Here is a 57671-nt window from a genome sequence, read left to right as displayed (position 1 = left end):
GCTGTGTGCTGCCTTCCCGAATATGCCGAAGCACGGTTTCGGCAAGCAGTAAATCATCTTCTGTTGTCCATGCATCTTGACGCGTTTTCATAGCAAAACCTCCACATAACGGGTGTTTTTTTGCTTATGTTTCCCGTACTCTTATAGTTTATACACAGTTTAGAAGAATTTAAGTTATTTATAACTATTTTACACTGTAAAAACGTATAAATTTCCAGCTAGAAGAGAAGCCGACGTAGCCGGAAATGTTAGGAATACAGTGCAACTAACTACGCCTCTGTCTTCGCCCAAAGGCAGGGCTCACCAATCGATGAGCTTTCTTTCGAGACTTCTATGCATCAGTTTGGAATCACATTTACTTTGTTTTTGATATTAGGAAGTACATTAGAACATGGATAGATTTTCAACTTCTATTTTTTGATAAAATTGGCACGTGTGTAAAATTCTAATAATAGTTACATGCTAGAGGAGGAAAACATATGCCATTTGTACACACGGCTATAGAATTGACAGTTGGTTATATTAGCTTATTTATTGTGACGAAGTTATTAGGAAAGATGACCATTACACAAATCACGTTATTTGACTTTATTTCTGCTCTTGTACTAGGCGACCTTGTCGGAAATGCTCTCTATAATGAACATATTAAAATAAAAGAAATTATATTCACCGTCTTTTTTTGGGGATTTTTAGTATACATCGTTCAATTTATCACACAAAAGAGCTTCCGATTGCGAACATTGCTAGAGGGAAGACCTTCTATTGTCATTCATGAAGGTAAGATTTGCTACAATGAGTTAAAAAAGAATCGTTTAGATTTAAGTCAGCTCCAGCACATGCTGCGTGCAAAAGATTCTTTTTCTGTTAGCGAGGTGGAGTATGCCATTTTAGAGACAGATGGCTCACTAAGCATTTTGAAGAAATCGGATTATGCTGCTCCAACAAAATCTGATCATAACATGCCCAATCAGCCGCCCAACCTTCCTGTTACTCTCATTAGTGATGGGCGATTAATCAGGGAGAACCTACAGCGCAGCGGCATGAATGAAACATGGCTGCAACAAGAGCTTGATAAACAAGGGATTCGGAAGTATTCAGAAGTGTTATTGGCAGAATGGAAGAAAAAGAAATCTACATTGTATGTTCAAAAATATTAATGTATTGCAACTATGGTTTTGTTTATGAGATATCTCTATTCTCCCTTTCAAAGTATAGGCATGTAAAGCACAGTGGATTTGATGTCCGCTCTGTTAAACAATGTATTGATTACATTCTCGCTTCAAATACGGCGGATGCAATAATACATCCCGCGAATAGGAGGAACAAGAGGGCTTTGTCATTCTTGTTTTCTTATCAGTGAGTGATTATGTTACTGAACATGAATAAAAAACACCTTGAGATTTTCAAGGTGTTTTTTAAGTTAAACCAAATAGCATTTTTGTGATGAAATACGTTCTTTATTCTGCGGTAACAGTCTTCACGTCATATAGTAGCTCCTTCGGCCACTCCCAGTCACTAATTGCTACCGCATCTGTCACATGATGGACCTTACTAGCGCCAATAATAGCAGAAGTTACTCTTGGTTGATTTAGTACCCATGAAAGGGAGAATTGAGATAAACTTACTTTATTCTGTTCAGCTAATATGCGATAATGGTCTACCAAATGAAAATTCTGATCTGTAAAATAATTTTCAAGCAACTTTTCTCCGCGTGCTGCGCGACTCTCAGGAGGGACATCTTTCGGACTCTTATATTTTCCTGACAGCATTCCTCTTGCCAGCGGACTATATACTATAACACCCACACCTTCAGACTCACAGAATGGTAATAATTCTTGTTCAATCTCTCTAGAGAGTAAGTTATATTGAGGTTGAACAGAAATAAATTTTTCAAGATTCATCTTCTCGCTAATTGCGTGAGATTTTGCAATTTGCCAAGCTGCGTAGTTGGAACACCCGATATAACGCACTTTCCCTTGACGTACAAGGTCATCCAGTGTACGCAATGTTTCTTCTAATGGAGTATGGGGATCAAAGGTGTGTACTTGATAGAGATCGATATAATCTGTTTGTAATCGGCACAATTGATTCTCAATTTCCTGCATGATATGAATCCGCGAAAGCCCTCGTTCATTTCTTTTCGGTCCTACCGGCAGTCCAACCTTAGTGGCTAATACTACTTTATCTCTCTTTCCTTTAAGTGCTCGTCCAAGAATTTCTTCGGATTCTCCTGTCCCATATTTAAATTCTTGATCCTGGCCCTTCCCATAAAAGTTTGCTGTATCAATAAAATTGATTCCATAATCAAGTGCAGTATCTAGAATAGAAATAGATGCTTCTTCGTTGATCCATCTTCCAAACGCCATTGTCCCTAAACATAAAGAAGAGACCTCTAAGCCGGTTCCTCCTAGTTTTTCATCAGATTTTTCGTGCAGGATACCCCGACTTCAAGGAATGTGAAGGGCGTAGCCCCATGAGTAAGTCGGGGAGGAATGCACGATTTTGCGTAGCGAAACACACATCTCATTTTGGTATTTTTTGTATTTTTTGTATATTATTCACTAATCCTATGATATAATGTTTTTAGTGAAGGAGGTGATTAAAATATGAAGCTCACTATTACAGCTAAAATAAAAATGACTCCTACAACAGCACAAGTCGAATTATTAGAAGAAACACTTCTTGCCTATCGTAAAGGTTGTAATTTTGTTTCTCGTATTGTATTTGAAAGCAAAAATCTAGTGCAAGCATCTTTACACAGGGTAACGTACGATGTGCTTAGGTCTTCTTATTATTTGCGTTCCCAGATGGCACAATCTGTCATGAAAACAGTCATTGCGAGGTATAAAACAAATCAGAGCAATGGACATGATTGGTCTATGGTACAGTTTAAAAAACCAGAATACGATCTTGTGTGGAATCGTGATTACTCACTTACACAACAGGTATTTTCCATTAATACACTGCAAGGTCGTGTGAAAGTTCCTTTTGAAACAAAGGGAATGGAGCAATATTTTGATGGCTCTTGGTCCTTTGGGACTGCCAAGTTAGTGTACAAGTATAAGAAGTGGTTTTTGCATATCCCTATGACAAAGGAGGTGCAAGAAGCAGCTGATTATGGAATGAAGCAAGTAGTAGGAATTGATTTTGGTATGAATTTCGTTGCCACTTCTTATGACTCACAAGGCCATACATCCTTTTTTAATGGGAGGACAATGAAACACAAACGTGCAAGATACAAAGCAATTCGCAAACAGTTACAGCGTAAACAAACTCCATCTGCTCGTAAGCGATTGAAAGAGATTGGAAGCAGAGAAAACCGTTGGATGACCGATGTAAACCATTGTGTCAGTAAGGCACTCGTTTCTAAATATGGAGCAAATACGCTATTTGTAATTGAAGATTTAACAGGGATTCGGAGCACAACTGAACGAGTAAGAGCCAAAGGCCGTTATGTTTCTGTTTCTTGGGCGTTCTTTCAATTACGGCAAATGCTAGAGTATAAGGCATCCATGAAACAGGCAAAGGTGATTGCCGTAGATCCTGCTTATACATCTCAAACATGCCCTAAATGCGGACATACAGAAAAAGCAAATCGAAACAAAAAGAACCACATCTTTTGTTGTAAAACATGCCGCTATACGTCAAACGACGACCGTATTGGAGCCATGAATCTTCAACGAAAAGGAATTGAGTACATCGTTGAAGTAACAAAGGAAGCATGACTTCCCTTGTTGGGTAGCTGTCAACCTGCCCTGATGTAAACACCAATCGAAGGAAGGAGATTCGCAAGAATCGTTTGCACTTCTGGGTAGTTGCAAGCCCCCACCTCAAGGAGCGTAAGCGAGTAGGTGGTGGGTCAGTTGACAACGCATATGTATCACCTCAGACTTGATATTCTTCACTAGAAGCTTTAAACATTCTATCCCAGTAAGCATGAGTATAAATGATGTAATGTAAAAAAGAAGGTATCCAGAATGATGTGTAACAGTACCAATTTTGATAACTACAATATTTACTCTCTAAAGAAAACTCGCCGATTGGCGAGCCCTGCCCTTGGGCGAAGACAGAGGCGTAGTTGCACTTATACTTTATACCTAAAATTTCTCGCTACGTCGAATGGTCTTCCAGCTAGAAATTTATACTTGCTTAAAGTGTAAATACAATCTCCTTGGCTGGTAACCAAGGAGATGATTTTTTGGGAAAGATAACAGTTGTACTAGTTGTGTAATACCTATGATTCAAATAGGCGTTTAATGAACTAGGCTGAACAATGCTTTAATATGTGATAAGTAACGAACGTTACTAGCTTCCTTCATTAGAGTTGCTGGCAGACCTTTAAGCTGAGTGGAGTTTGCTCCAATTGTTGCAACAGCATCCTTGCGGCCTAAGCTTGCAAGTGTTCCTGAGTTGACTGGACTAAACTCTTTAAATGTTTTGTTTTCTAAGTATGCGAATACATTATATCCGATTAGCTCTCCCATTTGCCAAGCAATTTGGGCTGTAGGCGGGTATGGACGGCCGTCCGGAGCGAAAAGAACAGCAGAGTCACCTGCAATAAACACATTCGGATGGGAGATAGATTGCAGGTAATTGTTAACAGTTGCCCGTCCGCGATTGACCTCAAGGCCAGATTCACCTACAAGAGGGTTGCCTTGTACGCCGCCTGTCCAAACGAAAGTATTCGTGATAATCTTCTGACCATCTTTTAAATCAACGACATTACCTGCAACATTGGTTACAGGAAGACCTAATAGGAATTGAACACCGCGTGCTTCTAAGCTAGTCTGTGCACGTTCAATGAGTGTGTCCGGTAGAACAGGAAGAATCTTTGGACCTGCTTCGACAAGCAATAGTTTGATTTCCTTTGGGTCTACTCCATAGCCTTTTGTAAGCTTAGGAAGCTTATCAGCAATTTCCCCGACAAGTTCAACACCGGTTAATCCGCCGCCGCCGATTAAAATGGTAGCATCGGCTTCATTTTTGGTATTTGCGTATTCACGAATGCGATCTTCAATGTGTTGATAGATTTTGTTAGCATCCTCTACAGATTTCAATACTAGGCTATGCTCTTCCAGCCCTGGAATACCAAAATAAGCAGTTTTGCTTCCCAACCCAACAACAAGAGCATCGTATGTTAAAGTGGAACCGTCTGAAAGCTTGACTTCTTTTTTGTCTACTGAAAAAGAATCAACCTTTGCAATTTTAAGATTAATATCCTTTCCTTCGAAAAGCTTCTCTAGTGAGATAGACACGGCTGGTTCAGCAATGCTTCCTGCTGCCAATCTGTGCAGCTCCGTGATAATTTGATGTGTTGGATACTGGTTTACTACAGTAACGTGTGCGTCAGCCTTGCTTACGTATTCGCGAATATTTAAAGCGGCTAGGAGTCCGCCATAACCGGCGCCCAAGATAACAATATGTTTTGACATAATTTATTCCCCGTCCTTACTGAATTGAAGTGCAAAAAAACTATTGGTTACTATTTTGTTCCACTTTAAGAAAGTATAAATTTCTAGCTGAAGGGCAATTCGACGTAGTTAGAAATTTTAGGAACAAAGTATAAGTGCAACTACGCCGCTGTCTTCGCCCAAAGGCAGGGCTCGCCAGTCGGCGAGTTTTCTTTACTTACTAACTTGAAGATAGGCGTTTACGAAACGGAAAAGCTTTTGTACTTGCGGATCTTTTAACATCTTTAGAATGCCAAACACACCGATTACTTCATTGCTTTCTTCAGCGCGATCTTTCGCTTCAATGGCAGCAGCTGCAATGCTTTTTACAGAATGTGTTAAAGGATTCATGATTTCCTGAATCGCCCCAACAGTATCACTCTTTAATACTTCATCAGTGGCAACTGATTGGGCAAACCCATAAGACTTAGTCAATATCCCTACAAGTTCAGTCAATTTTGGCAATTGCTCTACTAAGATAGTGAGTGATTGCTGAACCTCTGGTTTTAGTAATTGATCTAGCACATCAAGTTGTTCCAGGTCAGCAAATAAGTTGGGTGATGCTTGTTCTGCTTTTGTTTGAGTCATTGTTCCTAACATATCCAATTCTCCTTTTGAAAAAATCGCTTACATTCATGGGTGAGATAAAACCTACTCCTTATAAAACTCCAAAGAACTCAAGAGTTTGAGACAAACTTTGGTCTGTTAGAAAATTTACAAGTGTACAAAATCAACCTTAAAACAAGTCATTTTTAGATTTTAGTTAAAAGGCTCTTAATGTTGTTGTATTAACTACTTGTATACTAAGATAACTTGTAAATTTAGTATATCATTCATCTTTAAAATAAATCTACTCTTAAATTTATCGATATCCTTGAATTTTCAATACAGTTCCTTATTATTTTTCTTAAGAGTTAGATTAGAAAAATTTCAAATATCTGACCTTATAAATTCTAAGTAAAGTGCTTCCTGCTGTTTATTTATTTGTTTGTTAGTCAGTTAGCCATAAAATTTGACTATATGTAAGTAATGTGACTAAATTAATATAGTAAATTTATCCATAACCTACCTTTATAAAATGATCTGAGGAGGAAGATTTAATGATTATCATTCATGCATTTATTAATGTGAAATCTGAACAGCGCAAGGAGTTTCTTGAATTAGCTAAACAGGTTACAGCACCATCTCAAGCCGAAGAGGGGAATATTAGCTACTATTGCTATGAAGACCCTGAACAAAATGGAAATTTTGTGTTTGTAGAGAAATGGAAAGATCAAACAGCTATTAAGCAGCACGAAGAAACGTCTCATTTCAAGAAGTTTTTTGTAGGTATCGAGGGTCTTTTACGGGAACCAGCACGTGTAGAATTATATGAGGTGTCAGAGAAGCATTAAATCATAAGGTTAGAGAATTATATGTATCCTGCATTTAAAATATATGAGACAACCCCCTATCTAAATTTTTATTTTGAATAGAGGATTGTCGATAGTTTGAGACTTCAAATCAGAAGTCTCTTTGTTTATGTGCTGCTTATTTCGCAGCTTTTGCAGCTTCCAGTGCAGCTTCGTAGTTTGGATGATTTGTTACCTCATCTACATATTCTGCATATGTTACTTGGTTTTCACTGTTGATTACGAATACAGCACGAGCTAATAAACGCAATTCTTCAATCGCAACGCCGTATGCTTGGCCGAAGGAAAGATCACGGTGGTCAGAAAGCGTTACCGCATTCTCAAGACCTTCTGTCGCACAATAACGATTTTGGGCAAATGGAAGATCCACGCTAATCGTCAATACCTTCACATTCTCAAGACCTGCAGCTTCTTCATTGAATTTACGTGTTTGTGCAGCGCATACGCCTGTATCTACAGAAGGTACTACACTAATTAATTTCACTGCACCTTTATAAGTATCTAATGTTACAGGAGATAAATCATTCGCTAACACTGTAAAATTCGGTGCTTGCTCTCCTACCTTTACTTCGTTACCAAGTAATGTAACAGAATCCCCTAAAAATGTAACGTTTGCCATTACAACTCCTCCTTATTTTTACAAGAAATTACGTACAGTGCCAATAATAGAGAGAACAAAAACAGAATGCAACAAAAATATTTTTATCTTTCTACAGCCGATAACAATATTTTTTCCTTTGTACGATCTCTTCTAACAGTCCGAAAACAGGATTGTTTTTGTTTCTATGATGTAGAATAACTAAGGTTTCACTGTAATATCGCATTTGGATGGCATAAGCTCTTCTCCGTGATCATCCAAAAGAGAGAGCAACATCTTGAGGGGCAAGAATTGAGTTTTTTACAATTAAGAAATTGATTTCGATAAAAACTAAGTTGACAAATGCTAGATCGGTGCTATACTAAACTCATAAGGCAACTTAGTAGACAAGTAAACAACATAACAATACTAAGAAGTCTTTAACTAAAATATAAAACGGCAAGTCATAATTTAATGAGGTGACTGATATGAAAGCTACTAATATTGAAGAGTTAAAGCAAAAAGCAATTGAGCTTAGAAAGACAGCGCTTACAATGATTCACAAGGCACAATCTGGACATCCGGGAGGTTCTCTATCCGCAGCTGATGTAATGGCAGCACTTTACTTTGGAGAAATGAATATTGATCCTAATAATCCTAAATGGGAAGACCGTGACCGATTTGTTTTATCAAAAGGACATGTTTGTCCGATCCAATATGCAGCATTAGCGTTACGAGGGTATGTACCGTATGAAACGATTTACACATTAAGACAGTATGGATCTCCATTCCAAGGACATCCTGATATGAAAAAATGTCCTGGTATTGATATTTCTACAGGATCTTTAGGACAAGGACTTTCTTGCGCAGTTGGAATGGCCTTAGCAGGCAAAAGGGATGAAAAAGAATATCGAGTGTTTGCTATGGTAGGAGACGGCGAATGTCAAGAAGGTCAAATCTGGGAAGCGGCGCAAAGTGCAGTGAAATATCAATTAGACAATTTAGTTGTCTTTGTTGACGATAATGGCTTACAGATTGATGGTACAACGGAAGAAATTATGCCAAATCTAGATCTAGAAAAGAAATTTGCGGCATTTGGCTTTGAAACGAAACGAATTGATGGGCACTCTATGGAAGAGATTGTTGCAACATTAGACGATGTGAGAGAAGCAAAGAACGGAAAGCCGAAGTGTATCGTATGTAATACGGTAAAAGGCAAGGGAGTATCTTTCATGGAAGACGTAGTCAACTGGCACGGTGTTGCTCCAAATGATAAGGAGTATGCTCAGGCACTAGAAGAAGTATCCGGGGGGTTAAAATAATGAGCGTAACGGCAAACAAAGTTGTAATGAAAAAAGCTACGAGAGAAGCCTTTGGTGATGAAATTGTCGAATTGGGCAAAAAGAATAAAAATATTTATGTAGTGGATATTGATATCGGTAAGTCATGTAAGACTACAGCATTTTCACAACAATTGCCGAATCAGCATGTGAATGTTGGGATAGCGGAACAAAATGGTGCTGGCTTAGCTGCAGGACTTGCAACAACGGGTAAGATCCCTTTTGTAAGCACTTACGCAGTATTTGGTTCATTGCGAATGGCGGAACAAATTCGACAAGAAATTTGTTATCCGAACCTAAACGTAAAGATTGCTTGTTCTCATGGCGGGCTTACACCAGCGAATGACGGGGGAAGCCATCAAAGTATCGAGGATATGGGAGTATTAAGAACGATTCCAAATATGACTGTTATTATGGGTGCTGACTATCATTCTACTAGAAAATTAGTAGCACAAGCAGCAGAAATCTATGGACCAGTATACCTTCGTTTTACTCGTGATACAGTTCCATTTATCTATGATGAAAATGAAGAATTTACAATCGGAAAAGCAAAACAGGTTCAAGACGGAACAGATATCGCGATTATTGCAAATGGCGATACGGTATATCTTGCTTTAGAAGCAGCCAAGCAATTAGAACAAGAAGGAATTTCTGTAAAGCTATTAGATATGCATACGATTAAACCGCTAGATCGAGACGCTGTGGTTGAATGTTTAAACATTGGCAAAATCATTACGGTTGAAGACCACAATATTTTAAATGGTTTGGGAAGTGCAGTCTGTGAAGTAGTAGCAGAAGAAGGCAAAGGGCTTGTAAGAAGAATCGGGGTGCAAGATAAGTTTGGAGAATCTGCGCCATATGAAAAATTGTTAGAGATGAATGGAATTACGATTGAAAACATAGTTAAAACAGCGAAAGAAATGCTGAAATAAAAAGAGCAAAGGGAGAGAATAGAATATGTTTAGATTAGATAATAAAGTAGCAATTGTTACTGGCAGTGGTTCTAAAAGGGGGATTGGACGCACAATCGCGTTAACACTTGCAAAACAGGGAGCGGCAGTTGTTGTAGCTGATTTGAATATGGATGGCATTCAGGATACAGTGAATGCGATTACTGAAGCTGGTGGAAAAGCTTTAGGCGTAGAATTAAACGTAACGAGCAAAGAATCAAATGAGGCTATGGTTGAAAAAATTCTTCAGGAATATGGAAGAATTGATATCCTTGTCAATAATGCAGGGATTTCACAAAAAGTAACTGTTGAAGATATGACGCTTGAAGACATTACAAGAGTATTTAATGTAAATATGTTTGGGTTATTCCTATGCACGCAAGCTGTATTGGAAACAATGAAAAAACAAAAGTATGGCAGAATCATTAGTCTTTCTTCCGTTTCAGCGAAACGAGGAGGAGGCGTATTTGGAGGACCGCATTATTCTGCTTCAAAGGCTGCTGTATTGGGCTTCTCTAAAAACCTTGCTCGTGAGGTTGCACTTGATGGAATCACGGTAAACTGTATAGCGCCAGGACTTGTGAATACAGATATTTGGAAATCCCTTCCTGAAGAGCAGGCGAAGAACGTGATTGCAGGAATCCCTATGGGAAGACCAGGAGAAACAGAAGAAATTGCCTCGGCGATTGCATTCTTGGCTTCAGAAGAAGCATCTTATATTACAGGTGAAGAAATCGATATTAACGGTGGTTCACACATGGACTGATTTATATTGCATCTTAATATACAGGCATCCCGATTCGGTATGCCTGTATATTATTATTAAAGGGATAATGGATAAATAGAGATTTTTGTTGCCGTCTTCCCACTAAACAATGCTTCTTTTAAAGCCTTACACTTACTGTTTTTTTATGTAAATTTTTATCTTTAATTACTTGAAACATTATAAACAATATGGGGAGAAGTGATTACTATTATTAGTTTTAGCCCAGTATCTAGTAAAAAGTTGCATATACAAATATATAATCAAATTCTTTCGCAAATTCAATCGGGTTCATTTCAAGTAGGTGATAAGCTGCCAGCTGAAAGAGAATTATGCGAGCAGTTTGGTGTAAGCCGTGCGCCTATTCGCCAAGCCCTTAGCGCATTAGAATTAAATGGCATGATTTATTCCCGTCAAGGAGAAGGGGTTTTTGTGAGGAGCAATCAGATTGCATCCGATACATCCCAAGCGGCCATCTTTTTTGATTCAATATCCCCAGAGGATATCGTAGAGGTAAGGATGAATATAGAGCCTGTTATTGTAAGATTTGCCGCCCAAAGAGCTACAGATGAAGATATAGAGGATCTTCGTGCAACCATCAAACAGATGGAGGAAGAAACAAAGGCTGGTGTATATGTGCCAGAAACAGATGAGAAATTGCACTGCGGCATTGCGAGGGCTTCCCGCAATGATCTATTTATTAACATCATGGCGGCTATTAGTAATGCAATGAAACAACAGGAAATGTGGACATTTATTCGGGATCGCACCGTAACTCGACCAGATTATAGAGATGTTAACTTCAAGGAGCATCAATTACTCATTCAAGCCATTGCAAATCACGATGAACAAGAAGCAGTCGAAATCATGACGAATCATATGCAAAACTTATATGATCGGTATTGGAGAGATTAAATTATGAGGTGTTTTTTTCTCAAATATAACGTCTCTTATGATATCGGCCTTTTAAATCCTTTTTATATTATTTTTACACACGCTAAATAAGTGGCCCGCTAGTCTCTCACGAGTGATTGGATTAGGGGGCCCTATTCCGCTTTCTAAGGGTGCTATAAACTTTTTATCACTGTAAGAAAGTATAAATTTCTAGCTGGAAGACCATTCGACGTAGCGAGAAATTTTAGGAATACAGTATAGAGGTATCTTTCTGTAATCTCTTTAAAGAATGCTGTTAAACGGTCTCTAGTTATAAGTTTAATAGAAGAAGGTACAAGTATACAGTGTAAGTGCAAACACGCCTCTATCTTCGTCTAACGGCTTACCAGTCGGTGAATTTCCGATACTAAGCTGTGACAGCAGTTTAAGAATCAAGAGTTTTCGATAAGATTTAGAATAATTCTATAATCGTGTTGACAAACAAAACTAGCAAAGATATACTTAAATTGTAAGGTAACTTAGTATACAAGTTAACAAGAATACAAAAATAAAGGGAGGGTAAATAGAAAGATTGTAGGAGTTCAAAAAGAGGTGGCTATGACAATGAAAGTCATTAAGGATCTTATTGGTAGAACTCATCTTTTATTTAACCGAAATACTTAGAATTTTTTGTAAGCGTTTAATGTAAGCGTTTAACGAAAGAAGTTACCTTCAACCTTAATGAAATAAAGGCTTGGAAAAAGAAAGGCATGCTAGTGCATAAGGAGGAGTTATTTTGAATCAACTCGCGTTAGAACGTTCCACAACGAGAAAAGTTACGTTACGATTAATTCCGTTTTTATTTCTATGTTTTGTAATCGCTATACTAGATAGGGTAAATATTGGCTTTGCAGCTCTGCAAATGAACGAAGATTTGGGTTTCTCTAATGCCGTTTTTGGGTTTGGAGCAGGGATCTTCTTCCTTGGCTACTTCCTGTTAGAAGTACCTGGAAGTGCTATGATGACGAAAATTGGTGCAAGAAAATGGATTAGTAGAATCATGGTTACATGGGCTCTTATTGCTGTTGCAATGGCCTTCGTAAAAACCCCTATGCAATTTTATACAGCGCGATTTTTGTTAGGGGTTGCCGAAGCTAGTTTTTACCCATGTATGGTCGCTTATTTAAGCGGTTTTTATCAAACGAAACATCATGCGAAAGCGATTGCAGGATTTATGTTAGCGATACCAGGTGCGAATGCATTAGGTGCTCCACTCTCCACTTTCTTGCTAAGTGTTCACTGGTTGGGTATGGAAGGTTGGCAATGGTTGTTTGTTTTGGAAGCGATTCCATCCCTTATCTTGGGCGTTGTATGTTATTTTTATCTTGATGACACGATTGAAGCTGTAAAATGGTTGAACAAGGATGAGAAACAATGGTTAATTGATGTTACAACAAAAGAAGCCCTTGAAAAACAACAAGTAAAACACTATACATTTGCGCAGGCTTTAAAGGATCGTGATGTTCTCATACTATCTGCAGGATATTTCTGCTGGATGGTAGGGTATTACGGAATTAACATGTTTTTACCAACCATTTCGAAAGGCTTATCTGAGACAACAGGTCTTAGTATGCAAAGCATGGGCTGGATTTTAGGACTTATGTATATGTGCGCGATGGTGGCAATGTTTCTAGTTGGGAACCATTCCGACAAGAAGAATGAAAGACGCTGGCATGTGGCGGTATGTTTAACAGTAAGTGCGATTGCTATGATGATTAGCAGCTATGTGGCAAGTACAAGCATTGTATTATCGTTTGTATTTCTAACTATCGCTTTATGCGGAGCATTTGGTGCATACTCTCCATTTTGGGCAATTCCGCCTTCTTTCTTAACAGGAGCTGCCGCTGGCGGTGCGATTGCACTCATTAACAGTATTGGAAATCTTGGGGGATTCTTTGGACCATACATTGTAGGGTACATTAAGGATATAACAGGATCCTTTACGACTAGTATGATTTTCATGGGAAGCAGCATGATCTTAGGTTCTTTCATTATTCTTGTCTTAGTCAAACAATCAGGAAAGGCCCTAAGTCAGGATAGCGAAAAAAAACTAGAAAAATCTAGCTAATCCAAAAAGTAATCTTAAATAAGATTCCAGTGGCTACGTTTATCTAGCTGCTGGAATTTCCTTATCAACCATTAAAACCTTTAATGGTTTTGGTGCAAATATGATTTCTTAGCGATATAGAGACTCCAATGACACTATTCCAATTCATGTATGTATTAATTCGATCTCGCTTTGGATAGCTTTATCCCTTGTTCAGCATATGAATCGCTTCGTATAGAAACACAGCTCATAATAGAGATCCAGCTAGCTACTAAAATATATTAGTAGACAAGTTGATAAGCTTGTCAAAAATATTAAAAGAGTTCATTGATCAGTTTGACATAATATATTTAGCTGAATAGCAGTGACTATCGATTTTCTAGGACAGAGAATTGTGCTGGGAGGAAAGAATAATGACAAGAAAAATTGGATTTATAGGATTAGGTATTATGGGAAGACCGATGGCTTTAAATCTTATTAAGGCTGGATATACGCTTTTGGTAAATGATTTGGATCAACAAGCAGTGAGAATTTTAGTGGAAGCTGGTGCAACTGCAAAACATACGGCGAAGGAAGTAGCTGAAAATTGTGAGATGATTATCACAATGCTTCCTGCATCAACACATGTACAACAAGTTGTTCTAGGTGAAAAGGGAGTTTTAGCAGGTGCGAAAAAGGGATCAATCATTGTCGATATGAGCTCTATCACAGCTACTGTCTCAAAGCAACTTGCAGAAGAGGCAGCCAAAAAAGATGTTGATTTTTTAGATGCCCCTGTTAGTGGTGGGGAAATTGGAGCAATTAACAGTTCATTAGCGATTATGGTTGGCGGTAAGAAAGAAGTATTTGAAAAAGTTAGTCCTATTCTATACGTGTTAGGGCAACATGTTACATTAGTTGGAGACGTTGGCTGTGGAGTTACAGCTAAATTAGCAAACCAGATTATTGTGAATCTTAATATCGCTGCAATGTCCGAAGCTCTTATTTTGGCTGCAAAAGCTGGAATTGATATTGAGAAAATGTTTCAAGCGATAAGAGGAGGATTTGCTGGAAGTGCTGTACTTGAAGAGAAGCTTCCTAAGATTATGAATAGAAACTTTGTCCCTGGTGGTACGATAGCCATCAATATGAAGGATATTACAAATGTAATGAATACAGCACATGAAATTGATGTTCCACTTCCATTAACAAGTCAGCTTTTAGAAATATTTCATGCACTTAAGGCAGATGGCAAATTACAGGACGACCATGGAGGCATTATCCAATACTATGAAAAAATAGCTAACATAGAAGTTAAGCCTTCCCAAGTCCCTGTAAATAATTAATAAAAACAAGATAGTATTTTGTTGCCACACATTCTGAAATTTGAAAGAATACATATATTCTTATATAAAAAAATTCCCCATCTAAAATGGAGGCCACTGAAAAAGTGTGTGATTTCGGTAAATAAAGAAACTTTTATCAATATACAGAAAATAAAAACAAGCTAATCCTCTACATATAGTAGGTGGTCAGCTTGTTTTTCTCTTTAAGTGGACTTTTTCAGTGCCCTCTCTAAAATGAAGGGGAATTTTTTTCTTTTTCACACTGTAGGAAAGGATAAATTTCCAGATAGAAGTCCTTCAACATAGTCGGAGATTTTAGGGATACAGTTATTGACAAACAATACTAGTAAAGTTATACTCACATTTAAAGTATACTTAGTATACAAGATGTAAGGTGTACAATGGCAGGAAGAGGATTGATAGAACACTTGTAATTATTAAAAATGGATAACATAAGAGGGAAATGTATTGAGGGCTTAATTAACATGAATTTTTCATATTACAGAATGAAAGTATTTTTGAAAGCGCTTCATATAAGGGTTTACCTTTAAGCTCGAGAAAATGAAGCTTTGAAAAAGGACAGCCATGGAAACGCATAAGGGGGAAGTATTTTGGATCAACTTGCATTAGAACGTTCCACAACGAGAAAAGTTACGTTACGATTAATTCCGTTTTTATTTTTATGTTTTATAATTGCCATACTAGATCGGGTGAATATTGGATTTGCTGCTCTGCAAATGAACGAAGACCTAGGTTTCTCTAATGCTGTTTTTGGACTTGGGGCAGGGATCTTCTTCTTAGGTTATTTCCTGTTAGAAGTACCTGGAAGTGCTATGATGATAAAAGTTGGCGCAAGAAAATGGATTAGTAGAATCATGGTTACATGGGCTCTCCTTGCTGTGGGCATGGCTTTCGTACAAACCCCCCTGCAATTTTATACAGCGCGATTTCTGTTAGGGGTTGCGGAAGCGAGTTTCTATCCGTGTATGGTATTTTACTTAAGTGGTTTTTATCAAACAAAACATCATGCGAAAGCAATCGCAGGATTCATGCTGGCAATACCAGGTGCGAATGCGTTAGGTGCTCCCCTCTCTACTTTTTTACTCGGTATCGATTGGTTCGATATAGCTGGCTGGCAATGGCTGTTTATTCTAGAATCGATTCCGGCGATGATCTTAGGGATCATCTGTTTTTTCTATCTTGATGACAAGATTGAAGATGTAGAATGGTTGAACAAAGATGAGAAACAATGGTTAATTGATGTGATAACAAAAGAAAACCTTGAAAAACAGCAAGTAAAACACTACACGTTCGCTCAGGCTTTAAAGGATCGTGATGTGCTCATCTTATCTGCAGGATACTTCTGCTGGATGGTTGGTTATTACGGAATCAACATGTTTTTACCAACGATTTCGCAAGGCTTATCCGAGAAAACAGGTCTTAGTATGCAAAACATGGGCTGGATTTTAGGGCTTATGTACGTGTGCGCGATGGTAGCAATGATTCTAGTTGGAAATCATTCCGACAAGAAGAACGAAAGACGCTGGCATGTCGCGGTATGTTTAACAGTAAGTGCGATTGCCATGATGATTAGCAGCTATGTGGCAAGTACAAGCATTGTATTATCATTTGTATTTCTAACGATTGCTTTATGCGGAGCATTTGGGGCATACTCTCCGTTTTGGGCAATTCCGCCTTCTTTCTTAACGGGAGCCGCTGCTGGCGGTGCAATTGCACTCATTAATAGTGTCGGAAATCTTGGCGGATTCTTCGGACCGTATGTTGTCGGATATATTAAGGATGCGACAGGATCGTTTACGATTAGTATGGTTTTCATGGGAATTAGCATGATTATAGGCGCCTGTATCATTCTTTTCTTGGTAAAACAGTCAGGAAAGGCTCTAAATCGGAATACCCAAGAAGAACTACAGAAAACTAATTAAGAAAGACGATTATTTCTGTTCAACACTGCTAGATTCCTTCAGCCTCTTAGATTGATTGCCCTTTTAAATAAATTTCTATATAATTATTTACATCTAATTACGTAAAGCATAACGAATACAATATAGGGAGAAGTGATTGTCATTAGCTTTAATCCAGTATCTAGTAAGAAATTATATATGCAAATTTATAATCAAATTCTTTCGCAAATCCAATCGGGTGCATTTCAAATAGGGGATAAGCTGCCAGCTGAAAGAGAGCTATGCGAACAGTTTGGTGTAAGCCGCGCCCCTATTCGCCAGGCTCTTAGCGCATTAGAATTGAATGGTATTATTTACTCTCGTCAGGGTGAGGGTGTTTATGTGAAAAGCAATCAGCTCGCATCCGATCAGTCCCAAGCAGCCATCTTTTTTGATTCTATATCTCCAGAGGATATTGTAGAAGTAAGGATGGATATAGAGCCTATTATTGTAAAATTTGCAGCGCAAAGAGCTACAGATGAAGATATAGAGGAGCTTCGTGCCACCATCAAACAGATGGAGGAAGAAACGAAGGCCGGTGTATATGTGCCAGAAACAGATGAAAAATTGCACTGCGGCATTGCGAAGGCTTCCCACAATGATCTCTTTATTAACATCATGGCGGCTATTAGTAATGCAATGAAGCAACAGGAAATGTGGAAGTTTATTCGGGATCGCACCGTAACTCGACCAGATTATCGAGATGTGAATTTCAAGGAACATCAATTAATAATTGAAGCGATTGCAGATCACAATGAACAAGAAGCAGTCGAAATCATGACGAAACATATGCAAAACTTATATGATCGATATTGGAGAGATTGATCTAAGAAAATTGCAGGGCATGAAATAAGATAAAATAAATATACTTCTACACAAAAAAATCCCCATCCTAAAGAAGGAGGGGATTTTTTTTGAGGCTATGCCGCAGTACCAGTTTAAGAGTCATGAATGTTTCATAAGATTTGTATTAAGTGCAGAATCGTATTGACAAACAATACTAGTAAAGTTATACTCATGTTGTAAGTTACCTTAGTAGACAAGTAGATAAGAATGTAAGATGAAAAGAGGGTGTATAGAAAGTTTTCAATTGTTTAAAAAATAGCGACTATAAGAGAGAGTTATGAAAGGCTTAATTGATATGAGGTATCTTTCGTTTTGTGAAAGGACTCAGCATAAAAGTGTTTTTGAAAGCGTTTAATGTAAGGGATTACCTTTAAACCCGATGAAATGAAGGGTTGAAAAAAGAAAGGTATGAAAGTGTTAGGAGGAATTATTTTGGATCAATTCGCTTTAGAACGTTCAGCTACGAGAAAAGTTACGTTACGATTAATTCCATTTTTATTTCTATGTTTTATCATCGCTATACTAGATCGGGTGAATATTGGCTTTGCTGCTTTGCAAATGAACGAAGATTTGGGTTTTTCGAATGCTGTTTTTGGACTTGGGGCAGGGATCTTCTTCTTAGGTTATTTCCTGTTAGAAGTACCTGGAAGTGCCATGATGACAAAAGTTGGCGCGAGAAAATGGATTAGTAGAATCATGGTTACATGGGCTCTCCTTGCTGTGGGCATGGCTTTCGTACAAACCCCCCTGCAATTTTATACAGCGCGATTTCTGTTAGGGGTTGCGGAAGCGAGTTTCTATCCGTGTATGGTATTTTACTTAAGTGGTTTTTATCAAACAAAACATCATGCGAAAGCAATCGCAGGATTCATGCTGGCAATACCAGGTGCGAATGCGTTAGGTGCTCCCCTCTCTACTTTTTTACTCGGTATCCATTGGTTCGATATAGCTGGCTGGCAATGGCTGTTTATTTTGGAAGCGATTCCGGCAATGATCTTAGGGATCATCTGTTTTTTCTATCTTGATGACAAGATTGAAGATGTAGAATGGTTGAACAAAGATGAGAAACAATGGTTAATTGATGTGATAACAAAAGAAAACCTTGAAAAACAGCAAGTAAAACACTACACGTTCGCTCAGGCTTTAAAGGATCGTGATGTGCTCATCTTATCTGCAGGATACTTCTGCTGGATGGTTGGTTATTACGGAATCAACATGTTTTTACCAACGATTTCGCAAGGATTATCCCAGAAAACAGGTCTTAGTATGCAGAACATGGGCTGGATTTTAGGGCTTATGTACGTGTGTGCGATGGTAGCAATGATTCTAGTTGGAAATCATTCCGACAAGAAGAACGAAAGACGCTGGCATGTCGCGGTATGTTTAACAGTAAGTGCGATTGCCATGATGATTAGCAGCTATGTGGCAAGTACAAGCATTGTATTATCATTTGTATTTCTAACGATTGCTTTATGCGGAGCATTTGGGGCATATTCTCCATTTTGGGCGATTCCGCCTTCTTTCTTAACAGGAGCCGCCGCCGGCGGTGCGATTGCACTCATTAATAGTGTCGGAAATCTTGGTGGATTCTTCGGACCGTATGTTGTCGGATATATTAAGGATGCGACAGGATCGTTTACGATTAGTATGGTTTTCATGGGGATTAGCATGATTATAGGTGCTTGTATCATTCTTTTCTTGGTAAAACAGTCAGGAAAAGCTCTAAATCGGAATGTCGAAGAAGAACTACAGAAAATTAGCTAAGAAGGACAAAGACGATTTGTACATGATGCAATTACAGTTCCAGCGGCTACGTTTATCTAACTGCTGGAACTTCTTCATAAACTATTAAAATTCTTAATTATGTAAGAGGTGTAGGGCTGATGAATAAACTAGGGATCTTAACAAGTGGTGGAGATGCCCCGGGAATGAATGCCGCTATCAGGGCTGTAGTAAAAGCAGCAAATTACTATCATCTAGAGGTAATGGGCATACAGTGTGGATACCAAGGTTTAATTGACGGTAAAATTCATCCCTTAACTTCTTCAGAGGTAGAGGATATTGCAGAAAGAGGCGGCACGATCTTAAAAACGTCTAGATCCTTAGAATTTATGGAAGAAACGGGAAGAAAAAAGGCTCTTCAAGTTTTACAAAAATTTGGTATACATTCTTTAGTTGTAATAGGTGGGGAAGGGTCCTTACAAGGAGCCGAAAGATTACATGAACTAGGTGTGAAAGTAGTTGGTATACCTGGAACGATTGATAATGATTTGGCTTATACAGATTATTCCATTGGATTTGATACGACGTTAAATACAGTTTTGGATTGTATTGGTAAAATTAAGGATACTGATTTTTCCCATGATAAAACAACTATTGTCGAAGTGATGGGAAGATATTGTGGTGACTTGGCCTTATATTCAGCCTTAGCAGGTGGAGGAGAAATCATATCTACTCCAGAGAGAAAGTTAGATTTTGCTACTATATGTTCAAAGCTGCATGCAAGAATAAGTAACGGAAAACATGATAACCTCATCATCGTGACCGAAAGAATGTATGATCTGCAGCAATTACAACAATACATTGAAGAAAAGTTGAATCTTAGTGTAAGAACTACAGTGTTAGGTTTTATCCAAAGAGGAGGACACCCATCAGCATTTGACCGGGTATTAGCAAGTAAGCTGGGCATTACGGCAGTCGAATTGCTGGTAAATGGATATTCCGGCCGGGCTGTTGGCATGAAAGAGAATAAAGTGATCCATGAAGAACTTGAAAATGTTAATGCCAAAAGAACCGATAAGCAGGATCAATATAGATTATTAGAAACACTTTTACACTAGAAATACATGAGGAGGAAGAAACATGAAAGTGGCGATTGCATCTGATCATGGGGGTATGAACATTCGTAAGGAAATCATCTCATTAATGGAGGAGATGAATATAGAGTATGTAGATTTAGGATGTGAGTGTGATACCTCTGTTGATTATCCGGATTATGCCCTTCCAGTCGCTGAAAAGGTAGCAAACGGTGAGGTGAATCGAGGGATTTTAATCTGCGGGACAGGCATTGGGATGAGCATTGCAGCCAATAAAGTGAAAGGCATTCGTTGTGCGCTTGTGCATGATACGTTTAGTGCTAAGGCAACGAGAGAACATAATAATACAAACGTATTAGCTATGGGAGAGCGTGTGATTGGTCCGGGATTAGCCCGTGATATCGCAAAAATATGGCTAACAACACCTTTTGAAGGCGGCAGACATGAAAATCGTGTCAATAAAATAACAGTATATGAATCGACTAATGAACTAGTAAAACGATTAATGTGTTGAACTATGATTGATCCCTTGCAGGGGAACTGAACAGCAATTGGTGAAATCATTAACTTGATCACAAACGAGAAGGTAATGAGATAGATAACCTATGAGAGTTCGTATGTAAATTGTATGTAGATGATTCATTTACATATAGACTCTTATAGGAAATAAAAGTTAGGGTCTATTTATTAAGGAGGATGTTCAGATGGCTTTAGTTTCAATGAAAGAAATGTTAAAGAAGGCTTTAGTAGAAGGGTATGCGGTTGGTCAGTTCAACATCAATAACTTGGAATGGACACAAGCGATTTTATCCGCAGCCGAAGAGGAGAAATCGCCAGTAATTCTCGGTGTTTCGGAGGGTGCTGCCCGCTATATGGGTGGTTTTAAGGTAGTAACAGCTATGGCGGAAGCTCTTATTGAGGAAATGAATATCACTGTTCCTGTAGCTATCCATTTGGACCACGGTTCTAGTTTTGAAAAATGTAGAGCAGCCATTGACGCTGGTTTTACATCGGTGATGATTGATGCTTCTCACCATCCATTTGAAGAAAATGTGGAAACGACTAAAAAGGTAGTGAAATACGCCCATGAACGTGGTGTATCTGTTGAAGCGGAGCTAGGTACTGTTGGCGGACAAGAAGATGATGTAGTTGCAGAGGGAGTTATCTACGCAGATCCAAAGGAATGTGAGCTGTTAGTAGCGCGTACTGGTATTGATTGTCTTGCGCCTGCGTTAGGTTCTGTTCATGGCCCTTACAAAGGGGAGCCAAATTTAGGCTTCACGGAAATGGAACAAATTTGTAAAGCAACTGGTTTACCTTTAGTTTTACACGGTGGCACAGGTATTCCAACCAATCAAATTCAAAAATCTATCTCATTAGGAACGGCAAAAATTAATGTAAATACAGAGAATCAAATTGCGTTTACGAAAGCTGCACGAGCGATATTAAATACAGATTCAGAAGTATACGATCCACGTAAATTTATCGGTCCAGGTCGTGATGCAATTAAGGAAACAGTCATTGGAAAAATGCGTGAATTTGGTTCTTCAAACAAAGCGTAACTGATTCTGATGAGAAAAAGTCCATAGTACGGAATTAGCTCTTGCATGTTTAAGTTGACCGAACTATTAACCATTGATAAGGATAATCCTTTTAATTATGTGCCTAACTTCTATGTTAATTACAAGTTAAGTGGTCGTTTTAATATGAATTAAGGCCCGATACGGCACTATATAAGGGGGAAAAAAGGTGAAAAATAGTTGGTCGGTTCCATTAATTTGTGTAGTTGCTCTCTTCATGTTGATAGGTTTTACAATTACGGCTTTTAAAAAAGTGATAAACCTAGGATAGTTGTCGTTTTGAAACAATTAAATGACGAGTATTGGAAAACCATTCAAGCAGGAGCAGAAAAAGCTTTTGATGATTATAATATAGATGGAGAAGTAATTGCACCTAATTCTGAATACTCGTCTGAAAAACAGCTTGCAATGTTAAAGATCATTTTGAAGAGGCATCCAGATGCACTAATTGTTGCACCAACGGATCCGTCTGCGACTATTCCTGTGTTGAAGGAATATCAGAACAAAAATATCCCTACATTAATGGTAGATACAGATGCTGGATGGGAGAAGCAAACAACCTATATTGGAACCGACCACTATGTCTTAGGAAAAAAAGCAGGAGAACTATTGGGCTCTATGCTGCAACCGGGAGATCAGGTAGCTCTTATCCGCGGAATGTCAGTGAGCTCAGTCGCGAATGAGCGAATAAAAGGAGCGAGAGAGGCATTAGAAGCTGTCGGAGCTGAAATTGTTACAGAGCAACTAGGATACGATCGATTTGGACAGACCAAGCCGGTAATGGAGAGCATTTTGCAGAGCTACCCTGATATCAAAGGTGTATTTGCTACAGATGACGTACTGGCTTTACATGCATTAAGGATAATCGAGAAAAAAGGTCTAAAGATTCCTGTCATCGGAACAGACGGAACGAGGGAAATGTTGAAGCTTATTGAAGGGGAACGGCTAAGTGCTACTTTGGCGCAGAATCCTTATGATATGGGATATGTAAGTGTTAAACAAGCATTGAGATCCGTTAAGGGAGAGCCCATCGAGAAAAGGATTGATAGTGGGATTGATATTATCACTAGTGATAATGTGGAGGATAGGCTGAGTTTCCTGGCCGAAATATTAAAGTTTAAAGGATATTTAAAGAACACTTATTTTTATATAGTGTTCTTTTTCACACTGTAAGAAAGTATAAACTTTTAGCTGGAAGACAATTCGACGTAGCGAGAAATTTTAGGAATACAGTATAAGTAAGGCTACGCCTCTGTCTTCGCTCGGGGGCAGGGCTCGTCAATCGGTGAGTATCCAAGTAAGGTATAGGAATGAATGTGCATCCTATCTTGCTGCGGCTCCTATTACAATATCAATTTTTACTCCTTTCCAAAAACTTCAGTTTCACCTTAGCTATTATGAAAAGAAACAATGGCATACAAAGACCAAACGCGAGAGAATAGGGTGTCCAAATATTTGCAATAAAGTTAATCAAATAACTCATATCGGGTGCTATCACAACAGCTAGGACCATCAGGATCATGGCGAATGGAAGAGTCAGAGAGCGATAATCATGCATTTCCAACGTCTGAGCGAGCACTAATGCGGATACATAATAACAAATCTGCAGCTTGAAAAAGGTAGTAATAATCCATAAGCCAGCCATAATGGTCTCTATTCGTTGGAAAAACCTGCCGACATCGATTTTTTGAGCCAATATATAGCTGGGAAAATGTTCATTTTCTGCTGCTTCAGCTCCCAAAACTAGTATAGTCAGCAGGGTAATTGAGAAGAGAATGATTCCCCCTATTATACTCCCTGTTAAAAAAGCTCTACCTGCTTCCTTAACCCGATTCACATAGGGGAATATCATTAAAAATAAAACAAGCTCCAGATAAGGAAAACCCAGTTGCATAAAAACAGCATGAAGGATAGGGTTTGCCCCTTTTGCAAATATAGGTTGAATGTTTTCAAACTCCATTTGCGGAGAAACAAAGATAACTATCGTAAAAAAAAGAATACAAACCCAGGGAAAGAAGATTTCAGAAGTACGGGCCATATTTTCTAAGCCGTATTGCACCCCCATAATGACGATGCCTAACAAAAGGATATGTATCGACTCAATCGGCGTTTCCGGCATCATGGTCGATGTAAAGAAATTACTGATCTGCCGGAGTGTAATAACACAAAGGAAAACTGTATAAGTGAAGAATAAAAGCGATAGTGTTTTTCCTATCCACTTCCCTAAAATTTCTTGGCTGTATTCAACCAAGGTCATATCTGGAAAAAGATTTCCTAGTGCTTTGTATAACCATGCCAGCAAAAGCCCTAATCCAGCAAGGATGATAGCGGTTATCCAAGCATCTTGCTTTGCTTCCGCAGCAATAAATTTTGCCAGTAGGAGAATGGAACTGCCAATCATAAATAGGATGATGAAAATCATAAACTGGCGGGGGGCAATTTTACCGCTCTCTTGCATCTGTATCACCTGTTTCACTTGAATATGTTAGAAATAATCTTGCTATAAGGCTGGAAGATAGCTGTAATTCCCTCAAGTGGGTTTGGAAGACTTACCTCCATCTGCTCCAAAATATTTAGGACAATACCCAGAAGCAGTAGGGAAGAAAACACCCATAGATCTTTTTTATGATTTTTCTTCAAAAGGGAAGGAATCTTAATGAACATGATGATAACTCCTACGATTATTATTCCCGCAATAGACCACATCTAAATTACTCTTCTATCCTTTCCCGAAATGATTTTTTAGTTACAAATACACGTCGAATATCGGCTTTCACTGCTACATTGACTTGCAAATCCGGAAACTCCTGATCCCAATCCTTTTGCACCTTTTCCAAATATTTAGGATTGGTACGGTTGACTACATCTCTAAATCCGAAAATATCAGATTTGTATTTTTTTTGCGCTGCTTTTAGTGCTGCTGCAATGGTCCTTTTTATAGTTTTTTCCGTTAATTTCTCTAATTGAGTAATCGTTTCTGGTTTTGATAAATCAATAGCACATTGTGCATCAGCTACATTGCCTTCGAGACTAATCTTGATATTTATTTGAGGTGTATCGTTTATTTTCTTGAATTGAGTCTCTTCTTGAGTACGAAGCACTTCCACATTTATATTCTTCTTCCCTCGGGAGCAAGGAAAGACAACACTCGTGCTACTTATCTTACCCTGAGTATAGTTATATCCTTTACTTTCCTCTTCATTTAACCAACCGACCAGCCGATCCTTTTTAAACACGGCAAGACCGTTATATTGCAACTTAGCACTGGGATCAATTTGTTGCCCATTTTTTGTAGTTTCACCTAGATTGCGATTTCCTTGTACCTTAATGCCTGTGAGTACGGCTTCTTTTCCATTACTAATGATATCTGACATAAACTGATCCATTCTGACGGAAACTGTTGTCCCCCAAGCTTTAGATGAGTTATCTAGAGAACGTTGCATTTTATTGGCGGGAATCCTATCTATGACGGTATAAACCTTAAGGATATCCTCAGCCTTTGTTCCTCTAGCTATCACTACAAAAAAATCCCTTCGATATTGATGGTCTCTGGATATGTGGTCTAATACATCGCTTAGTCCTTCTTTTGCCAATTCTTCACTGATGATAAGCATTTGTAGTTGTCCCGTATAAATTTTTCTTGTACTGGAGGTTATCATTTTTCGATCAGCAGCCTGTATACCGTTCCCCGTTTCTTTAAACAAAGTAACAGGAGCATCGCTCGAAGCAGCACCTCCTTTGGCAGCAATCGCTCCTGGATTAACGATTTGTTGAGAAATTAAAACTTTATTTCCCTTTTTATCCAATCCCATGGCCACAGTGACCGCAAGTTCATTCAATTCCACCCGACTCCAGCAGCCGGTAAGTATAAACAACATGGTTATTAACATCAGCCATACGACCAGTCCTTGTTTCGTAACTACTCCCCCTTCCTTTGTATTAATTTTTAAGTTTTTCTACGTGACTGCTGGGTAGAAGAATCATCTTCACGGCTGACATTCCTTTGACTCACAAATCGAGGCCTTGAGAACATTCCCCACCAAGGTGCACGAAAAATCGCATCTTTTTGATCAGTCATCACCATAGGGGCAAATGGTGCCATATAGGGAACTCCAAACGAACGTAATTGACATAAGTGCTGCATGACAGCGATAATCCCTACAATAACACCCAAAAATCCGAAGGAAGCAGCCAACCCCATCATCCCAAAGCGCAGAATTCTGACAGAAATGGCCAAATTATAGGCAGGAATGATGAAGCTGGAAATAGCTGTGATAGATACTACGATGACCATTGAAGCCGAGATGATTCCTGCTTCTACGGCTGCTTGTCCAATCACTAAGGCCCCCACAATGGATACCGCCTGGCCCACCGCTCTTGGCATGCGAATCCCAGCCTCTCGCAACAGTTCGAAGATTAACTCTGTTAGTAGTGCTTCAATAAATGCCGGAAAAGGCACTCCTTCCCGTTGGGCCATTAGGCTAAATAATAGTCCAGGAGGCAACACTTCTTGATGAAAAGTCGTAATCGCAATATATAAAGACGGCGCCAGTAAGGCAATGAAGAAAGCCAAATAACGCAGCAAACGCAGAAGCGTAGCAATATCTGATCGCTGATAATAATCCTCCGCCGCCGAAAAGAATTGCGAGAAGATGACCGGCACCAAAAGGACAAAGGGGGTTCCATCCACAAAGATTGCAATCCGTCCCTCTAAAAGCCCGGCAGCAATGACATCAGGCCTTTCTGTATGAAACACCGTGGGAAAAACAGTGTATGTTTCATCTTGGATTAACTCTTCGATATAGCCGCCTTCCAAGATACTATCTATTTCAATCCTGGTAAGCCGTTTCCGTACTTCTTCAACGACTTTTTCATTCGCAATCCCTTGGATATACATGATGTTAACAGTAGTTTTCGTTACTCTTCCTATTGTTAGGTTCTCCAACCAAAGGTTAGGATCTTTAATTTTTCGCCGGACCAATGCGGTATTCGTCCGGATGTTTTCGGAAAACCCCTCTTTCGGGCCACGGATGACTGTTTGGGAAGAAGGCTCCTGGACACCGCGGTCTTCCCATCCTTTCAAACCAACTATCAGACCTTGAGAATATCCATTCAATAGGATGGCAGCATCCCCCGATAAGATGGAGGGAAGCAAGGCTTCAAAATCTGAAACATCCTTGACGTTCCCCACTGGGAGAAGCTCTTTCAGTAGTTGAAAGGTAAACAACTTAGAGGGATGGTCTAAACTTACATCATGTTCTTGTATATCCAACATTAAAGATTCCATGATAAACTGATTGACAGATTGAGCATCAGATAAACCTTCCGTAAAGACTAGCGCTATTTTGATCTCTCTTTTCTTTCCGATGCCAAACTCCCTTATGACAATATCTGGGCTATTTCCAACTAGTTTTCTAATCGTTCGGATGTTTTCTTGAAGATTAGTTTTTAAAGGTGTGCTTTCCTTTATATGTTGATTGTTAGGGCTTGAAGTAGAATTAAATCTCTGGATCATTTTGAACATACCCAAAGGATATCATCCCCTATTTACTTCTCGATTGTTATTCGTTCCCCAGATGCCTGAAGCATGTTTATTTCACTGGAGGAAAGCATGAGTTTCCAGTTAGAAGTCATTCGACGTAGTCAGAAATGCATGCACTTGCAAATTTCTTCTTCTTAGGCTTTGAATGTTTGTTTTATATGCTTTAGTTAATTTAACCAATCAGTTTCTCCCTATTCAATTTGTTGCTAAATCGCGTGACAGTATGAAATGTATGTATATGTGCAACACAATCGATAGGCTAATAGGACACAGTGACGTATGTACGATGACACTATGAAGCGCGCTTAGAATCATTCGATAACCGTATTGACAAACAATATTAGTAAAGTTATAATTAATTCACAAGGTAACTTAGTAGACAAGTAGTCAACAGGACAATAGGCAGGTATGGTAAATGGAAAGATTGTAATTGTTCAGAAAGAGTGGAAGTCATCGAGGAATCCATTGAAAGAACGTATCTTTTACTTTATCGAACTGCTTAGATCAAAAGTACTTTTGAAAGCGCTTCATGAAAGCGTTTGATATAAGAAGTTACCTTCAGCTTTGCAATACAATTCCAGCGATTACACTTATTCAGAGAGTAGAAATTTGTGCTGGTTTTATAAAGAGGGATTAGTTTCTATAGATTAACAACATTGCTAAACAGCAGAAAGGAAGTAACAGCCATGATTTTGAGAAATGCACTAGCTCTAAGGGAGAGTATAAACGAGTATCGTGAGAGTATGCACGAGGTAGCAAAGAAGAAGGGGATTTCTGATCCGTCTGTTATCCAAATCAGTAAACAATTAGATGGGAAAATCATTATGTTGCAAAAAATTATATCTGATACTCATACTCCAGCTTTAGCAAAAATCAAGTCTTATTATCACGATGAGACAAGTCTAAGTTTGTAAATATCAATTACATGTTATCAAATAAATTTTTCTAGAAAAAATGTTAGGGGGAGAAGAAATGATAGTTGAGAAATTGAAGGTAAAACAAGGTACGATTATCTGCCAGGTGTGTGAAGATGTGATCGATACAGTTGATAGCCCAGAAGGAGTTAAAACATGGTACGGAGTGTGTAAGACTTGTTCTAAAAAGAAGGTTAGTCATGTTTTGAACAAGCAAGAGTTAGGGGGAGAAAAAATGATGGTTGAGAAATTGAAGGTAAAACAAGGTACGATTATTTGCCAGGTGTGTGAAGATGTGATCGATACAGTTGATAGTCCAGAAGGAGTTAAAACATGGTACGGGGTGTGTAAGAGTTGTTCTAAAAAGAGGGTTAGTCATATTTTGAACAAACAAGGGTTGGGGGGAGCAAAAATGATGGTTACGAAATTGGAAGTAAAACAAGGTACGATTATTTGTCAGGTGTGTGAAGGCGTAATCGATGTAGTTGATAGCTCAGAAGGAGTTAAAACATGGTATGGAGTATGTAAGGGTTGTTGCAAAGGGAACAAACGCTCTTGACTGATGTAATAGGTTGTTTTCTTTCGCATCACAAACATCCCTCCTGAATAAATAGTATGGGCTTTTTGCCAACTGTCTACTCAAGAGGGATAATATCATATTCTAATTATCCCCGTAATACCTTTTATAGATTTTTGCTTCTACTCCTGAATTTTGAGGTCGGTAAAAATCAATGCCATCAGAATTATCAAGATATTTCATATTATTAAAAGGGTGGTCTATCGGATTTTTATAGGTTTTACTTCCTTGCTTAATATCGTTCGGTACTTCTTGGGCTTTATTATTCTTAACGAAATCTAAAGCGCTGTTGATTGCTTTATAAACTGAATTTGACTTGGGGCTCTCACAGATAAATACAACCGCTTGAGCTAAGGGAAGCCTTCCTTCAGGTGCACCTATAAATTCAACCGCATTCTTTGCGTTGATCGCCGTAGTTAAAGCATGAGGATTTGCCATTCCTACGTCCTCTACAGCATGAACAACAATTCTTCGGGCAATATACATTGGATCTACTCCGGAATAAAGCATTCTGGCTAGCCAATACAAGGCAGCATTGGTTTGGCTCCCTCTCATTGATTTGATAAAGGCAGACATCAGATTATATTCATCGTTAGTATTAATTGAGTTAATTCTCTTTTCATAGGCTTCTTTTATTAAAGCAAGGTCTATATTTTTTCTTTCCTCCAATGAAAAATATGCCGTTTCAACTGCACCTAATGCATCCCGAATGTCACCATCACATATATCGGCTAAATAATCAATTGCATCATTTTCAATGACAATATCGGATACACCTAGACCTCTATCAGCATCGTGAAATGCTGTTCTTACAATTTCTTTGATTTCCTGGTTTTCAAGTTTTTTAAAGGTATACACCCTGCATCTCGAAACAAGAGGTGGTATTATGGAATGCATTACACTTTCTGTTGTTGCCCCAATCATAATAATTGTTCCATCTTCAACAGCCGGAAGAAGGGTCATTTGAACATTCGACTTCATCGCATGAATCTCATCAATAAAAACCACTGTTTTTTTATCGTATAGCTTTAGGCTTTCTTCTGCTTTTTGAATGGTTTCTCTTAGCTCTTTCACTGAGAGAGAAACAGAATTCAGTTTTACAAAGTCCGAATTTGTTTTTTGACTGATTATATGTGCTAGGCTTGTTTTACCTGTAGATGGGGGACCTTGCAATATCATTGATGTAATTCTATCTTGTTCAATAAGATTTCTTAATATTTTTCCCTTGTCCAATAGATGTTTTTGACCGTAAAATTCCTCCAAATTTTCTGGTCTCATCCTTTCGGCTAAAGGTTTATTCATATTATTTTGTAGATCGAATAAATCCATACAATTATCTCCAATCATTAAGAAGGATTCCAATATTAATTATAACTTTATTTAATAAATCCCTCCAATGAAATGGAAGAAAATCGAATTTGGACTAACAGGAATCAAATGATAAATTGTGCTACTTAAAAGGTATAAAAAAACCTGTTCTCCTATTCACCGTAAGGAAAGCAGGTTTTTTACACTATTAGAAGGTGTAAATTTCCATATGGATGCAAATTCGACGTAGATTCGGAAATTTTAGGAGCACAGTATAAGGGCAGAACCCGCCAGTCGGCGAGTTTAAATTAATTGTGGTTTTTCCGGGCTAGCTACACTAATATTATTGGAATTTTTATTAACTAGCGATAAGGCAAGAGCGGCGCATGCCCCAGGCAGGGCGAATACAAGGAAACATAAGGTAATAGGGAAATTTAGTGATAAAAGCATACCGCCTAATGTAGGCCCTAACATTCCTCCTAATCTTCCAACTCCATTGGCAAGTCCTATTCCTGTCGATCTAACATTTGCAGGGTAATATTGTGAAACGAAAGCATTCAGTAAGCTTTGGTTCCCCATTGTACAAACACCTGCAATAGAAATTAAGAAATAGAGGAAAAACATATTACTTTTGATTCGAAGAAGCGCAAGACAAATTGCACCAAGGACATAAAGACCTGCTATTAATTTTTTAGACCCTTTTCGATCCGCGATAACTCCTATAATAACAGTTCCCATTAAAGCGCCGCCATTTAGAAAAATTGCAAACCCTAAGCTGGAAATTAAAGGGTAGCCAGCATTTTGCATTAATTTTGGCAGCCAAGTATTTAATCCGTAAATCATCAATAAACCCATAAAATAAACAATACAGAAAAGGATTGAAAAATTTTGGAGCCAGGGGATGTTTTGGCCACTGGTTCACCTTCTGGCAGTTGCCCACTGAAGCTAGGGGATGTTGTCTCTGTGGAAGTTGAGAATATTGGTAAGCTATGTAATTATGTAAAATAGCAGATTTTGCAAATGGAAGGGCGATTTCCACGAAAGTGAAATCGCCTTATTATTTACTTGCGAAGTTGGATGTCTCTAATGTAGCAATGATTTTTCTAATAATTGCGGCAAGCGCAATCCCCAGAAAGCAGAACAGCATTGGCAGCCAAACAGGACCAAGTAATACATTCCATATTTTTAGCGTATCACTGTACATAATCCCAACTGTCGCCATATAGGCTGGGATCACAAACAATAAGGTGGCGTAGGGAGAACGTCCTCCCCCTGCATCTTTAAAGGCATCCCAAATGGCGAACATATAAACGCAAGGATAAAACATTAACCATTGGTAATCTACAGCTGTTATCGCTGCTGTTATATCGCCTTTGAAACTAAGCAGAATGATTGTATTTAATCGCGCCATATGATTGATTGTCAATTCTAAAAGGATGAATAGAACTCCTTTCAAATATCTCCGATTCAGCAGTTGACCAAAACCAGGAAGTGCTATGCTCCATAATAATTTTTCAATTCTCTCTTGACGCAAAATATTGATCATGTCGCACCTTTAATTAAAGCGCTCTGTTCAAACGCATTCGGTATCTTGTTTAGCCAGTGATTTTTAATCATGAATGCTGTATCCTCAAGGATATTGAGAAGGTACCGTAGGATGCAATTTCCCATGCTGTCAATTACATACTCGCTCCAAATTGGAAAAATTCCAGGTGAAGATAGTCCAATGTTATGTTTTGCTTCCATATCCCCTTTTCCTTCCAAGGTATAATTAGATTATACTGTATTTGTTTTCTTATATATTATCATGCCCTGTAAATTGAATTACCTTCCACAAATGCTGCATTATATTTTCCATTTACTATTATAGAGAAGATAAAAGAGAGACGATTTGGTACAATCTTTTTAAGGCTGTGAGAGACGAATTCTTGAGATGGAACGTTTTTGTATTGTATACATTTCGCTGCAAACACTTGAAATGCTTTGTCTTCTTATTTTATGATATAATTTTCATGACTTGAGATTTTCAATCTTTCTTATATAAATTAGGGTTAGAAAGAGGTGAATGATTTTATGAAAATTTCTACAAAGGGCCGTTATGGCTTAACCATTATGATAGAGCTGGCAAAGAAGTACGGAGAAGGTCCGATTTCTTTAAAGTCTATTGCGCAGGCACATGATTTGTCCGAGCATTATCTAGAGCAGCTGATTTCTCCACTGCGCAATGCGCGCCTTGTAAAAAGTACGCGCGGTGCTTATGGCGGGTATGTGCTAGCAAATCAGCCGGCAAACATTACGGCAGGAGATGTCATTCGTGTGCTGGAAGGACCGATCAGCGTCGTGGAAATGATTGACGAGGAGGCACCTGCGCAGCGCCAGTTATGGACGCGTATTCGTGATGCTGTTCAGGAAGTGCTAGATAGTACAACGCTAGAGGATCTAGTACGATACGATCAGGAAAATACAGGTGGATATATGTTTTATATTTAACGGAGCGTGAAACAATGAGGAGAGGAGGGATGATATGGAGCGTATTTACCTAGATCATGCAGCAACGTCGCCGACGCATCCGAAGGTTGTCGAGAGCATGCTTCCTTATATGACAGAAATCTTTGGGAATCCGTCAAGCATCCACTATTATGGGCGGCAAAGCCGTCATGCAGTCGATGAGGCTCGTCGTGCTTGTGCAAAAAGCATCGGTGCTCAGCCAAATGAGATTATTTTTACATCGGGCGGAACGGAGGCCGATAACCTTGCATTGCTTGGCGCAGCAAGAGCGAATCGTTTTCGCGGCAATCATATTATTACAACTGCGATTGAGCATCATGCTGTGTTACATACGTGCAAACAGCTTGAAAAGGAAGGCTTTCGTGTAACTTATCTGCCAGTTAATGAGATAGGGCGCATCAGCATCGATGATATGCGGCAGGCGCTTACGGATGAAACGATTGTTGTGACGGTTATGTTTGGCAACAATGAAATAGGTACTATTCAGCCGATTCAGGAAATCGGGGAGCTGCTTCGGGAGCATCCTGCTTATTTCCATACAGATGCGGTGCAGGCGTACGGTCTTTTATCCATCAATGTAAAAGAGCTCGGCATTGATCTTCTCTCTATTTCTGCCCATAAAGTGAATGGACCAAAGGGAGTCGGCTTTTTATATGCCGGCCAGCATGTTAAGTTTGCGCCGCTTGCCTTAGGCGGAGAACAGGAACGAAAGCGCCGTGCCGGAACAGAGAATGTGCCCGGTATTGTTGGGATGCACCGAGCTGTATTGCTTGCTGAAGAGACGCGTGAGCAAAAAATGCAGCAATATCGTTCATTTAAGGATATAATGATATCTGTCTTTCATGAGGAAGGCATTCTATTTGAGGTAAACGGAGGTTTAGAGCAAAGCTTACCGCATGTGCTCAATGTGAGCTTTAAAGGAATGAATGTCGAGCCGTTTCTCGTAAACCTAGATTTAGCAGGAATTGCTGTCTCTAGCGGCTCTGCTTGCACGGCTGGTTCCATTGATCCATCACATGTGCTTGTGGCAATGTTTGGCAAACACTCCGATACAATACGTTCATCAATCCGCTTTAGCTTCGGTCTCGGCAATAGTGCGGAGCAGATAGAAAAAGCGGCTTACGAAACAGCGAAAATCGTGAAGCGGTTGGCGCAAAATTAAACAGCGGAGGTGATGAAGATGAACAAATTACCTCACGATACACGCGTTGTCATTGGGATGTCGGGCGGCGTTGATTCTTCGGTTGCGGCATTGCTTTTAAAGCAGCAAGGCTATGATGTTATCGGCATTTTTATGAAAAACTGGGATGATACGGATGAAAATGGCGTTTGTACGGCAACTGAGGATTACAACGATGTCATTCAAGTATGTAATCAAATCGGGATTCCGTATTATGCAGTCAATTTCGAGAAGCAATATTGGGACAAGGTGTTTACGTATTTCCTGGATGAATACCGCGCGGGACGCACACCGAATCCTGATGTAATGTGTAATAAGGAAATTAAGTTTAAGGCGTTTTTAGAGCATGCGTTAGCGCTTGGAGCTGATTATGTGGCAACGGGCCACTATGCGCGCGTGGAATACCGCGATGGTGAGTATAAGATGCTGCGGGGCGTTGATGAAAATAAGGATCAAACCTATTTCTTAAATCAGCTTGGCCAGGAGCAGCTAGCTAAAACAATGTTTCCGCTCGGCAGCTATAATAAGCCGGAGATTCGTAAAATTGCGCAGGAGGCGGGCCTTGCTACTGCAACAAAAAAAGATAGCACGGGCATTTGCTTTATCGGTGAGCGCAATTTTAAGGAGTTTTTAAGCAATTACTTACCAGCTCAGCCAGGTGAAATGTGGACACTGGACGGTCGAGTAAAAGGGAAGCATGATGGTTTGATGTATTATACGATTGGACAACGTCATGGCCTAGGGATTGGTGGCGACGGTGATCCTTGGTTTGTTGTTGGCAAAAATCTAAAAGATAATGTACTGTATGTTGATCAAGGTTTTCATAACGAGCTATTGTATGGTGATGAAGTAATCGCAGTCAACATGAGTTGGGTGAGCGATCTTCCAAAGCAACAGGAATTCAGATGTACAGCGAAGTTCCGCTATCGTCAAGCTGATAATGCGGTCACTGTTCACGTGTTAGACGAGGGTAAGGTTCGTATTGTGTGTGATGAGCCGATTCGCGCAATCACACCAGGCCAAGCCGTAGTGTTTTATGACGGTGAAGAATGTTTAGGCGGCGGTACAATAGATGAAGTGTACCGAAACGGTGAAAAACTTTCGTATTTAGCATAATTGTAGAGACCTCAGCCTTTTCATAGGCTGGGGTTTCTTCTATGATGGAAGAAGAAGAAATTTTTGATAACGAGGTGTCAGGATGACAAAGCTAGAGCAAGGCATTCAATTTATGCAAGAGCAAAACTGGGAGGAAGCAGCAAGATTATTGACAGAGTATATAGATGAAAATCCAGCTGATGGGCTTGGATACGTGAATTTCGGAAATTTGCTCGATGTACTTGGAGAACAAGAGCGTGCGGTTACTTTTTATAAACGGGCTATTGAATTAGATGATAAGCTTGCGGCAGCCTATTATGGGCTTGGAAACGTATATTATGAGCAGGAACAGTATAAACAAGCAAGATTAATGTTTGAGAAAGCGGTACAAAATGGCCTGGAAACTGGAGATGCCTATTTTATGCTCGGTTTTTCATGTGTCCAGCTCGGAAATGATAAGTTGGCTCTTCCGTACTTGCAGCGGGCAACGGAATTGAACGAAACGGATGCGGAGGCTATGTTTCAATACGGTCTCTGCTTAGCGCGGCTTGAGTATGTGAAGGAAGCAAAGCCGATGTTCGAAAAAGCAGTTGCGCTTGATCCGGATCATGCAGATGCGTATTATAATCTCGGTGTTGTATACGTATTTGAGGAGAATGCAGAAAAAGCACTAGAGATGTTCAAAAAGGCTGTAGAGATTCAGCCTGATCACTTCCTGGCAGGGAACGGCATTAGGCTGATGGAAACAGAAGAGTAGGAAAAGGGGGAGCAGCTCCGTGCAAAACAGTATGGACTTGTTTGAAGAAGAGCAGAAGTACATAAAAGCTCAAACGCTTCATACGATTTTCCATAATGAGGAAAATATGTATTCGATTGTTCGCATGAAAATCCTTGATACGAATGAAGCATATGAGGAAAAAGAGGTCATTGTGACAGGATATTTCCCCCGTATGCATGAGGATGAGGTTTTTACTGTGCAGGGCCACTTTAAGGATCATCCAAGGCACGGTCTGCAATATCAGGTTGAGACCTTCAAAAAGGAGCTGCCGCAGACGAAAACGGGTATTGTCCAATATTTATCGAGTGATTTGTTTAAAGGCATTGGTAAGAAAACGGCAGAGCGTATTGTTGATCAGCTTGGAGAGGCGGCTATTTCTAAAATTTTGGATAACGCAGCTGTTTTAGAAGGGATTTTGCCAAAAGAAAAAGCTAATGACGTGTATTACACAATCGTTGAGCATCAGGGGCTAGAAAAGGTGATGAGCTTTCTGAGTGGCTATGGTTTTGGAACGCGTCTTAGTATTAAAATTTATCAACTGTACCGCGAACAAACGCTCGAGGCCATTCGAAGCAATCCATATCAGCTTATTGAGAATGTTGAGGGAATTGGTTTTGGACGCGCAGACGAGGTTGGAAGAGCATTTGGCATTCATGGCAATCATCCAGACCGCATCCGCGCCGGTTGTTTGTATACGCTCGAACATGTATCTTTGCAGGAGGGGCATGCTTATATGACAGCAGAGCAGCTCATTGAGCAAACGAATAAGCTGTTAAATACCAGAGAGTCGGCAGTATCTGATGAAGATATACTGGCATGCCTCGCGAAGCTAAGCGAAGAAGAAAAGGTTGTTGTTGAAGATGGTCGCATTTACTTAGCTTCCCTGTATTATGCGGAAAAGGGTCTTGTGACCTCAATTTTTCGTTTGCTTCATCAAGACGAAGAAGTGGAGCAATTTCCAGAGTCGGAGTTTTTACTGCAGCTTGGTACGATCGAAGAACGTCTACATGTACAGTACGCACCTCGGCAAAAGGAGGCGGTACAAACAGGTATCCATCAGCGCATGATGATTTTGACCGGGGGGCCAGGGACGGGAAAAACAACAGTTATAAAAGGAATTGTTGAGATGTACGCAGCGCTTCATGGTTTATCGCTGAATGTGAAGGATTATGGGGAAAAAAATCCGTTTCCTATTTTGCTGGCTGCACCGACAGGAAGAGCGGCAAAGCGGATGAGTGAGTCCACATCCTTACCAGCTTCAACAATTCATCGGCTGCTTGGCTGGACACCAGAAGGAACATTTCAGCGTGATGAACATGATCCTGTGCAAGGGAAGCTGTTAATTATTGATGAGTTTTCTATGGTTGATATCTGGTTAGCAAACCAACTATTTAAGGCGCTTCCTCGCAATATGCAGGTCATTATTGTAGGGGATGAGGATCAGCTGCCGTCAGTTGGGCCTGGTCAGGTGCTCAAGGATTTGCTTGAGGCAGAGCTTATTCCGACTGTTCGTCTAACTGAGATCTATCGGCAGGCAGAAGGGTCATCTGTGATTCAATTAGCCCATAGCATTAAAAAGGGACAAGTTCCTCCTGATGTTGTGAAGGCGCAGGGAGACCGCTCCTTTTTGACGTGCAGCGGCACACAAATTGTGGAGGTTGTGAAACAGGTATGTGAAAATGCCAAAACGAAGGGCTTTAGCGCCCGTGATGTACAGGTGCTTGCTCCAATGTACCGTGGTCCGGCCGGAATTAATGCACTCAATGCCGCATTGCAAGAGGTGTTTAATGCGAAGCATGACAAACGAAAAGAAATTGCCTACGGAGATGTTGTCTATCGTGTTGGGGATAAGGTGCTGCAGCTGGTAAATCAGCCGGAGAGTCAAGTGTTTAACGGTGATATTGGCGAGATTGTTTCCGTCTTTTACGCAAAGGAGAACGTGGAAAAGCAAGATATGGTCGTTATTTCGTTTGATGGTATTGAAGTGACCTATACAAAGCCAGATTTTTCGCAGTTTACCCATGCGTATTGCTGCTCGATTCATAAGTCGCAGGGCAGTGAATTCCCGATTGTCATCCTGCCTGTTGTGAAGAGCTATTTTCGTATGCTGCGCCGAAATTTAATTTATACGGCAATTACGCGAAGCAAAAAGTTTCTCATTCTCTGCGGTGAAGAAGACGCATTCCGCTCAGGTGTGAACCGTACTGATGATGCATCCAGACAAACTACGCTCTGTCATAAGCTGAAGGATCGTTTTCTGCCAGAGAACGAAATGTTGGAGGAAGACGAGGAAAATCTTTCGCCTTATGATTTTATGTAAAGATATTCATACTAGGGGTATAAAGGCTTGCCCTTTATTGTTATACGATTGCTTTAAACAAAAGATAGGGGAGCATCGCTTTTTCAAGCTGTATCCGCTTTTCTTATGTGTATAACTTTTTGCAGGGTTGGACATAATGGCGTAATAGAATTCAGGGAACGCAAGGAGAGAAAGTGCCATGTTCAAATGTCCAAACTGCAAAGGGAAGGACCTCGGAAAAATCGGGGTGAACCAATTTTATTGCTGGAATTGCTATATTGAACTGTCCGTATCTAAGGGGAAAATCTTCACACATCAAGTGGAAGAGGATGGTTCGTTAAGCTCATTGGATGACTTGTTTAATGAAGACGAACGAACAATTAGCTAAGAGGGGTGAGCAGTTTGAGAATTGGATCATCGCTTGTTGCAATTGGGCTAGGTGCTGCAGCTTATAACTATGCCCGTAAAAATAATATGATGTCACGGAGAAGCATAAACAGAGCGCGCAAGATTGTGAAATCCTATTTATAAATGGGGAACCCCGCTAAACAGGCGGGGTTCTTCCTGTTAAGCAAGAATTTAGATTTGTATAAGTGAGGTCTTTTGTAGAGAGTGGTGGCTGCTTTAACGTATAAAGAAGATTCTTCCTTCGCACAATAAGTAACAGCGGAGGGATTGCCGTTGAAAAACTTAAAAATGATCTGGATTTATCGTCTTGCACTTGTATTGCTTCTTTTTTTATGTGTACTTGTATTTTATAAAATAAAACCGATTTGGCTTCCAATTTTAGATATCATCAAATTGGTATTAACTCCCTTTTTAATTGCCTATTTTATTGCTTATTTGCTGCATCCTCTTATTGAAAAGCTGCATAGGCAAGGTGTGCCAAGAACCATCGCCATTTTGCTTATTTATATTTTGTTTTTTGGCGGAATCGGATATGGTGTATATAAAGCAATTCCGATTGCGGTTTCCCAGCTGCAGGATATGAATCGAAATTTTCCAGAGTTTATGAAAATGTACGAATCATGGACAGATGGCATGCAGCAAAAAATTTCGAGTTTTCCGCAGTTTATTGGTGAGAGGTTGAGGAATGCTATTTTGGGAGTGGAAGCAAAGCTGCAGGAATTAGTGAATCGGATGATGAACACGGCGCGAGGAATTTTAGACTCCCTTTTGATTATTGTCTTGGTTCCGTTTATTGTTTTTTACATATTAAAGGACTACGGGGAGCTGTATCATTTGTTTTGGCAGCTTGTGCCGAATAAATGGCGCAAGGATGGGCAGCAGCTTGTGAAAGCGATCGATGAGTCCCTTGGCAATTATATACGAGGGCAGCTATTCGTTTGTACTGTTTTAGCAGTGTTATCTTCGCTGGCGCTATGGATTATTGGTTTAAAATATCCGCTTTTGTTAGGAATCATTATCGGCATTACCGATATTATCCCCTACTTCGGTCCTATTTTAGGAGCAGTGCCAACCTTTATTGTGGCGGCCACCGTATCTGTGAGCATGGTGATAAAAGCAGCGATTGCGCTGCTCGTGCTGCAGTTTGTGGAAAGTAATATTTTATCCCCGTATATCGTTGGTAAATCGCTCCGTATGCATCCGGTTGTCATTATGCTGGCATTGCTTGCGGGGGGAGAAATGGCGGGTCTCGCAGGGCTTCTTTTAGCAGTACCGGTGCTTGCTGTTGTTCGGGCGATTGCCATTCATGTAAAGCCGGTATGGGGGAAGCGTTGACATTGTTTTGCGAATTCGCTATACTTTTTCACAAGTGCATAACACAATTCTACGATGGATCGAGTACGCTGCAGACCGTGTACCAGAGAGAAACCTCCCGCGGCTGAAAGAGGTTTTACATGAAGGGCAGCTGAACGCTAATCCGGAGAGCAGTTAATTCCTGACGTCTTGCCACGTTACGGCAGCTTGAGGTGACGGATGCTTTTGTCCGTAATCAGGGTGGTAACGCGAGTATACTCTCGTCCCTGCAACAGGGGACGGGAGTTTTTTGTTTGTTTTGATAAAAGGAGGATATCGTAATGAAAAAATTGAAAGGCTCAGAAATTCGCCAAATGTATTTGGACTTTTTTCAAGAAAAAGGGCACGCTATTGAACCGAGTGCATCCTTAGTTCCGCATGATGATCCGTCATTGCTATGGATTAACAGCGGTGTTGCTACACTAAAGAAATATTTCGATGGACGCGTGATTCCAGCAAATCCGCGGATTACGAACGCGCAAAAATCAATTCGTACGAATGATATTGAAAACGTTGGGAAAACAGCCCGCCACCATACATTTTTTGAAATGCTTGGAAACTTTTCCATTGGTGACTACTTCAAAGAAGAAGCAATCACGTGGGCATGGGAGTTTTTAACGAGCGAGAAATGGATCGGCTTTGATCCGGAGCGTCTTTCTGTTACAATTCATCCAGAAGATGAGGAAGCATTCCAGCTTTGGAATGAAAAAATTGGTGTTCCAGCTGAGCGTATTGTACGTTTAGAAGGAAACTTCTGGGATATTGGTGAGGGGCCAAGCGGACCGAATACAGAAATTTTCTATGATCGTGGAGAAGCATACGGCAATGATCCAGAAGATCCAGAGCTGTATCCAGGTGGAGAAAATGAGCGTTATCTTGAGGTATGGAACCTTGTATTCTCACAGTTCAATCATAATCCAGATGGTACATATACGCCGCTTCCAAAGAAAAATATTGATACAGGCATGGGCTTAGAGCGGATGGTATCTGTTGTGCAGGATGTGCCGACGAACTTTGATACAGATCTATTCATGCCAATTATTGAAGCAACAGAGGCGATTTCAGGAGAAAAGTATCGCGGGGGCGACTTAGAAAAGGATACGGCGTTTAAAGTAATCGCGGATCATATCCGTACGGTAGCCTTTGCAGTTGGAGATGGCGCACTTCCTTCTAACGAGGGCCGTGGCTATGTGCTCCGCCGTTTACTTCGCCGCGCGGTGCGCTACGCGAAGAAATTGAATGTAAATCGTCCTTTCATGTACGAGCTTGTACCAACAGTGGCGGAAATTATGCAGGATTTCTATCCGGAAGTAAAAGCGAAAACAGAATTTATTCAACGTGTAATTAAGAATGAGGAAGAGCGCTTCCATGAAACGCTGCATGAAGGAGAATCCATTCTTGCTGATGTGATCGCGAAAGCAAAAGCGGCAGGAAGCGATGTAATTGCAGGTGAGGATGCGTTCCGTTTGTACGATACGTACGGCTTCCCAATTGAATTAACAGAAGAGTATGCAGAAGAAGCAAACATGACGGTTGATCATGACGGCTTTGAAGTAGAAATGGAGAAGCAGCGTGAACGTGCGCGAGCAGCTCGTCAAGATGTGGATTCCATGCAGGTACAAGGCGGCGTATTAGGAGAGCTAAAAACACCAAGCTCTTTTGTTGGCTATGGTGATTTTGAGACAAACAGCAGGGTAATTGCTCTCGTTCAAAATGGACAATTTGTCGATGAGGTACAAGCAGGCGAAGAAGCACAGGTTGTGCTGGACATTACTCCGTTTTACGCAGAGAGCGGCGGTCAAATTGCCGACCACGGCTATTTAACAGCTGGCGGCGTGAAGGCTTTCGTGAAAGATGTGCAAAAAGCTCCAAATGGTCAAAGCCTTCATAGGATTATTGTGGAGGAAGGCACTTTAGCAGCAAATGCACAAGTCCGGGCCATAATTGACCAAGCAAATCGCGCACGCGTTATTAAAAATCACACTGCAACACACTTGCTGCATCAGGCGTTAAAGGATGTTTTAGGATTGCACGTCAACCAAGCGGGATCTCTTGTGACGGCAGAGCGTCTTCGTTTTGACTTCTCACATTTTGGACAAGTGCAGCCAGAGGAACTTGAGCGGATTGAGCGCATTGTAAACGAGAAAATTTGGGATAGCATCTCTGTAGAAATTTCTCAAAAGTCACTTGATGAGGCAAAGGCAATGGGCGCGATGGCACTCTTTGGTGAGAAATACGGAGACGTTGTTCGTGTTGTTCGCGTTGGGGATTACAGCCTAGAGCTTTGCGGCGGCTGCCATGTTGACAATACAGCCAGCATCGGCATTTTCAAAATTGTCTCCGAGTCTGGCATCGGAGCGGGTACACGCCGGATTGAGGCGGTAACAGGCAAGTCTGCTTATGAGTTAATGAATAATCAAGTAGGTCTCTTAAAAGAAGCAGCTGGTAAGCTAAAAGCAAATCCAAAGGACATTTTAGCGCGTGTTGAGGGATTATTTGCAGAGCTTAAGCAAGCACAAAAGGAAAATGAATCGCTTGCAGCGAAATTAAGCAATATTGAAGCTGGTAATTTAACGGATCAAGTGCGTGAAATCGCTGGTGTAAATGTGCTGATCAGCAAAGTGAACGCGACAGATATGAATAATTTGCGTACAATGGTCGATGACTTAAAGAACAAACTCGGTTCTGCGGTTATTTTACTCGCTTCTGTCAACGATGGAAAAGTGAATCTGTTAGCAGGTGTAACGAAGGATTTAGTACAAAAAGGATACCATGCTGGTCAGCTTGTCAAGGAAGCTGCAACGCGATGCGGCGGCGGTGGCGGCGGTCGTCCTGATATGGCGCAGGCAGGCGGGAAAAATCCAGAGCAAGTTGATACTGCGTTATTAGGTGCCGAAGCATATATCAAATCTGTTTCAAAATAATCGTTCGGTAGTGTACAATGATAGGGAGAAGACAGGCCTTCTCCCTATCCTATCAAAGTGAGGTGCTTGGTATGGACTCGTTCGACAAAACAATGAAATTTACCTTCCAAGAGGAAACGCAAAGCGTCCAAGTAACAGATGTATTGTTAACCGTTTATGATGCACTTCAAGAAAAGGGATATAATCCGATTAATCAAATCGTTGGGTATTTATTAAGCGGAGATCCTGCATACATACCTCGCCATAAGGATGCCCGCAGCATCATTCGAAAGCTTGAAAGAGATGAGCTTATTGAAGAATTGGTAAAATCTTATTTGAAGCAGCATCGTGAGGATTAAGCATGCGCATACTGGGGTTAGATGTTGGAACGAAAACCGTCGGTGTCGCATTAAGCGATGAGATGGGCTGGACAGCGCAAGGAATTGAAACAGTTCGAATTAATGAAGAGCGAAATAAATTTGGATTTGAGCGTATCCAGGAGTTAGTAAAACAATATAATGTGGACACAATAGTAGTGGGATTACCAAAAAATATGAATGGTACGATTGGTCCGCGCGGGGAAGCGTGTCAGCAATATGCCGAGCAGCTTCGCGAATTGCTTGGTATCGAGGTTATGATGTGGGATGAGCGTCTTTCTACAATGGCGGCTGAGCGTCTTCTCATCTCAGCGGATGTAAGCCGCAAAAAAAGAAAACAGGTAATTGATAAAATGGCAGCGGTTGTTATTTTACAGGGCTACCTGGACAGCAAACAATAGGAGTGAAGAAATGATGGAAGAAAATCAAATTACAATTGTGGACGAGGATGGCAACGAGATTTTATGTAATGTTGAGTTTACCTTCGATGCACAGGAATTCGGAAACAAGTCATATGTTGTGTTCAGCCTTATCGGTGAATATGATGAAGATGGAGAGCCGGTTTTCGATGCAATGATTTATCAGGAAAAAGAGGACGAAGAAGGCGGCGGCCAGTTATTTCCAATTGAATCCGAAGCAGAGTGGGACATGGTTCAAGAAGTATTTAATACGTTTATGGATGAAGAAGAAAGCGAAGAATAAAACTATAAGCAGGCTGCGTAAGGCAGTCTGCTTTTTATATTTATTTAGAAAATAAAAAGACGATGGGTCTTCGATACTGAGCAAGATGCTGCTTAGGTAACCAAAAAAGGATATTTTAGAGGGATTCGCTGTTGATCTGCGTTCTCTTTATCGCTCTCCTTAGCAAAACATATCGAAATTTGTCAGGTGTTTATAGTATAATTGTACAGATTATGAAAGAAAGGAGCCTTCCGTTTGTATGATAAATTGGAACGAACAAAGGCGGATAAAGAAGACACGAAGAAATATTGCAGCTGTTATATTACTTTTTCTTCTTTTAGGCGGCTTGGGAGCGGCTTACGTTGTCTCAGCATTGCAGCCGGTGCAGGCAGCTAGCAAAGTAAAAAAAGAGGTTACCATTCCGAAGGGAACATCGACGAGCGGTATTGGACAATTGCTAGAGAAGCAAGGGATTATTAAGGACGGAAGTGTCTTTCAATATTATGTAAAGGCAAACTATCGAAGAGGATTGCAGGCAGGTACATATTTATTAAGTCCGTCTATGAGTGCGCGTGAAGTGGCAGAGCAATTAGTTGAAGGAAGGGTATATCGCCCCGTTCGTTATAAGCTAGTGATTAAAGAAGGAATGCAGCTGACGGAGATTGCTGATAGCATTGCAGCAGAGTTTAAGCTTAATAAAGACGAAGTGCTGCAGCAATTCAATGACAAAGGATTTTTACAACAAATTCAAACAAAGTATCCGAAGCTGTTAACGGATAAAATGATGCAAGCGGGCATTAGATACCCTCTTGAGGGCTATTTATTTCCGGCAACTTATTCCTATCATGAAAAGGCATACACCTTGCAGCAGATTATTGATCCGATGCTGAAAAAAACAAATACGTTTATCGTACGAAATGAAGAGCTTATAAAGCAGCGGGGATTAGATGTGCACCAATTGTTAACTATGGGATCTTTAATTGAAGAGGAAGCAACTGCGCTTACAGATCGGCAAAAAATAGCGAGTGTATTTTATAATCGGATCCAGGCCAATATGCCGCTGCAAACGGATCCGACAGTGTTGTATGCGTTAGGCAAGCACAAGGACCGAGTCTTATATACGGATTTACAAGTAGATTCACCATATAATACGTATATAATAAAGGGTCTTCCGATTGGCCCTATCTCCAATGCAGGCGAACCCTCTCTACAAGCTGCACTTGAGCCAGCGCAAACAGACTTTTTCTATTTTCTTGCTGCGCCGAGCGGTGAGGTATTCTTTTCAAAAACATTGGAAGAACATAATGCACTTAAAGAGAAATATATTACAGGGCAGCAATCCTAATACTTCCAAGGAGATGCTAGATGAAATATTCGCATCTCCCTCTTTTTTATGTTAAAATGTATCGGGTTCAAAACTGACGGTATATAGTCTTGTAAGCCTGTAGCGAAAAGCAGCTGCTTTTCTTTACTCTAAGGAGGCTTTAAATATGGAACAAACTGCAGTACAACAATATTTGCTCTCCTTTGTGAAGCAAGAGGATGAGCTTCTGTTAAATATGGAGCAGTATGCAAGCGAGCATGGAGTACCAATCATGGACCGCTTAGGTATGGGGTTTATGTTGCAAATGCTTCGTCTGATTCAGCCGAAGGCCATTTTGGAAATCGGCGCAGCTATTGGTTATTCAGGCATTCGGATGGCAAGTGCTGTTGATGATGTCCACGTTGTAACAATTGAACGGGATAGTGATCGATATGAGAAGGCTGTTTCTTATATACAAAAATCAAGTGTAAGTGAACGAATTTCTCTGTTGTACGGAGATGCGCTCGAAGTATTTGATGAGGTGCAAAAGCACGGGACTTTTGATGTGATCTTTATCGATGCAGCAAAGGGACAATATCAACGTTTTTTTGAGCTGTATGAGCCACTTTTGAATGAAAAAGGCGTTATTATTACAGACAATGTTCTGTTCCGCGGTCTCGTTGCGGAAGAAAATATTGAAAATAAGCGCATTCGTAGTTTAGTGAAGAAAATAAAAACCTATAATGAATGGTTAATGGCACATCATGCATATGATACAGTTATTTTTCCAATTGGAGACGGAGTAGCGGTTAGTAAAAAGAAGGGGTGAATGATTTTGAAAAAACCTGAATTGTTAGTAACACCGACAAAGGTCGATGATATAGAGAAGTTGGCACAATCAGGAGCCGATGCCATTATAATTGGAGAGCAAAAATTTGGTCTTCGTTTGGCAGGAGAATTTTCTCGCGAGGACGTTAAAAATGCCATCGGGATTGCACATGCACACAATATGAAGGTATATGTAGCTATGAATGCATTGTTCCATAATGAACAGGTGGACGAGCTGGCGGATTATGCGTCATTTCTAAAGGATGCGGGAGCGGACGCAATTGTTTTCGGTGACCCAGCTGTACTTATGGCGGTACGTGAGGCTGCTCCTGGGATGAGACTTCATTGGAATACGGAAACAACAGCGACAAACTGGTTTACATGCAACTACTGGGGTCGAAAAGGTGCACAGCGCGCAGTACTTGCACGTGAGCTGAGTATGGATGCAGCGATTGAAACAAAGGAAAAGGCCGAGGTGGAAATCGAGGTACAGGTGCACGGCATGACGGCAATGTTTCAATCTAAGCGTTCTTTAATCGGAAACTACTTTGAGTATCAAGGACGCGAAATGGAAATTGAGAAGAAAAAGTATGAACCAAACATGCTGCTGCATGATAAAGAGCGCAACAATAAGTACCCAATTTTTGAGGATGCGAACGGCACACATATTATGAGCCCAAATGATATTTGTATCATTGATGAGCTTGAGGAAATGATTGATGCAGGTATCGATTCTTTTAAAATCGACGGTGTGTTAAAGAGCGCGGACTATATCGTGGAAGTAACGAAAAAATATCGTAAAGCGATTGATTTATGTGTAGAAGACCGTGATGCATATTATGAAATAAAGGACGAGCTCTATCGCGAAATCGAGGCAATTCAGCCAGTTAACCGTCCGCTTGACACAGGATTCTTCTATAAGGAAACAGTGTACTAAGCAAAGACTGATTTTGTTTATAAAGAGGCTATATACTTTTGGAAAACCTATCAATTTTTTTATGTATTAAAAGGGGGTAAATCATTGTGGCCATACCAGAGATTTCTCGTGTAATAGATGGAAAACGTGTAATTGTAAAAAAACCGGAGCTTTTGGCGCCAGCTGGTAATTTAGAAAAGCTTAAGATTGCCATACATTATGGAGCGGACGCTGTATTTATCGGCGGACAGGAGTTTGGTCTTCGTTCAAATGCTGATAACTTTACACTTGAGGAGATGGCAGAAGGTGTAGCGTTTGCGAACAAGTATGGTGCAAAGATATATGTAACGACAAATATTTTTGCGCATAATGAAAATATGGATGGTCTTGAGGAGTATTTGCAGGGCATTGAAAAAGCTGGTGTAACCGGTATTATCGTGGCTGATCCGCTCATTGTTGAAACGTGTAAGCAGGTTGCGCCATCCTTAGAAATTCATTTGAGTACACAGCAATCCTTATCCAACTGGAAAGCCGTACAATACTGGAAGGAAGAAGGCTTGCACCGTGTCGTACTGGCGCGTGAAACGAGTGCTGAAGAAATTCGGGAAATGAAAGAAAAAGTAGATATTGAAATTGAGACATTCATTCATGGGGCGATGTGTATTGCTTACTCAGGACGCTGTACGCTGAGCAACCATATGACAGCGCGCGATTCAAACCGCGGCGGCTGCTGTCAGTCTTGCCGTTGGGACTATGATTTAATGCAAGTAGAAGAAACAGAGATGCCGCTGTTCGAACAAGATGATGCGCCATTTGCAATGAGTCCGAAAGATTTAAATTTAATTACAAGCATTCCAAAGTTAATTGAGATGGGCATTGATAGCTTAAAGATTGAAGGGCGAATGAAGTCTATTCACTATGTTGCAACGGTTGTAACTGTGTATAGAAAGGTGATTGACGCTTATTGTGCAGATCCGGAGAACTTTGAATTTAAACAAGAATGGATTGAGGAATTGGATAAGTGTGCAAACCGTGAAACTGCCTCTTCATTCTTTGAAGGAGTTCCGGGGTATCAAGAACAAATGTATGGAAATCATAGTAAAAAAACAACATATGATTTTGTGGGAATGGTGCTCGACTACAATGAAGAAACAAATATTGCGACAATTCAGCAGCGTAATCATTTTAAACCGGGGCAAACGGTTGAATTCTTCGGTCCGGAAATTGAGAATTTCACACAAGTTGTTGAGAAAATTTGGGATGAAGACGGAAATGAGCTTGATGCAGCGCGTCATCCTCTTCAAATTGTGAAAATACGTGTGGATAAGCAAGTATATCCTTACAACATGATGAGAAAGAATATGCTTCAATCATAAGTTGCATACTTCAATGAAGAAAGAGGTCATACTATGCCGAAGAAAAAGCCGATTGTTATCGGTATTGCGGGCGGTTCAGGTTCGGGTAAAACGAGTGTAACCAAATCGATTTTTGACTCTTTTCGCGGTCATTCTATCCTGATGCTGGAGCAGGATTATTATTATAAAGACCAAAGTCATTTGCCGTTTGAGGAACGGCTGCGAACCAATTATGATCATCCGCTCGCATTTGATAATGATTTGCTCATTGAACATATTAAGCACTTGCAGCGATACGAGCCAATTGAAAAGCCTGTATACGACTACAAAATGCATACTAGATCCAATGAGACGGTGCTAGTAGAGCCAAAGGATGTCATTATTCTAGAAGGCATTCTTGTATTAGAAGACAAGCGTCTTCGTGATTTAATGGATATTAAGCTGTTTGTGGATACAGACGCGGATATTCGTGTATTGCGCCGCATGCAGCGTGATATCCAAGAACGCGGACGTACAATGGAATCTGTCATTGAACAATACGTTAATGTTGTTCGTCCTATGCATAACCAATTTATTGAGCCATCGAAGCGATATGCCGATATTATTGTACCTGAGGGTGGCCAAAACCATGTTGCAATTGATTTAATGGTTACAAAAATTGCAACCATTCTTGAAGAAAAAGTTATTTTGTAATAGGATAAGAAAAGCGGACGCAGGTTAATTTTTTGCTTTTATAGGAAAGTGTTTCTGACGGTAAAAGAAGCTTCTCGTCTTTTATAGTGAGGGATTATAGAAGACAGACTGTGTAAGCTAGATAATACTTGAAAAGTACTCATATCCTTTAAAAGGATTGTTTTCAAGCGTTTCTCTTTGTTGCTATACATCTCTGTGCATGTTGGCAGCCGCATGTTCGAAGATGCTCCTTCGTAAAGGAACGCTCGAAAAAGATGTTCGATGAGAAGGGATTTTTTCCTTGTGTATCGAATACAATGGAACATGCATCCTCATCTGGTGTCAGGTGAGGGCATATTTATATGTAAAACTCCTCTTGGCGGGGGATTGTGCAGATAGAAAAAGGAGTGGAACTGATGGCAGTAGAAAAAACATATCCAATGACGCAAGCTGGAAAAGAAAAGCTTGAGCAAGAATTAGAGTATTTAAAAACGGTAAGACGTAAAGAAGTTGTAGAGCGTATTAAAATTGCGCGCAGCTTTGGAGACTTATCCGAGAACTCTGAATACGATGCTGCAAAGGACGAGCAAGCATTCGTTGAAGGACGCGTTACACAATTAGAAAATATGATCCGCAATGCGGTTATTATTGAAGAAAATATGGAAAACTCCTCAACGGTTTCGCTTGGAAAATCTGTTACGTTTGTTGAGCTTCCAGATGGTGACGAAGAAACGTATACGATTGTTGGAAGCGCGGAAGCAGACCCGTTTGAAGGTAAAATTTCTAATGATTCTCCAATCGCAAGAAATCTGATCGGCAAGCAGGTTGGAGATGAAGTAGCAGTGCAAACACCAGGCGGAGACATGCGTGTAAGAATCGTATCTATCAAATAAGAAATAACATTTACAAAACATAGTTACTACACATGTATGAAATAAAAAACACCTCGTCTACACTAAGATGAGGTGTTTTTTGTATGAAGTGGAAAAAACGATTGATGGGAATCCTTATCTTTTTCATAGGCATCTTTCTCATTCTTATTGGACGGCTTGCTCAAATTCAGATTGTCTCCACAGAATCCTTTTCAGGCAGGCATGTGAACCTATTGGAAAAAAGCGTAGAACAGCGTACGCATGCACTTGTTCTTGATGATGGACGGGGCCGTTTTTCAGATCGTGATGGAAAGACACTTACAGATGATTATCATCCGAGTTTAATTTTATTTCCGTTTTTAAAACGAATCGATTGGCCTGTCCAAAAGGTGGCACGTGTATTAGGTGTATCAGGGCAGGAGCTGCTGCGCCAAATAAAAGATTCTAACAACCCAGTGATCTTTCAAGCAGAAGGGATGGCAGTGCGTCTTACCAAACAACAAATGAAGGATATTAATGCACTTGGGATTCCTGGGGTAGTAGCAGCGAATACAAGAATCAAAGGAGACCATCCGCTTGCAGAGCATTTGCTTGGACTGACAGGTCAAAATGAAACAGAGATAAAAAAGAGATATGGGGAGCTGCTGCAGCAAGGAAAAATATCTTCTAATACACTCATTGGCGTTTCTGGTTTACAGCAAGCCTTTGATGAGTTTTTGCTTACTGACGGTGAAGCGAAGCTATTGTATCATGTGGATCGGCAGGGTGAACCAATTTTCGGAAAGCATGTGAAGTATACATACCCCGCAAATCCGTTTTATCCGGTTGTGATCAAGACGACCATTGCGAAGGAACTGCAGCAAGAGGCGGAAGAGATTGTTGCACAGCATGGAATTCAAAAAGGGGGGCTTGTGCTGTTAGATGTGGCAACAAACGAGATTCTTGCGATGGTAAGCAAGCCGTCATTGAGCACAGACAATCCTGCGGCATATCAGCAAGGTGCAGTCAATTATATGCTGACTCCACAATTTCCTGGATCTGTTTTTAAAACAGTAATTGCTGCTGCTGCTATTGATAAAGGAATTGTAGAACAGGACCGCACGTTTGATTGCAACCGAAATCCATACGGAGTCGGGGTGGCTGATCGGCCGATGGGGCAGCTTTCCTTTGAAGAAAGCTTTGCACGCAGCTGTAATCGAACATTTGCGGATCTAGCACAAGAGCTGCAGCAGCAGGATAAGGATGCGATAGAGAACTACGCAAGTATGCTTGGATTAGAAAAAACGGTTGGATGGATGGGGGATGTATTTCATTTTCAAGGATTTCGCCAGCTTCCAGAGGAGCAGGAAGGAACGATTTGGAGAGATGAAGCAGATAAAACAGTGAGCAAAGCGATCGCGCAAACTGCAATTGGTCAAAAGGATGTACGGTTATCACCTCTTGCGATCGCCAATATGATGGCGACAATTGCTCGAGGCGGCAAGAAGCTTGAGGTCAAGGCTGTCCAGGAGATTCAGTATAAAAACGGTGCGAAGCTTTACCGATTTCCTGAGCATGAGCAAGAAGGAGAGACTTTACGGGCAGAGACGATTCGGGAGCTGCAACAGCTGCTGCGCTATGTTGTAAGCGATCCAAAAGGAACAGGTGCCATCTATCAATCATTGCCGCTTACGGTTGCAGGTAAGTCAGGAACTGCTCAGACAGGCAAAGGCGATAGTGTAAATCGCTGGTTTGCCGGCTACTTTCCGGCAGATCATCCACGTTATGCGCTCGCCGTTGTAGATATAGAAACACATTCACCAATGAACTCGACAAGCGCTGTATTTGCAGATTATGTACGTGCAATCGCTGCATGGGAGAGAAGCGTTGGTTTAAAAACACAATAGTTTGAATAAATGATGAATACAACTTCTCCTTTTCCTCGTCACCTATTTGATGTTACAATAAAAGGCATGCGGAAACATGATTGATGGAGGTGAAAACTGGTTGCATTAAATTACCAAAAAGCGGGTTAAAAGTTCACTGCAGAATTGTAACCTTTGGTAAATTTTGTGAACCAGGTTAAAGTATGTCACAAATTCCAAACAACTCACGATTCCAGACAAAGCAAGGAAGACGCAGGAAAGGTCTCCTGTTAAATATTCTTCTTGGAATCGTCCTGCTCACGGCTGTAACAGTTGCGTACCAGCTGTTTACGTCTTCGCCTGAACAAACGGCGACGAAGGAAACGAAGACAAAAGAAACGAAGACAAAAGAAACGAAGACAACATCAGCTGCGCAGAAGAAAAAAGAAGACACTGGTCAACTTGTGGTAAAAGAGGATGATAAGGATTCGGCGAAGGAAGAGGAAGCATCTACTCAGCCGACAGAAGATACAAAAGTAGCGGTGGAAGATCAGACTGACCCAGCTGTACAGGAGGCTTACACAAATCCTTCATGGCAGGCTATCGGCACATCACAAAGCGGACCGCATACAACGCAATTTGATGATAGCACACAGGATTGGAAGGAAATGACTCAAGCGATTTCTTATGCGATTCAAGTGCCAGCTGACACATTGACTATTTGGTATCTAGGCAATAATGGTTCAAACAAGGCAGTAGGAACAGTGACCGCTAAAGCTACAAAGCAAAAATATAAAGTGTACATTGAATGGGTAGACAATGAAGGATGGAAGCCAACGCTTGTGCAGTTGATGAAATAAGAGAAGGGCGCTTTAGAAGCGTCCTTCTTTTTTTTACACTGTAGGAAAGGATAAATTTCCAGCCAGAAATGAATTCGACGTAGTCAGAAATTTTAGGAATACAGTATAAAGTGCAACTACGACTCGGCAATCAGCGAGTTTTCTTTAGTTTAAAATGAACAACAGCGCTGTAATAGGGCTTTTTGTTGTCTGGATCAAAACACATCTGATGGGATACGGTGCTCACCTCAAGTAAAAGCGCCTTATTATGATCGATTTGTTCATTAATTTTCTTTTCTAAGACTGATAAAGACGCAGCCTCAAAAAATTCAATTTTATCCTCAATCATTTCAAAAGAAAATGCCATGTTCTGCTCCTCTTTCCTTAATTATATTTGTTATTGTAGCAAACACTATGTAAGAATTCTATCATCGCTTTCTTTTCTCTACACTTTAAGAAAATATCAATTTCCAGCTTGGAGTGAATTCGATGTAGTAGGAAGTTCTAAGGATAAAGTGTAAGTGCAACTACTCTCCTGTCTTCACCTAACAGCCCGCCAATCGGCGAGTTTTCTTTACACTGTAAGAAAGTATAAATTCCCAGCTGGAAGTTCATTCGACGTAGTGGGGAATTTTAGGAAAACAGTATAAGGGCAACTACGCCTCTGTCTTCGCCCAAGAGCAGGGCTCGCCAATCGGCGAGTTTTCTTTAGCAATTCTAAATACCCAACATATAATGTTGATAAAACCTATAAAAAAAGGCGGAATTGACATGGGTACAGAATTTAATGAGCTGTTTGATGCATGGGCATATACGTATGATACGTTTGTAGCTGGTGAAGATGAGCAGTATAAAGAGGCATTTATGAATTATGATGAAATATTAAAAACGGTTGCCCGAAAAGCAATTGGTACTGTATTGGAATTTGGTGTGGGAACGGGTAATCTAACGGAGCAATTGCTGCAGGAAGGCCATATTGTTTACGGTATCGAGCCCTCTCATGAAATGAGAAAAATTGCAGAGCAAAAGCTTCTTGGAAAAGCAAAGATAATGGAAGGGGATTTTCTGAATTTTACTGTTCCTGACCATATCAATACTATTGTTAGCACCTACGCTTTTCATCATTTAACAGACGGTGAAAAAAACAAGGCGCTTCAGAAATATAGTGAATTGTTAAAGAAAGGTGATAAAATAGTATTCGCTGATACAATCTTTCTAGATCAAGAGGCGTATAACGGAACTGTACAAGCCGCAATTGAGCGTGGCCATCATCAATTAGTACATGATTTGCAGACCGAATACTACACGCTTCTTCCGATCATGAGGACATTGTTTGAAAATAACGGCTTTTCTGTTACGTTCACTCGTTACAATCATTATGTTTGGGTGATGGAGGCCGTGAAGAACTAAGAAAGAGGGATACACTTGAAAATTGCTGTAATCGGTGCAATGGAAGAAGAAGTGCGCATTTTGCGCGAAAAGCTTGAACAGAAAAGAACAGAAACGGTCGCTGGCTGTGAATTTACAATAGGAGCATTGTCAGGTCATGAGGTTATCCTATTAAAATCCGGGATCGGGAAAGTAAACGCAGCTATGTCAACGACCATTCTATTGGAACGCTACAGACCAGAAAAAGTAATTAATACAGGCTCGGCTGGAGGTTTTCATCATACATTAAATGTAGGGGATGTCGTAATTTCCACCGAAGTTCGTCATCATGATGTCGATGTTACAGTATTTAACTATGAATATGGTCAAGTGCCAGGCATGCCAGCTGCGTTTCAGGCTGATGATGCACTTGTAGCGTTAGCTGAGCGATGCATGAGGTCCAACGATGATGTTCAAGTTGTGAAAGGCACAATCGCAACAGGAGATTCTTTTATGAACGATCCGCAGCGTGTCGATTTCGTTCGCAGCAAGTTCAATGATTTATATGCGGTAGAAATGGAGGCGGCAGCTGTAGCGCAGGTGTGTTATCAATACAGTGTGCCATTTGTCATCATTCGTGCGCTTTCTGATATCGCAGGGAAAGAATCTAATATTTCGTTTGATCAATTTTTAGATCAAGCGGCCCTTCATTCTACAAACTTTATCATAAATATGCTGCAAGAGCTGGAGTAATTTATAAAGAGACAACTGCCACCGAAATATAAGGAGAAGCAGTTGTCTTTTTGTTTGAAGGGACAAAATGCATAGCATCCTGAGAAAATCACGGGTGAGGGAGGGGTTCATTATGAAGGTTTATAGCGGAATTTATAACCTGATCGGCCACACTCCGCTTCTGGAAATTCAACATTTTGTACTTCCAGAAGGTGTTCGCTTGTTTGCAAAGCTTGAATTTTTCAATCCTGGCGGGAGCATTAAAGACCGGCTTGGAAAGGAACTGGTAGAGACTGCTTTGCAAAAAGGCTTTGTCCGCTCCGGCGGAACTATTATTGAGCCAACGGCGGGGAATACGGGGATAGGTTTGGCCCTTGCTGCTTTACAGCACGATTTACGTATCATTCTTTGTGTACCGCAAAAATTCAGCGTGGAGAAGCAGGAGCTGATGAGGGCGCTCGGCGCTACTGTGATTAACACGCCAACAGAGCAGGGGATGAAGGGTGCAATTGCAAAAGCAAAGGAGCTGCTGCAAGACATTCCGAATGCCTATTGCCCGCAGCAATTTGCTAATGAAACAAATCCATATACCTACTATAAAACGCTTGGACCCGAGCTTTGGGAAGACTTGAACGGACATATTGACGTATTTGTGGCGGGAGCTGGAACGGGTGGAACATTTATGGGAACAGCTCGTTACTTAAAGGAACAAAATCCAAATATAAAAACAGTTATTGTTGAACCAGAAGGCTCTATTTTAAATGGAGGAGCGCCAGGACCTCATGAAACAGAAGGAATCGGTATGGAATTCTTACCAAGCTTTATGGATCCTTCTTATTTTGATGGAATTCATACGGTGCTTGATAAGGATGCATTTGGGTGGGTAAAGGAGCTTGCTAAGCGGGAAGGTTTGTTAGTTGGCAGCTCTTCTGGCGCTGCCTTTCATGCAAGTCTTCTGGAAGCGCAGGCAGCTCCGCCTGGAACAAATATCGTGACCATTTTTCCTGACAGCAGCGAGCGATATTTAAGCAAGAATATTTATAAAGGGTGGGATTAGAGTGAGATCAAAAACGAAGTTAATCCACGGTATTCATATTGGCGACCCGTTAACAGGTGCAGTTACCGTTCCGATTTATCAAACGAGCACGTACCGTCAGGAAGGAGTCGGTAGTCATAAGGGCTATGAATATTCCCGTACTGGCAATCCTACCCGAGCAGCGCTGGAAGAACTGATGGCCGTCTTAGAAGAGGGGCATGCCGGTTTTGCTTTTAGCTCGGGCATGGCAGCTATTACTGCGGTTATGATGCTGTTTTCAAACGGAGACCATATTATTTTAACAGACGATGTATACGGCGGCACGTACCGCATTATGTCTAAAGTATTAAACCGCTTTGGTTTGGAGCATACATTTGTAGATACAACAAAGCTTGAAGATATACGGGCGGCTATTCGTCCGAATACGAAAGCGATTTATATCGAGACCCCCACGAATCCTCTTTTAAAAGTAACAGATATTGCCGAAGCAGCAAAGCTTGCCCAAGAGCACGATCTCTTAACAATTGTCGATAATACATTTCTGACCTCTTATTTCCAATCTCCTATTTCATTAGGTGCAGATATTGTCCTGCACAGTGCTACGAAGTATCTTGGCGGTCATAGTGATGTTGTAGCCGGTGTTGTTGTAGTAAATACGGAGGAGCTGGCGCAGAGCATCCATTTCATCCAAAATGCAACAGGAGGTGTATTAGGAGCACAGGACAGCTGGCTGCTCATGCGCGGATTGAAAACGCTTGGTATACGCATGGAGGAGCATGAGAGAAATGCTCGGGCGATTGTCGAGTTCTTGCAAAGTCATCCGAAAGTAAAAAATATATATTATCCAGGGCTTCCAACGCATCCAAACTATGAAACAGCGAAACGGCAAGCAACAGGTTTCGGCGCGATTGTTTCATTTGATGTAGACAGCGAGAACACGCTAGAGCAGCTGATGAGGAAGCTGAAGTATTTTACACTGGCGGAAAGTCTGGGAGCAGTTGAAAGTTTAATTTCTGTTCCAGCAAAAATGACACACGCTTCTATTCCAGCGCAGCGGCGAGAGGAGCTTGGCATTACGGATACATTGATTCGTATTTCCATTGGTATTGAGGATCATGAGGATTTAATTGAAGATTTAACACAGGCGCTTCAGTGATGTATGCTATATTATCTCTCCGATGGTGAAATTTACTTGATTGCTAGATTATCAGGATATGATACAGTAAACCATGGAGAGTGATAAGAATGAAGCAATTGCAAGAAAAGACTGCTGATTATACAAGATTTGGCCAGATATTGTTGGCGCTTAGTACTATTTTAATGATCGGGTTGTTAATTCCGAGCGGGGAAAAACAAATGCTGCAGCTTTACGTAATGATGGGTGCAATTGTTGCATTTTTAGGAGCATCATTTTTCTTTTTCTATCGTGTAAAGAAGTTGCGCGAGCGAATTGAGGAGCTAGGACAGGATCAAACAAATTAACATATCCCCTTAAAGCAAAGAAATGGTTTTAAGGGGATTTTTAATACTTTAAGAAAATATAAATTTCTAGCCGGAAGACAATTCGACGTAGCGAGAAATTTTAGAAATAAAGTGGGTAACTACGCCTCTGTAATCTTAGTAACACAATGGAGCCGCTGAATACATGTTCAGGGGCTTTTTTTCACACTTAAGAAAGTATAAATTTCTAGCTGGAAGTGGATTCGACGTAGTCGGAAGTTTTAGGAATACAGTATAAGCAGGGCTACGGCTCTGTCTTCGCTCAAGGGTAGGGCTCGCCAATCGGGGAGTTTTCTCTATTATGATAGAATTATGCAGTTCTCGAAAATAAAAAAAAAATAAAAACTATTGCATTTGAATGGATTAATTGTTATATTAATATTCGTCGCTAAGAACAAGACAATCTGAAATGAATTAAAAAAGATTGTTGACATGAATAGCGCGAAATGATATAGTATGAAAGTCGCCTTTAAGCGGCGGACA

At 40.4% G+C, this 57671-nt stretch carries 58 protein-coding genes (1 of these 58 running past the window's edge); 44 read left to right on the top strand and 14 right to left on the bottom strand.

Annotated features, from left to right (window positions below; all coding sequences use genetic code 11):
* Positions 1-91 carry the beginning of an RsfA family transcriptional regulator gene (locus AAHB12_RS18370; protein WP_129727673.1) on the bottom strand. 557 nt of this gene lie to the left of the window's left edge, so only the first 91 of its 648 coding nucleotides appear in the window; its start codon is at positions 89-91; its stop codon lies beyond the left edge, outside the window.
* Positions 92-479: 388 nt separating this feature from the next.
* Between AAHB12_RS18370 and AAHB12_RS18365 the strand changes: the two genes are divergently transcribed.
* Complete coding sequence (locus tag AAHB12_RS18365; RefSeq protein ID WP_129727672.1) at positions 480-1157, top strand: DUF421 domain-containing protein; 678 nt, start codon at positions 480-482, stop codon at positions 1155-1157.
* 300 nt (positions 1158-1457) lie between these two features.
* Here AAHB12_RS18365 and AAHB12_RS18360 read toward each other — a convergent pair whose 3' ends face one another.
* The gene (locus AAHB12_RS18360; RefSeq protein WP_342046375.1) at positions 1458-2435 is read right to left on the bottom strand and encodes an aldo/keto reductase; all 978 of its coding nucleotides are present in this window, start codon (positions 2433-2435) and stop codon (positions 1458-1460) included.
* Between the two features lie 171 nt (positions 2436-2606).
* Between AAHB12_RS18360 and AAHB12_RS18355 the strand changes: the two genes are divergently transcribed.
* Complete coding sequence (locus tag AAHB12_RS18355) at positions 2607-3725, top strand: RNA-guided endonuclease InsQ/TnpB family protein (protein WP_342046354.1); 1119 nt, start codon at positions 2607-2609, stop codon at positions 3723-3725.
* 528 nt (positions 3726-4253) lie between these two features.
* Here the strand turns inward: AAHB12_RS18355 and AAHB12_RS18350 are convergent.
* Both AAHB12_RS18350 and AAHB12_RS18345 read right to left on the bottom strand, forming a co-directional pair.
* Positions 4254-5432: an NAD(P)/FAD-dependent oxidoreductase gene (locus AAHB12_RS18350; protein WP_342046353.1), complete on the bottom strand. Its 1179-nt coding sequence runs from the start codon at positions 5430-5432 to the stop codon at positions 4254-4256.
* A 192-nt stretch (positions 5433-5624) separates the two neighbouring features.
* Positions 5625-6050: a DUF1641 domain-containing protein gene (locus AAHB12_RS18345; RefSeq protein ID WP_342046352.1), complete on the bottom strand. Its 426-nt coding sequence runs from the start codon at positions 6048-6050 to the stop codon at positions 5625-5627.
* Positions 6051-6550: 500 nt separating this feature from the next.
* On the opposite strand from AAHB12_RS18345, the gene AAHB12_RS18340 reads away from it, so the two are divergent.
* Positions 6551-6844: a putative quinol monooxygenase gene (locus tag AAHB12_RS18340; RefSeq protein WP_129727668.1), complete on the top strand. Its 294-nt coding sequence runs from the start codon at positions 6551-6553 to the stop codon at positions 6842-6844.
* A 136-nt stretch (positions 6845-6980) separates the two neighbouring features.
* Here the strand turns inward: AAHB12_RS18340 and tpx are convergent, their stop codons facing one another.
* Positions 6981-7481: a thiol peroxidase gene (tpx, locus tag AAHB12_RS18335; protein WP_129727667.1), complete on the bottom strand. Its 501-nt coding sequence runs from the start codon at positions 7479-7481 to the stop codon at positions 6981-6983.
* Positions 7482-7918: 437 nt separating this feature from the next.
* Here tpx and AAHB12_RS18330 point away from each other — a divergent pair, with 437 nt between their 5' ends.
* The 13 genes from AAHB12_RS18330 to AAHB12_RS18270 all read left to right on the top strand — a co-directional run bounded on the left by AAHB12_RS18330 (position 7919) and on the right by AAHB12_RS18270 (position 23173).
* The gene (locus tag AAHB12_RS18330; RefSeq protein WP_342046351.1) at positions 7919-8761 is read left to right on the top strand and encodes a transketolase; all 843 of its coding nucleotides are present in this window, start codon (positions 7919-7921) and stop codon (positions 8759-8761) included.
* A complete protein-coding gene (locus tag AAHB12_RS18325) occupies positions 8761-9711 on the top strand; it encodes a transketolase family protein (protein WP_342046350.1) in 951 nt (316 codons plus the stop codon). Before AAHB12_RS18330 ends, AAHB12_RS18325 begins: the two co-directional genes overlap by 1 nt.
* 25 nt (positions 9712-9736) lie before the next feature.
* Entirely contained in the window at positions 9737-10495 is a 759-nt protein-coding gene (locus AAHB12_RS18320) for an SDR family NAD(P)-dependent oxidoreductase (RefSeq protein WP_129727664.1), read from the top strand.
* Positions 10496-10693: 198 nt separating this feature from the next.
* Positions 10694-11407, top strand: a complete 714-nt coding sequence (locus tag AAHB12_RS18315) for a FadR/GntR family transcriptional regulator (RefSeq protein WP_446715583.1) — start codon at positions 10694-10696, stop codon at positions 11405-11407.
* Between the two features lie 754 nt (positions 11408-12161).
* Complete coding sequence (locus AAHB12_RS18310; protein WP_342046349.1) at positions 12162-13493, top strand: MFS transporter; 1332 nt, start codon at positions 12162-12164, stop codon at positions 13491-13493.
* A gap of 392 nt (positions 13494-13885) precedes the next feature.
* Complete coding sequence (gene garR / locus AAHB12_RS18305; protein WP_342046348.1) at positions 13886-14797, top strand: 2-hydroxy-3-oxopropionate reductase; 912 nt, start codon at positions 13886-13888, stop codon at positions 14795-14797.
* Positions 14798-15408: 611 nt separating this feature from the next.
* On the top strand, positions 15409-16740 hold the full coding sequence (locus AAHB12_RS18300) for an MFS transporter (protein WP_342046347.1): 1332 nt from the start codon (positions 15409-15411) through the stop codon (positions 16738-16740).
* A 132-nt stretch (positions 16741-16872) separates the two neighbouring features.
* Entirely contained in the window at positions 16873-17583 is a 711-nt protein-coding gene (locus AAHB12_RS18295) for a FadR/GntR family transcriptional regulator (RefSeq protein ID WP_342046346.1), read from the top strand.
* Between the two features lie 453 nt (positions 17584-18036).
* A complete protein-coding gene (locus AAHB12_RS18290) occupies positions 18037-19368 on the top strand; it encodes an MFS transporter (protein ID WP_342046345.1) in 1332 nt (443 codons plus the stop codon).
* Between the two features lie 119 nt (positions 19369-19487).
* Positions 19488-20444, top strand: coding sequence for a 6-phosphofructokinase (gene pfkA / locus AAHB12_RS18285; RefSeq protein ID WP_342046344.1), 957 nt, complete (start codon positions 19488-19490; stop codon positions 20442-20444).
* 22 nt (positions 20445-20466) lie between these two features.
* Complete coding sequence (rpiB, locus tag AAHB12_RS18280) at positions 20467-20934, top strand: ribose 5-phosphate isomerase B (RefSeq protein ID WP_129731239.1); 468 nt, start codon at positions 20467-20469, stop codon at positions 20932-20934.
* Positions 20935-21124: 190 nt separating this feature from the next.
* Positions 21125-21982 (top strand): class II fructose-bisphosphate aldolase, encoded by an 858-nt coding sequence (locus AAHB12_RS18275; RefSeq protein WP_342046343.1) that lies wholly within the window; start codon positions 21125-21127, stop codon positions 21980-21982.
* A 285-nt stretch (positions 21983-22267) separates the two neighbouring features.
* A complete protein-coding gene (locus tag AAHB12_RS18270; protein WP_342046372.1) occupies positions 22268-23173 on the top strand; it encodes a sugar ABC transporter substrate-binding protein in 906 nt (301 codons plus the stop codon).
* 178 nt (positions 23174-23351) lie between these two features.
* Here the strand turns inward: AAHB12_RS18270 and AAHB12_RS18265 are convergent, their stop codons facing one another.
* The 4 genes from AAHB12_RS18265 to AAHB12_RS18250 are packed head-to-tail and all read right to left on the bottom strand — an operon-like array spanning position 23352 to position 27524.
* Positions 23352-24458 carry a GerAB/ArcD/ProY family transporter gene (locus AAHB12_RS18265; protein WP_342046342.1) on the bottom strand — a complete coding sequence of 369 codons (1107 nt, stop codon included), beginning with the start codon at positions 24456-24458 and terminating at the stop codon, positions 23352-23354.
* A gap of 14 nt (positions 24459-24472) precedes the next feature.
* Positions 24473-24664, bottom strand: a complete 192-nt coding sequence (locus tag AAHB12_RS18260) for a hypothetical protein (protein ID WP_342046341.1) — start codon at positions 24662-24664, stop codon at positions 24473-24475.
* Between the two features lie 47 nt (positions 24665-24711).
* Complete coding sequence (locus AAHB12_RS18255) at positions 24712-25890, bottom strand: Ger(x)C family spore germination protein (protein WP_342046340.1); 1179 nt, start codon at positions 25888-25890, stop codon at positions 24712-24714.
* 56 nt (positions 25891-25946) lie between these two features.
* The gene (locus AAHB12_RS18250; RefSeq protein WP_342046370.1) at positions 25947-27524 is read right to left on the bottom strand and encodes a spore germination protein; all 1578 of its coding nucleotides are present in this window, start codon (positions 27522-27524) and stop codon (positions 25947-25949) included.
* A 704-nt stretch (positions 27525-28228) separates the two neighbouring features.
* Between AAHB12_RS18250 and AAHB12_RS18245 the strand changes: the two genes are divergently transcribed.
* The gene (locus tag AAHB12_RS18245; RefSeq protein ID WP_129731221.1) at positions 28229-28456 is read left to right on the top strand and encodes a Spo0E family sporulation regulatory protein-aspartic acid phosphatase; all 228 of its coding nucleotides are present in this window, start codon (positions 28229-28231) and stop codon (positions 28454-28456) included.
* 58 nt (positions 28457-28514) lie between these two features.
* Positions 28515-29015 carry a GapA-binding peptide SR1P gene (locus AAHB12_RS18240; RefSeq protein WP_342046339.1) on the top strand — a complete coding sequence of 167 codons (501 nt, stop codon included), beginning with the start codon at positions 28515-28517 and terminating at the stop codon, positions 29013-29015.
* Positions 29016-29117: 102 nt separating this feature from the next.
* Here AAHB12_RS18240 and AAHB12_RS18235 read toward each other — a convergent pair whose 3' ends face one another.
* Positions 29118-30362 (bottom strand): replication-associated recombination protein A, encoded by a 1245-nt coding sequence (locus AAHB12_RS18235; protein WP_342046338.1) that lies wholly within the window; start codon positions 30360-30362, stop codon positions 29118-29120.
* Between the two features lie 282 nt (positions 30363-30644).
* Positions 30645-31208, bottom strand: coding sequence for an MFS transporter (locus AAHB12_RS18230; RefSeq protein WP_342046368.1), 564 nt, complete (start codon positions 31206-31208; stop codon positions 30645-30647).
* 21 nt (positions 31209-31229) lie between these two features.
* Between AAHB12_RS18230 and AAHB12_RS18225 the strand changes: the two genes are divergently transcribed.
* A complete protein-coding gene (locus AAHB12_RS18225; protein ID WP_342046337.1) occupies positions 31230-31349 on the top strand; it encodes a fumarylacetoacetate hydrolase family protein in 120 nt (39 codons plus the stop codon).
* A 49-nt stretch (positions 31350-31398) separates the two neighbouring features.
* On the opposite strand, the gene AAHB12_RS18220 is transcribed toward AAHB12_RS18225, so the two are convergent.
* Together AAHB12_RS18220 and AAHB12_RS18215 are read right to left on the bottom strand one after the other, a co-directional pair.
* Complete coding sequence (locus AAHB12_RS18220) at positions 31399-31887, bottom strand: hypothetical protein (protein ID WP_129731198.1); 489 nt, start codon at positions 31885-31887, stop codon at positions 31399-31401.
* Complete coding sequence (locus AAHB12_RS18215; RefSeq protein ID WP_342046336.1) at positions 31884-32087, bottom strand: hypothetical protein; 204 nt, start codon at positions 32085-32087, stop codon at positions 31884-31886. The genes AAHB12_RS18220 and AAHB12_RS18215 overlap by 4 nt, the downstream gene beginning before the upstream one ends.
* Positions 32088-32414: 327 nt before the next feature.
* Here AAHB12_RS18215 and cymR point away from each other — a divergent pair, with 327 nt between their 5' ends.
* The 20 genes from cymR to AAHB12_RS18115 all read left to right on the top strand — a co-directional run bounded on the left by cymR (position 32415) and on the right by AAHB12_RS18115 (position 52573).
* Positions 32415-32831 (top strand): cysteine metabolism transcriptional regulator CymR, encoded by a 417-nt coding sequence (cymR, locus tag AAHB12_RS18210; protein ID WP_129731192.1) that lies wholly within the window; start codon positions 32415-32417, stop codon positions 32829-32831.
* A 34-nt stretch (positions 32832-32865) separates the two neighbouring features.
* Positions 32866-34011 carry a cysteine desulfurase family protein gene (locus AAHB12_RS18205; RefSeq protein WP_342046335.1) on the top strand — a complete coding sequence of 382 codons (1146 nt, stop codon included), beginning with the start codon at positions 32866-32868 and terminating at the stop codon, positions 34009-34011.
* 18 nt (positions 34012-34029) lie between these two features.
* Positions 34030-35145 carry a tRNA 2-thiouridine(34) synthase MnmA gene (gene mnmA / locus AAHB12_RS18200; RefSeq protein WP_342046334.1) on the top strand — a complete coding sequence of 372 codons (1116 nt, stop codon included), beginning with the start codon at positions 34030-34032 and terminating at the stop codon, positions 35143-35145.
* An 82-nt stretch (positions 35146-35227) separates the two neighbouring features.
* Positions 35228-35881: a tetratricopeptide repeat protein gene (locus AAHB12_RS18195; protein WP_129731183.1), complete on the top strand. Its 654-nt coding sequence runs from the start codon at positions 35228-35230 to the stop codon at positions 35879-35881.
* A 31-nt stretch (positions 35882-35912) separates the two neighbouring features.
* On the top strand, positions 35913-38222 hold the full coding sequence (gene recD2, locus AAHB12_RS18190) for an SF1B family DNA helicase RecD2 (protein ID WP_129731215.1): 2310 nt from the start codon (positions 35913-35915) through the stop codon (positions 38220-38222).
* Positions 38223-38400: 178 nt separating this feature from the next.
* The gene (locus AAHB12_RS18185; RefSeq protein ID WP_342046333.1) at positions 38401-38589 is read left to right on the top strand and encodes a hypothetical protein; all 189 of its coding nucleotides are present in this window, start codon (positions 38401-38403) and stop codon (positions 38587-38589) included.
* Positions 38590-38603: 14 nt separating this feature from the next.
* The gene (locus AAHB12_RS18180; protein WP_129731178.1) at positions 38604-38732 is read left to right on the top strand and encodes a YrzQ family protein; all 129 of its coding nucleotides are present in this window, start codon (positions 38604-38606) and stop codon (positions 38730-38732) included.
* 150 nt (positions 38733-38882) lie between these two features.
* On the top strand, positions 38883-39944 hold the full coding sequence (locus tag AAHB12_RS18175; RefSeq protein ID WP_342046332.1) for an AI-2E family transporter: 1062 nt from the start codon (positions 38883-38885) through the stop codon (positions 39942-39944).
* A gap of 299 nt (positions 39945-40243) precedes the next feature.
* Positions 40244-42886 (top strand): alanine--tRNA ligase, encoded by a 2643-nt coding sequence (alaS, locus tag AAHB12_RS18170; protein WP_342046331.1) that lies wholly within the window; start codon positions 40244-40246, stop codon positions 42884-42886.
* 71 nt (positions 42887-42957) lie between these two features.
* Entirely contained in the window at positions 42958-43224 is a 267-nt protein-coding gene (locus AAHB12_RS18165) for an IreB family regulatory phosphoprotein (protein WP_129731212.1), read from the top strand.
* A gap of 2 nt (positions 43225-43226) precedes the next feature.
* Positions 43227-43643 carry a Holliday junction resolvase RuvX gene (gene ruvX, locus AAHB12_RS18160; protein ID WP_342046330.1) on the top strand — a complete coding sequence of 139 codons (417 nt, stop codon included), beginning with the start codon at positions 43227-43229 and terminating at the stop codon, positions 43641-43643.
* A 13-nt stretch (positions 43644-43656) separates the two neighbouring features.
* Positions 43657-43944, top strand: a complete 288-nt coding sequence (locus AAHB12_RS18155) for a DUF1292 domain-containing protein (protein ID WP_129731209.1) — start codon at positions 43657-43659, stop codon at positions 43942-43944.
* A gap of 238 nt (positions 43945-44182) precedes the next feature.
* A complete protein-coding gene (gene mltG / locus AAHB12_RS18150) occupies positions 44183-45268 on the top strand; it encodes an endolytic transglycosylase MltG (protein WP_342046329.1) in 1086 nt (361 codons plus the stop codon).
* A gap of 145 nt (positions 45269-45413) precedes the next feature.
* Positions 45414-46055, top strand: coding sequence for an O-methyltransferase (locus AAHB12_RS18145; protein WP_342046328.1), 642 nt, complete (start codon positions 45414-45416; stop codon positions 46053-46055).
* A 6-nt stretch (positions 46056-46061) separates the two neighbouring features.
* Complete coding sequence (locus AAHB12_RS18140; RefSeq protein WP_342046327.1) at positions 46062-46991, top strand: peptidase U32 family protein; 930 nt, start codon at positions 46062-46064, stop codon at positions 46989-46991.
* 86 nt (positions 46992-47077) lie between these two features.
* Positions 47078-48346 (top strand): peptidase U32 family protein, encoded by a 1269-nt coding sequence (locus tag AAHB12_RS18135; RefSeq protein WP_342046326.1) that lies wholly within the window; start codon positions 47078-47080, stop codon positions 48344-48346.
* A 33-nt stretch (positions 48347-48379) separates the two neighbouring features.
* On the top strand, positions 48380-49018 hold the full coding sequence (gene udk, locus AAHB12_RS18130; RefSeq protein ID WP_342046325.1) for a uridine kinase: 639 nt from the start codon (positions 48380-48382) through the stop codon (positions 49016-49018).
* Between the two features lie 395 nt (positions 49019-49413).
* A complete protein-coding gene (gene greA / locus AAHB12_RS18125) occupies positions 49414-49890 on the top strand; it encodes a transcription elongation factor GreA (RefSeq protein WP_129731154.1) in 477 nt (158 codons plus the stop codon).
* Between the two features lie 83 nt (positions 49891-49973).
* The gene (locus AAHB12_RS18120; RefSeq protein ID WP_342046324.1) at positions 49974-51755 is read left to right on the top strand and encodes a peptidoglycan D,D-transpeptidase FtsI family protein; all 1782 of its coding nucleotides are present in this window, start codon (positions 49974-49976) and stop codon (positions 51753-51755) included.
* A gap of 182 nt (positions 51756-51937) precedes the next feature.
* A complete protein-coding gene (locus AAHB12_RS18115; protein WP_342046323.1) occupies positions 51938-52573 on the top strand; it encodes a YrrS family protein in 636 nt (211 codons plus the stop codon).
* 130 nt (positions 52574-52703) lie between these two features.
* Here AAHB12_RS18115 and AAHB12_RS18110 read toward each other — a convergent pair whose 3' ends face one another.
* A complete protein-coding gene (locus AAHB12_RS18110; RefSeq protein ID WP_342046322.1) occupies positions 52704-52919 on the bottom strand; it encodes a YrzA family protein in 216 nt (71 codons plus the stop codon).
* 404 nt (positions 52920-53323) lie between these two features.
* On the opposite strand from AAHB12_RS18110, the gene AAHB12_RS18105 reads away from it, so the two are divergent.
* The 5 genes from AAHB12_RS18105 to AAHB12_RS18085 all read left to right on the top strand — a co-directional run bounded on the left by AAHB12_RS18105 (position 53324) and on the right by AAHB12_RS18085 (position 57170).
* Positions 53324-53962: a class I SAM-dependent DNA methyltransferase gene (locus AAHB12_RS18105; protein WP_342046321.1), complete on the top strand. Its 639-nt coding sequence runs from the start codon at positions 53324-53326 to the stop codon at positions 53960-53962.
* A 15-nt stretch (positions 53963-53977) separates the two neighbouring features.
* Complete coding sequence (gene mtnN / locus AAHB12_RS18100) at positions 53978-54673, top strand: 5'-methylthioadenosine/S-adenosylhomocysteine nucleosidase (protein ID WP_342046320.1); 696 nt, start codon at positions 53978-53980, stop codon at positions 54671-54673.
* 112 nt (positions 54674-54785) lie between these two features.
* Positions 54786-55709 (top strand): PLP-dependent cysteine synthase family protein, encoded by a 924-nt coding sequence (locus AAHB12_RS18095; RefSeq protein WP_129731137.1) that lies wholly within the window; start codon positions 54786-54788, stop codon positions 55707-55709.
* Position 55710: 1 nt separating this feature from the next.
* Positions 55711-56844, top strand: a complete 1134-nt coding sequence (locus tag AAHB12_RS18090) for a bifunctional cystathionine gamma-lyase/homocysteine desulfhydrase (protein WP_342046319.1) — start codon at positions 55711-55713, stop codon at positions 56842-56844.
* 89 nt (positions 56845-56933) lie between these two features.
* Complete coding sequence (locus tag AAHB12_RS18085; protein ID WP_129731131.1) at positions 56934-57170, top strand: YrhC family protein; 237 nt, start codon at positions 56934-56936, stop codon at positions 57168-57170.
* Positions 57171-57671: the final 501 nt, after the last annotated feature.

It is taken from the genome of Bacillus sp. OTU530, assembly GCF_038440375.1.
Note: the sequence above shows the minus strand (reverse complement) of the source record. Positions and strands in the feature narration are given on the sequence as shown.

Coding starts and splice junctions, on each gene's coding strand:
- AAHB12_RS18365 (WP_129727672.1), top strand. CDS start 480: ATGCCATTTGTACACACGGCTATAGAATTGACAGTTGGTTATATTAGC.
- AAHB12_RS18355 (WP_342046354.1), top strand. CDS start 2,607: ATGAAGCTCACTATTACAGCTAAAATAAAAATGACTCCTACAACAGCA.
- AAHB12_RS18350 (WP_342046353.1), bottom strand. CDS start 5,432: ATGTCAAAACATATTGTTATCTTGGGCGCCGGTTATGGCGGACTCCTA.
- AAHB12_RS18345 (WP_342046352.1), bottom strand. CDS start 6,050: ATGTTAGGAACAATGACTCAAACAAAAGCAGAACAAGCATCACCCAAC.
- AAHB12_RS18340 (WP_129727668.1), top strand. CDS start 6,551: ATGATTATCATTCATGCATTTATTAATGTGAAATCTGAACAGCGCAAG.
- tpx (WP_129727667.1), bottom strand. CDS start 7,481: ATGGCAAACGTTACATTTTTAGGGGATTCTGTTACATTACTTGGTAAC.
- AAHB12_RS18325 (WP_342046350.1), top strand. CDS start 8,761: ATGAGCGTAACGGCAAACAAAGTTGTAATGAAAAAAGCTACGAGAGAA.
- AAHB12_RS18320 (WP_129727664.1), top strand. CDS start 9,737: ATGTTTAGATTAGATAATAAAGTAGCAATTGTTACTGGCAGTGGTTCT.
- garR (WP_342046348.1), top strand. CDS start 13,886: ATGACAAGAAAAATTGGATTTATAGGATTAGGTATTATGGGAAGACCG.
- pfkA (WP_342046344.1), top strand. CDS start 19,488: ATGAATAAACTAGGGATCTTAACAAGTGGTGGAGATGCCCCGGGAATG.
- rpiB (WP_129731239.1), top strand. CDS start 20,467: ATGAAAGTGGCGATTGCATCTGATCATGGGGGTATGAACATTCGTAAG.
- AAHB12_RS18275 (WP_342046343.1), top strand. CDS start 21,125: ATGGCTTTAGTTTCAATGAAAGAAATGTTAAAGAAGGCTTTAGTAGAA.
- AAHB12_RS18265 (WP_342046342.1), bottom strand. CDS start 24,458: ATGCAAGAGAGCGGTAAAATTGCCCCCCGCCAGTTTATGATTTTCATC.
- AAHB12_RS18260 (WP_342046341.1), bottom strand. CDS start 24,664: ATGTTCATTAAGATTCCTTCCCTTTTGAAGAAAAATCATAAAAAAGAT.
- AAHB12_RS18255 (WP_342046340.1), bottom strand. CDS start 25,890: ATGTTAATAACCATGTTGTTTATACTTACCGGCTGCTGGAGTCGGGTG.
- AAHB12_RS18250 (WP_342046370.1), bottom strand. CDS start 27,524: ATGTTCAAAATGATCCAGAGATTTAATTCTACTTCAAGCCCTAACAAT.
- AAHB12_RS18245 (WP_129731221.1), top strand. CDS start 28,229: ATGATTTTGAGAAATGCACTAGCTCTAAGGGAGAGTATAAACGAGTAT.
- AAHB12_RS18240 (WP_342046339.1), top strand. CDS start 28,515: ATGATAGTTGAGAAATTGAAGGTAAAACAAGGTACGATTATCTGCCAG.
- AAHB12_RS18235 (WP_342046338.1), bottom strand. CDS start 30,362: ATGGATTTATTCGATCTACAAAATAATATGAATAAACCTTTAGCCGAA.
- AAHB12_RS18220 (WP_129731198.1), bottom strand. CDS start 31,887: ATGATCAATATTTTGCGTCAAGAGAGAATTGAAAAATTATTATGGAGC.
- AAHB12_RS18215 (WP_342046336.1), bottom strand. CDS start 32,087: ATGGAAGCAAAACATAACATTGGACTATCTTCACCTGGAATTTTTCCA.
- cymR (WP_129731192.1), top strand. CDS start 32,415: ATGAAAATTTCTACAAAGGGCCGTTATGGCTTAACCATTATGATAGAG.
- AAHB12_RS18205 (WP_342046335.1), top strand. CDS start 32,866: ATGGAGCGTATTTACCTAGATCATGCAGCAACGTCGCCGACGCATCCG.
- mnmA (WP_342046334.1), top strand. CDS start 34,030: ATGAACAAATTACCTCACGATACACGCGTTGTCATTGGGATGTCGGGC.
- AAHB12_RS18195 (WP_129731183.1), top strand. CDS start 35,228: ATGACAAAGCTAGAGCAAGGCATTCAATTTATGCAAGAGCAAAACTGG.
- recD2 (WP_129731215.1), top strand. CDS start 35,913: ATGGACTTGTTTGAAGAAGAGCAGAAGTACATAAAAGCTCAAACGCTT.
- AAHB12_RS18185 (WP_342046333.1), top strand. CDS start 38,401: ATGTTCAAATGTCCAAACTGCAAAGGGAAGGACCTCGGAAAAATCGGG.
- alaS (WP_342046331.1), top strand. CDS start 40,244: ATGAAAAAATTGAAAGGCTCAGAAATTCGCCAAATGTATTTGGACTTT.
- AAHB12_RS18165 (WP_129731212.1), top strand. CDS start 42,958: ATGGACTCGTTCGACAAAACAATGAAATTTACCTTCCAAGAGGAAACG.
- ruvX (WP_342046330.1), top strand. CDS start 43,227: ATGCGCATACTGGGGTTAGATGTTGGAACGAAAACCGTCGGTGTCGCA.
- AAHB12_RS18155 (WP_129731209.1), top strand. CDS start 43,657: ATGGAAGAAAATCAAATTACAATTGTGGACGAGGATGGCAACGAGATT.
- mltG (WP_342046329.1), top strand. CDS start 44,183: ATGATAAATTGGAACGAACAAAGGCGGATAAAGAAGACACGAAGAAAT.
- AAHB12_RS18145 (WP_342046328.1), top strand. CDS start 45,414: ATGGAACAAACTGCAGTACAACAATATTTGCTCTCCTTTGTGAAGCAA.
- udk (WP_342046325.1), top strand. CDS start 48,380: ATGCCGAAGAAAAAGCCGATTGTTATCGGTATTGCGGGCGGTTCAGGT.
- greA (WP_129731154.1), top strand. CDS start 49,414: ATGGCAGTAGAAAAAACATATCCAATGACGCAAGCTGGAAAAGAAAAG.
- AAHB12_RS18120 (WP_342046324.1), top strand. CDS start 49,974: ATGAAGTGGAAAAAACGATTGATGGGAATCCTTATCTTTTTCATAGGC.
- AAHB12_RS18115 (WP_342046323.1), top strand. CDS start 51,938: ATGTCACAAATTCCAAACAACTCACGATTCCAGACAAAGCAAGGAAGA.
- AAHB12_RS18110 (WP_342046322.1), bottom strand. CDS start 52,919: ATGGCATTTTCTTTTGAAATGATTGAGGATAAAATTGAATTTTTTGAG.
- AAHB12_RS18105 (WP_342046321.1), top strand. CDS start 53,324: ATGGGTACAGAATTTAATGAGCTGTTTGATGCATGGGCATATACGTAT.
- AAHB12_RS18095 (WP_129731137.1), top strand. CDS start 54,786: ATGAAGGTTTATAGCGGAATTTATAACCTGATCGGCCACACTCCGCTT.
- AAHB12_RS18085 (WP_129731131.1), top strand. CDS start 56,934: ATGAAGCAATTGCAAGAAAAGACTGCTGATTATACAAGATTTGGCCAG.